Source organism: Leeuwenhoekiella sp. CH_XMU1409-2 (genome assembly GCF_037029365.1).
Lineage (GTDB): Bacteria > Bacteroidota > Bacteroidia > Flavobacteriales > Flavobacteriaceae > Leeuwenhoekiella > Leeuwenhoekiella blandensis.
Map to the genome: position 1 here is coordinate 173,014 of NZ_JAYMEI010000006.1, position 57,671 is coordinate 230,684.

A 57,671-nucleotide genomic window follows, 5' to 3' on the forward strand; every position below is an offset into this window, starting at 1 on the left:
TTACTTCCGCCTCCTTCTTATTTTCCGCTCAATGTAAAAATGAATAAAGAGGGTTACGATCATATTGACGAAGTTTTAGAGCGCGGTACACAGCAATTATCACCAGATGCTTTTGAAGCTGCTGCTAACGAAACAGGAGCAGTGATCTTAGACGTGCGTAAAGCAGCTGATTTTGCTAAAGGACATATTCCCCGATCTATATTTATTGGTATAGACGGAAGTTTTGCTCCTTGGGTAGGTGCGCTTATAGCAGATACTGAACAACCTATTCTTCTAGTCGCTGATGAAGGTCGTGAAGAAGAAACGATCACACGATTATCTCGTGTAGGTTTTGATCAAACCTTGGGTTATCTAAAAGGTGGCTTTGCTGCTTGGGAAGCTTCCGGTAAAGAGACGGATTCAGTCAAATCTGTACCCGCAAGTGAACTAGAACAAGTCGCACAAACTGACAAAAATACTGCTATTTTTGATGTGCGTAAACCCGGTGAGTTTGAGTCAGAACACCTTGAAGCAGCGCAAAGTACGCCGCTTGATTATATCAACAAACATCTTAGCGAATTTCCTTCAGATCAAGAATTTTATGTACACTGCGCAGGAGGCTATCGCAGTATGATTGCAGCGAGCATTTTAAAAAGTCGTGGTATTCATAATTTGGTTGATGTTCAGGGCGGTTATAAAGCCATCAAGGAAACAAGTTTACCTAAAACAAACTACGTTTGCCCTTCAACCTTAAAATAAGAACTATGAGAACGATCGTTTATCTATGTATGTGTTTAATGAGCTTTGGTGTATTTGCGCAAGAAAGCGAACATGTGATTCTAAGCAAAGAACTGTTTGAGGCAAGTATTCATTCGGATACCGAAAGTTTGAAAAGAAACATTCAATTGATAGACGTGCGAAGACCTGAAGAGTTTGAAGCCGGGAAGATCGAAGGTGCCACTAACATTAATGTTTTAGAAGAAGAAAGTTTTAAAGAACAGATCAAAAACCTTGACAAAGCACAGCCGGTTTATATTTATTGCCGTTCAGGAAGACGTAGCGCAAAAGCTGCACAGCTTATGCTTGATGCCGGCTTCAGCAAAATATTTGATCTGGAAGGAGGCTATTTAAACTGGACTGGAGAAAGTCAAAATATCGAAAAGAATTAACTCCGTTTAAAATGCTACGATCTAAGATAAAGGCTCAATGATATTGAGCCTTTATCTATTATAAGCCTCACGCGATTGTTCTATGGCTTCAAAATTAGTGTCTGCCCACTGCACTAAGCTTTTAATATGTGGCATCAAGCTAGCACCACGTGCACTCAGCATATACTCCACTCGAGGTGGAATTTCCTGATACTGTTTTCTGATGATTAATCCGTCTGCTTCTAACGACTTAAGGGTTACAGCCAGCATTTTTTGCGAAATGGTCTCAATCGCTTTATGCAATTCATTAAAACGCAAGACCTCTACCTCCTCAAGAAGTAATAACACTAAGGTTGACCACTTATCACCAAAACGGTCCAACACATTGCGCACAGGACAATTTTGAGCATCTGCATATTTTTTTAAAGAATTTTCCCTCATAATTAATTGATTTTCAATAAAACTAACTTCAACGTAAGTAAACTACATTTATGTAAGTTCTTTTAGCTTCCAAATATAGTGTTTACCTTTACTTACCAAAAGTAAGGTAATAACTATAATTAATAAAATCATGAGTAAATATTTAATCACAGGTGCTACCGGAGGTTTAGGAAGTAGCGCCGTCGCCCATTTATCTAAAGATGTTGATGCATCAGAAATTTCTGTACTTGTACGAGATGCAAGTAGTGATAAAGCTAAGGCTTACGAAGCTAAAGGCTATGAACTGCGTGTTGCAGATTATGACAACAGTGAAAAACTAGAAGCTGCTTTTAAAGATATCGAGGTTTTATATTTCGTTTCTGCCAGTGATATTCCTTCACGTGAGCCACAGCATAAAAATGTTGTTACTGCAGCAAAAAATGCAGGTGTAAAACACGTAGTTTACACCAGTGCAGGTCGCAAAGATGAAAGTCAGGATTCTCCTGTAGCTGCAGTTATGGATGCACATATCAAAACTGAAAAATGGCTTCAGGAATCAGGAATGGCGTACACTATTCTAAGACATAACTTGTATGCAGAAGTTGTTCCTATGTTTCTAGGCGAAAAAGAAACGCTGTTGAACAGCAAGACAGTCTTCTTACCTACCGGAGAAGGAAAAACGGCTTTTGCTTCACGCGACGAGTTGGCTGAAGCTGGAGCAACAGTATTGAAAAACCACCAAGCGCACGAGAACAAAATCTACACACTTGATGGTTTAGAAGCTGTTGCTTTTACTAAAATCGCTTCTATTTTGACCGAAGTAACCGGTGAAGAAATAAGTTATGTCTCTCCAGATGTTGATACATTTAAAACAACAATGGCTTCTTACGGGGTTCCTGAAGGTGCTATTGGGATGATGATTTCCTTTTCTCTGGGAATCGCTCAGGGCGAATTCAACTCTGAAGAAACTGATCTGGAAAAATTACTGGGTAGAAAACCTCAGGATTTAAAAAGCTTCCTTGAAAAGGTTTATGGCTAGTATTTAAACTAAGCTAACTTCCAAAGCCAGTAAAAAAAAGAGCTGCCACATACGTGACAGCTCTTTTTTACTTTATAGAACTAGCATTTATCGCTTTTTAATTTCAGGGCCGTCTTCTTTACCTACAATGATCAGACTGGTAGTATCTAAGAAAAGTCCGGTTTCTACAATTCCCGGAACTTTTAAAAGTTTAATTTCTAAAGCCTTTAAATCGTCAACCTCAAAAATATCAACATCTACAATATTGTTATTTTCGTCAGTACGATATGGGTCATTGCCTTTCATACGCTGAACAGGCTTTAAACCTTCTTCCTCTAAAAAGGTAATGATTTGCTTTGTCGCAAACGGAATCACTTCCAAAGGAAGCTTAAAAGCGCCTAGCTTTTCAACATCCTTACTGCTATCTGCAATGATGATATTGAACTTGGTATTCCAAGCTAATATCTTTTCGCGAAGCAATGCTCCTCCTCCACCCTTAATCAATTGAAAATTGGCATCGAACTCATCTGCACCGTCAATAGTAACGTCAATTTTTTCGATCTCATCAAGCGCAACAATTTTTATCCCGAGTTCTTTGGCAAGCTTTTCGGTAGCATCAGATGAGGGTACACAGGTAAGGTTCATTCCTTTGGCAACAAGTGCTCCCACTGCTTCTATCATATGTTTTGCAGTTGAGCCTGTACCCAATCCTACAACCATATTGTCTTCAATATATTTTACGGCTTCTAGCGCAGCTTGTTTTTTTTCCTGATCAGCAGTCATTGTGTTGCTTATGATTATTTGAGTCTAAAATTAAGTTTATTTTTTCAGCAAGCGCTCATAATCTTCAGGAGTATCAATATCTTGAAGAAGATCTTCGGCATTTAAAGCGATTACCGACCGATCTGAATTCAGTAAAGCCTTTGCTCCTTGATCACCGCTAAGTTTTTCTAAAGCATCAAAATAGGACTCTGGGAAAATCGCAGGAACACCCTTTTTATTTTTATAACCCGATGCGACACACGTTTCAGGTTGCTCTTTTGCTTTATCTATAAGTTTATTCAAATATGCAGCAGTTATCAAGGGTTGATCTCCCAACATTATCAAAATTTGATTGTATTTTTTTGATCGTAGCGCTTTGACTCCGGCGGCTATGCTAGCCCCTAAGCCTTCCTCCCAAGCTTCATTTATAATAAAGGAAACTTCTTGTTTAATTTCAGCCTTAATGGCCTCTTCTTGAGCTCCTAGAACACAATAAACGTGTTGCGCTTGAGTTTGTTTTGCCTGAGTAATGGCGTGTCCTAAAAGCGTGGTCTCCAGATAGGGCAGGTTTTGTTTGATCCTTCCCATACGAGATGCTTCACCTGCTGCAAGAATTAAAATCGCTGTTGTTTTCAATTTGATATTTTGTAGACGTCTAAAGTATGAAACTGTGCTATGGAGCACAAGCGTGAACTAAAGAATCTCTTTTTACGAGAAGCATTCCGGAAGAATAAATAACTTGCAGAACAAAACTAAAAACAATGACACTCGTTTTTGCGACACATAATGCAAACAAGCTCAAAGAAATCCAGGCGCTCATGCCTGAAAACATTCAGCTAAAAAGTTTAACCGATATTGGTTGCACTGAAGAAATTATAGAAGATGCGCCTACTATTGAAGGCAATGCACTTATAAAAGCCCGTTATGTCAAAACATATTATGGTTATGATTGTTTTGCAGATGACACAGGGCTTGAGGTTGAAGCTTTAGATGGTGCTCCCGGAGTGTACAGCGCGCGTTATGCGGGTCCACAAAAAAGCGCTGAAGATAATATCGATAAGCTTCTCGCTGCTTTAGAAGGCAAAAAGGATCGTAAGGCGCATTTTAAAACGGTTATCGCACTTATTCTGAATGGTGAAGAACAATGCTTTGAAGGGATTTGTAAAGGTGAAATTATACAACAACGAACCGGAACCAGTGGTTTTGGCTACGACCCTGTTTTTAAGCCCGAAGGATACCAACTTACCTTTGCTCAAATGCCACTAGCCGAAAAAAATAAGATCGGACACCGAGGAAAAGCTACCCAACTCTTACTCAATTTTTTAAAAAAATAGCTTCAGCTCGCGCTTTACTCAGAATCAAGCAGTTAAGACTTCTTAAAATCAAGCCAAAACGATATGCTATTTTTTTGATTTACAATTATTTAAATCAATTTAGTCAATCTCTGATTCTTACGTCAATTAACTGTATCTTTGCGCCCTCTTAAATCGACGATGATTTAAGATAATTTTTTTATATGAGTACATTTAAAGCGTTAGGACTTAATGATGCCATCTTGCAAGCTGTAACCGATATGGGTTTTACAGCTCCTTCAGAAGTGCAAGAAAAAGCCATCCCGGTCCTACTAAGAGAGGAGACCGATGTCGTGGCCCTCGCACAAACAGGAACGGGTAAGACGGCCGCATTTGGTTTTCCGCTTATTCAAAGAATTGATGTAAACAATCGCAATACACAAGGCTTGATCCTCTCGCCTACCCGCGAACTTTGTTTACAGATCACAAACGAACTAAAAAACTACTCAAGCCACGTAAAAGGCTTGAACACAGTTGCCGTTTACGGTGGTGCAAACATTCAAGAGCAGGCGCGCCAGATAAGTCGCGGTGCTCAGATTATTGTTGCGACTCCGGGACGTATGCAGGATATGATGCGACGCAATATGGTTGATATTACCGGTATTGACTATTGCATACTTGATGAAGCAGATGAGATGCTCAATATGGGCTTTTATGAAGACATCACCACCATACTAGCAGACACTCCAAAAGACAAAAAAACCTGGTTATTTTCTGCTACAATGCCCAAAGAGGTGGCTCGCATTGCCAAGCAGTTTATGAAGTCTCCTATCGAAATTACCGTAGGAACAAAAAATATGGGTGCTGAGAATGTTTCGCACGAGTATTATATGGTTAATGCACGTGACCGTTATCAGGCGCTTAAGCGTCTTGCTGATGCGAATCCAGAGATCTTTTCAGTGATCTTTTGCCGAACTAAGAGAGATACGCAAAAAGTAGCTGAAAACCTCATTGAAGACGGTTACAATGCTTCGGCGCTTCACGGGGATCTTAGTCAGAATCAACGGGATCTGGTAATGAAGAGTTTCCGTAATCGTCAAATTCAAATGCTGGTTGCTACAGATGTTGCCGCACGTGGAATTGACGTAGACGATGTAACTCACGTGATCAACTATCAGTTGCCAGACGAGATCGAAACCTACACCCACCGTAGTGGTCGTACAGGACGTGCGGGTAAAACCGGAATTTCGATGGTTATCGTTTCAAAAAGCGAGTTGCGTAAGATCAGAACTTTAGAAAAAATCATCAATAAAAAATTTACGCAGAAAGAAATTCCGTCAGGGATGGAGATTTGTGAAGTACAGTTGATGCACCTGGCAAATGATATTCGCAACACGAAGATCAATGAAGAGATCAATCCGTATTTATACAGCATTAATGAGGTGTTAGAAGGATTGAGCCGCGAAGAAGTAATCAAGAAAGTGTTTTCAGTAGAATTTACCCGTTTCTTTAACTACTATCAGAAAGCAAAAGATCTTAATGTGGCTGTTAAGGCAGATCTTAAAGAAGAATCTGGTGAGTCTACCAGATTCTTCATTAATGTAGGTGGCAAAGACGGTTTTGACTGGATGAGCCTGAAAGACTTTTTAAAGGAAACTACCGGTCTTGGTGATGGAATTTACAAAGTTGACTGTAAAGATTCTTTTTCGTTCTTTAATACCGATACGGAACACAAGGACACTATTCTTGCTTTATTTGAAGATTTTAAACTTCAAGGACGTCAAATTCACGTAGAAGTCACTAAAGACACCCGTGGCGGTGGCGGCGGTGGAAAACGCAAAAAAGGAGGAAAAGGCCGTGGCCGTAGAAATGATTCTGGTTTTAATGGAAACCAACGCGGAAGAAATTCTAAAGGCAGCGGGGAGCGACGCGGAAAAAGCAAACCGAACAAAAAAGAAAATAAAAGTCCGTTTTCTGGCAAACGCCGAAGAAGAGACCGATAATTTTTCAAAAAAGGAGACGGATTTGTCACGTTTGGTATGATTTTTCCGTCTCTTTTTCTAAATTGGCATCCTCTATGAAAAAGCTTGTATTTCTCCTGCTACTTATGGTAGCTCCTTTTTATCTTTCAGCTCAAGAATCAGAAACCGCTTCTGCATCTCAAGAAGATGAAAATTACATAGAAGGTACCGTTCTTAATTCGTCTACAAACGAGCCACTTGATGGTGTAAACATCATTAACCTCAACACGGTTAAAGGAACCATCTCAAAACCTGACGGAACATTTAGGTTAAGAGCTTCTTCTAACGACACGCTTTATTTTTCCTTTTTAGGATTTAAAAGTTTACAAATACGTGTGACCAATGACTGGAAACGCTTTGGAGACGTAAAAGTAAAAATGACTGAAACAGGAATTGCCCTTGAAGAAGTTGTCGTTAAGGATGTGGAGCTTACAGGATACCTTGAGATCGACGCAAAGAATGTCCCGGTTTACAAGAACGTTCGGTATAGTATTTCTGGCTTAGAAAGCGCGTATGAAGGTGGCAATTCGCAACCCGGAGCCTTCAATAAGGTCCTGAGTGCTATTTTTAATCCGGCAGATTTTCTCAACAAGGTTTTTTCTAATAAAGGTTCGCAGATGCGGAAACTGCGTCAGATGAAAGAAGATGACAATATTAGAGATCTTCTGGTTACCAAATTTGACCGTGAAACTTTATCAGCTTTACTGCAAATTCCAAGAGAAGATATCGAGACGATTTTGAGCAGATGTGATTACTCTGAAAGTTTTGTAAAAACGGCTAACGATCTACAGATTCTTGATGCGCTTAGCAGTTGTTACGAAGAATACCGCGTACTTAATCGAGATAAAGGTTAAAAAGTTTTCAGCTACTTTAAACTGTGTAATGCAATTCTATTTCTTTCAGTATCCAGAAAAACTCAGTTAAAACAATATACTATTTTTTTAGCCTGATTTTCTGAATGACCGAAATCAACGAAGTAAACGCCCAGACACCTTCTAAAATAATAAAGGGCCAATACTCCAGTAAAATACTCGCACTGCACGCCATTGAAGCACCAATTGTATTTAATAATAAAAAGAACCAATCGCTGGTCGTTACTTTTTTAGCCAGATTGAGTACATAAGCCAATAGTATTTGAAATACGCCTAGTGCTCCCAGCCAGTCTACTAAAGTCATAACGTAGTTTTAAATTGTGCTACTAAAGCGTCATAATCCTTTAAATTACGCTTGAGCCAAAGCGTTTTGATTTCTTCAATATCTTTTGGTTTTAATTTCCAGTCTAAACTGGAATTGCGCAAACGTTGGGTTAATTCCTGAAGTAAAATTGCAGCACATACCGAAATATTCAAGCTTTGTGTAAAGCCAAAGGTTGGGATGTAGATATATTCATCAGCCGCCTCGATCACCGTCTCTGTGAGACCATCTTTTTCACTTCCGAAGAAAAGTGCTGTAGGCTTATCTAGTTTGAAATCTTCGAGTTTGTGCGCCGTATGATGCGGAGTGGTTGCCACGATCTGATACCCTTCTGACTTCAGCTTTGCCAACGCATTTTTTGTAGAGTCATAGCGTTTAACTGAAGTCCATTTCTGCGCGCCCATAGCGATCTCTCGGTCGATACGTTTTCCTTTGAGCTCTTCGATCACATGAATATCCTGAACCCCAAACGCATCACAACTGCGCATTACTGCGCTCGTATTGTGCAAATGCCCCACATCTTCGATTGCGACCGTTAAAAAACGCGTTCGCTCATCAAGAACCTGCTTAAATAAGTCTTGCCTGCGTCGCGTCAAGAAAGTTTCGAGATACTCAATTAATTCTTTTTTCATAACTGCCGAAAATAAAAAAACCCGACCAATAAATGGCCGGGTTTGTATTTAAGAATTATAAATGCTTATTCAACATTTGAACCTACGTTACCTTGAGCAACAATAGTTCCCAGATCATCTGCACTTAAGTGTACATTGATGTATCCATCAATCGCGATCATTTCATCGTAAGTGATCGCATCACCACCATTTGCAGTACCGTCTTCAGCATTAAATGCAGACACGTTAGTCTGACTCATTCCTGAAGTTCCATCTACTGTGGCTAAGGTGATTAAAATAGCTCCAGGCGCATCAGCTACAGCTCCTGCGTGAATGTGTGCAGGATGCATACCACCTGCCGGAGTACCATCAATATCAAGGGTTACTAAAGTTTCACCACTTAAACGCTCTGCAAAAGTAGCTGTACCGCTAATTCCAGGCACATCTTTCGTATCAAGATCATAAGTCATACTCTCACCGGTAAGTTCGTTTTGACCTATGTCTCCTTGAGCAACTAAAGTTGCCAAATCATCTGCACTTAAATGGAAGTTGATATAACCATCAAAGTCTAATAGGCCTTCATAACCAATTTCGGTTCCGTCATTTAAAGCTTCAATATGCGTAACACTCATTCCGGTTGTCCCGTCAAGCGTTGTTAAGGTCTTAGCAATTCCTCCGGTTTCTGCAGCAGAGTTGTTATGAATATGTCCTGGGTGCATTCCGCCATCAGGAGTCCCATCTAACATTACAGTTACTAAGGCTGCACCACTTTTACGCTCTGCAAAGGTTGCAGTACCACTAATTCCAGGCACATCTTTGGTTACTAAATCATATTCTTTAGATTCTCCGGTCAATTCGTTTTCACCAATATCACCTTGAGCCACTAAAGTTGCCAGATCATCTCCACTCAAATGGAAATTGATATAACCATCAAAGTCTAATAATCCTGCATATCCTATTTCAGTCCCATCATTCAATGCTTCGATATGTGTAACACTCATTCCGGTTGTTCCGTCAAGTGTTGTTAGAGTCTTAGCAATTCCTCCGGTTTCTGCAGCAGAATTGTTATGAATATGTCCAGGGTGCATTCCACCGTCAGGAGTTCCGTCAAGCATTACAGTTACTAATGCTGCACCACTTTTACGCTCTGCAAAGGTTGCAGTACCACTAATTCCTGGTACATCTTTAGTTACTAATTCGTAGTCTTTAGTTTCACCGGTCAATTCGTTTTCACCAATATCCCCTTGAGCAACTAAGGTTGCTAAATCATCTGCACTTAAATGGAAGTTGATATAACCATCAAAGTCTAATAATCCTGCATACCCAATTTCAGTCCCATCATTTAAAGCTTCAATGTGTGTTACACTCATTCCGGTAGTTCTATCAAGTGTTGTTAAGGTCTTAGCAATACCTCCGGTTTCTGCTGCAGAATTGTTATGAATATGTCCCGGGTGCATTCCGCCGTCAGGAGTTCCGTCAAGCATTACAGTTACTAACGCTGCACCACTTTTACGCTCTGCAAAAGTTGCTGTACCGCTTATACCCTCTACGTCTTTAGTTACTAATTCGTAATCTTTAGTTTCTCCGGTTAATTCGTTTTCACCAATATCACCTTGAGCAACAAGCGTTGCCAAATCGTCTGCACTTAAATGGAAATTGATATAACCGTCGAAATCTAAAATTCCGGCATATCCTATTTGAGTACCATCATTTAATGCGCTTATGTTGGTTTTACTCATACCTGTCGTCCCATCAAGAGTCGTTAAGGTAAGTGCAATACCACCGGTTTCTGCAGCAGAATTGTTATGAATATGTCCCGGATGCATTCCGCCGTCAGGAGTTCCATCAAGCATTACTTCTAGTAAAGCTTCACCATTTACACGCTCAGAAAACGTAGCTGTACCGCTGATTCCATCAACATCTTTGGTTACCAAATCATAAGACTTAGTAGTTCCTGTAAGATCGTTTTGACCAATATCACCTTGAGCAAGCAGTGTACCTAAATCGTCAGCGCTTGCATGTACATTAATGTATCCATCAAAATTTAGAAGGTCATCGTAAGATACCGGCGTACCGTCATTAGTTTGAGTAATGTTAGTTAAGCTTCTTCTTGAAGCACCATCTACAGGTTCTAAATCGATTGCGATATCACCACCTTCTGCTGCTGTGTTTAGGTGAATATGCGCAGGATGTGAACCTTGAGTTGTTGAAGATAGAAGGATACTCACATCTGTAGAACCATCTGTTTTTTCATTAAATGTAACCGTTCCACTAACATCGGGATTAGAAACCGCACTTAAATCATAGGTCATTGTGTTCCCCGTTGATTCCCCGGGAATAACTTCTAGGCTGTCGTCGTCATTACTACAAGAAGCAGCAATAAACAGCGATAAAGCCAAAAAATAAAACTTTTTCATAAACTGATTTTTTTGAATATTTATTAATTATTTCTGTTTGGAATTTATTAAATCATAAACCCAAGCACTAATAATTACGAATAGTTTAACCTTTTGGTTTTCCCAGATGTTAATTATTTTTGACTAAAATTTTATTGTGAAGCATATTGTAGTACTTACGGGCGCCGGAATCAGCGCAGAGAGCGGACTCAAAACGTTTAGGGATGCTAATGGTTTATGGGAAGGTCACGATGTTATGGAAGTTGCCAGCCCAGAAGGTTGGAATAAAAACAGAGCTTTAGTTCTTGATTTTTATAGTCAGCGTAGAAAGCAACTCAAAGAAGTATCCCCTAACCCTGCACACGAAGCATTGGTTAAACTTGAGGAGCAATTTAAAGTAGATATTATTACGCAAAATGTTGATGACCTGCACGAGCGCGCCGGAAGTTCCTCTGTGATTCATTTACACGGTGAACTGTTAAAAGCACGTAGTACGGTTGATGAAAACCTTGTTCTCGACTGGAAAGAAGATATTAATGAAGGAGATCTTTGTGCAAAAAATAGTCAGTTGCGACCACATATTGTTTGGTTTGGGGAGATGGTTCCACTTCTGGATACCGCGGCGGCACTCACTGCTAAAGCCGATTACATCTTAATTGTAGGAACATCTATGCAAGTATATCCCGCGGCAGGATTAATTAATTATGCTAAACCGGATGCTGAAGTATTTTTTATAGATCCTAAACCCAACATTCGTTCACAAGCCAACTTAAAAGTCTATGCCGAAAAAGCTTCTACAGGCGTCCCTACTGTGGTAGCGCAGCTCCTGAATAATTGATGCGTGCAGTTTTTGCCCAATTGATCAAGGCTTCGGTTTGTGCTGCATCAAGTTTTGCTTCGGTATGAATTAACGTATAGGATTCTAACGGCATACTTTTACGCTCAATCTCTTCAATGAGTTCGTCTAACTTATGATCCTTTCGCTTTACGGAATATTGCTCCCATTCTGAAAAATTGAGATGTCTTTTTCCGTCTTTGATATGATCTTCAAGATAAAAACTCACAGGTGCCAAATTAGAATACCAAGGATAAGTCGTTTGATTACTGTGGCAATCGTAGCACGCACTTTTTAAAATTGCAGCCACCTCTTCGGTAGGTTTTGTTTCCTGTAAAAAAGGCGCTAGGGATTCATAACCTTCTTCGTTTTTATCTACAGGTATAAACTGAATTACAACAAGCGCAACTAAGGCAAGCATTAAAAAGCGTTTTATCCAAATCATATTGTTATTTTTATTCTGTTGAAATTAATCATTTAAATAATGACCAAAGCGCAATGGGCAGATAAAGTTGCTTTGATTTCCGCACGATTGGAAGAACGTAAAGCCTTAGGAAACGAAATACTCAAAAATCCTGAGTGTGTTTCCTATTCCCTAGAACTTATAAAACAACAAGATTCACTTCTCGCTACAAATGCTGCATACGGCTTAGACATCGCTTTGCGGAAGCGCATAGAACTGCTTCAACCTGATCTTAAATTATTTCTTGAAGTGCTAGAACTGAATAAAATTGAAACTGTTTCAAGAATATTGGCCAAGATTTGTGAATTGCTTACCGCAGCTTCTATAAAAAAGAAAACGATCGTATTAAACGCTAGCGAGCAACAACAAATTATAGCCCGGTGTTTTGACTGGCTTATAACCGATGAAAAGGTTGCCGTCAAAGTTTTTGCAATGCAAAGCATTTATAATTTAAAAGATACCAAGCCCTGGATACAAGACGAACTTAAGGCGCAATTAACGCTTCAATACGATTCCAGTACCGCTGCATTTAAATCCCGTGCATCAAAACTATTGGCTGACTTATAAGTGAGTCTCATTCAATTACATTCTTATACTTTCTCGTTTGTTACTAGCATTGTGCTGTGTATATTTGCGCTTTTAACCAAAAAGCAATTATGTCTTTATCTTTAGAAGCCGTATCACCTATAGACGGTAGATATGCCAGTAAAACCGAAGCGCTCTCAGCATACTTTTCTGAAAAAGCGCTTATAAAGTACCGCATAAAAGTTGAAATCGAATATTTTATCGCGCTTTGCGAAATTCCTTTACCACAATTGAGCGAATTTCCCAAAGAGACTTACCCAAACCTTCGTGCGATCTATGAAGATTTTACTACCGAAGATGCGCTCAAAGTAAAAGAAATTGAAGGCGTTACCAACCACGATGTAAAAGCGGTTGAATACTTTATAAAAGAAAAGTTTGATGCTTTAGGTCTTACCGAATCTAAAGAGTTTATCCACTTTGGTCTCACCTCACAAGATATCAATAACACAGCGATTCCTTTAAGTTTAAAAGATGCGACCAATCACGTTTATCTTCCACAACTTTTGGAGGTTGTAGATCATCTTAAACAACTGGCCGATGAATGGGAGAGCATCTCAATGCTTGCGCGTACGCACGGTCAACCCGCTTCTCCTACCCGTCTGGGAAAAGAAATCGAAGTTTTTATTGTGCGCCTTGAGGAGCAGATCAAGCTTTTAAAAGCTGTACCAAGCGCAGCAAAGTTTGGTGGCGCGACTGGTAATTACAATGCGCATCACGTGGCGTATCCTGAAATCGACTGGAAAGCCTTTGGTAATACATTTGTAAACGGGACTTTGAAATTACACCACTCCTTCCCTACCACACAGATCGAGCATTATGATCACATGGCTGCATTATTTGATAATGTGAAGCGCATCAATACCATTCTTATCGACTTGAATCGTGATTTCTGGCAATATATTTCTATGGAATATTTTAAGCAGAAGATCAAGAAAGGAGAAGTTGGTTCTTCGGCGATGCCGCATAAAGTGAATCCTATTGATTTTGAAAATAGCGAAGGAAACTTAGGAATCGCCAATGCGATCTTAGAACATCTTTCGGCAAAATTGCCTATTTCAAGATTACAACGAGATCTGACAGATAGTACGGTTTTAAGAAATATAGGCGTGCCTTACGGGCATACTTTGATAGGTTTACAAAGCACCTTAAAAGGCTTGAATAAATTATTGCTTAACGAAAGTAAGTTTGCTGAAGATCTTGAAGATAACTGGGCGGTGGTTGCTGAAGCGATTCAGACCATTTTACGTAGAGAAGGTTACGCAAATCCGTATGAGGCTCTAAAAGGACTTACACGTACCAATGAGGCGATTACCCAGAATTCTATGCACGCTTTTATAGAAACTTTAGAGGTGAGTACCGCGATTAAAGACGAATTAAAAGCGATTACTCCGGCTAATTATACCGGTATTTAATGCAGTATAAATTTTCGCTAAATCTGCTTCTGGTTGTACTGCTTTACGCAGGAATACTCATCGCAGGACTCACCAGAATACTGACAAAAACACCGGTGCTTATAGTTTTAGCGCTTATTTTTCTGATTTTGATCATCAACTTAATAAAAACGAGACGCAAATAAGCTGCGTCTCGTTTTCATTTAGATCAAATCGTATACTTGATTGGCGATCTCTAACTCTTCATTTGTGGGGATTACCAGAACTTTCACTTTAGATGCTTCAGCCTGAATTTCGCGTAAATCTTTAGAACGCTGGCCATTTAAACTTTCATCTAAAGCAATTCCTAAATAATTGATATCCTTACAGGCTTTGCTGCGTATCGTACTACTATTCTCTCCTATTCCGGCGGTGAATACTATAGCATCCAGACCATTTAAAGCAGCCGCATACGCACCGATGTATTTTTTGATTCGATACGCGTTCATATCTAAAGCAAGCGCACAAGTACGATCTCCAGAAGCTGCTGCAGCCTCAATATCACGCAAATCGCTATGGCCTGTAAGACCTAGCATTCCACTTTTTTTGTTAAGCAAATCGCTGACTTCTTTGACAGAATAGCCTAAATGCTCTTGCATAAAAAACACTACACTTTGATCAATATCTCCGGCCCGCGTACCCATTATGAGTCCGTTTGCTGGACCAAAACCTAACGAGGTATCAATCGCTTTACCGTCTTTAATCGCCGTCATACTGCAACCATTTCCTAAGTGAATGGTTATAATTTTAGCATAAGGATCATCAAGATGATTCAGCGCCTTTTTGCTTACATACTTGTGACTGGTACCGTGAAAACCATAAGCTCTAATTCTGGATTCTTCCATTAAATGCTGCGGAATCGCATATTGATACGCTTTCTGCGGAACACTCTCAAAAAATGCGGTGTCAAACACACAAACCTGTGGTGTATCTTCAAAGAGTTTTTCGGCAACTTCGATTCCCGTTAAGTTAGCAGGATTATGCAACGGAGCCAGCGAAAACAATCGTTTGATATTTGCTTTTACCTCATCATTAACTTTGATGGTTTTGGTAAATTGTTTCCCACCGTGTACCACACGATGTCCAACGGCATCCACTTCGGCAGCATTCTTAATCACACCGATCTCAGCACTCATAAGAAGGTTTGCTACTTTTTGCAAACCTTCAGCATGATCTTTAAAATCAACCTTTTCTGAAAAATCAGCCGTTTCTGTTTTATAGGAAATACTTCCGTTTTCGATCCCGATTCGTTCTACTACTCCACTGGCCAAAACGCGCGTTTCGGGCATTTGAATAAGTTGAAATTTAATCGAAGAGCTTCCGGAGTTTATTACGAGTATATTCATTTAAAATCTTCTAATTAAAACCTTGTGCTTGTATCGCCGTGATGATTACTGTGTTAAAAACATCTTCGGTAGTACAACCGCGACTCAAATCATTTACCGGCTTGTTTAAGCCTTGTAGCATAGGACCAATGGCCAGAGCGCCGGTTTCACGCTGTACCGCTTTATAGGTATTATTTCCTGTATTCAAATCTGGAAAGATCAAAACACTCGCCTGACCGGCAACTTCAGAATCGGGTAATTTGCTTTTTCCTACTGCAGCGTCTACCGCAGCATCATATTGAATAGGACCTTCAATTTTAAGGTCTGGACGTTCTTTTTTGACAATTTCGGTCGCTTCACGTACACGATCGACATCTGCACCTTTTCCTGAAGTTCCTGAGGAATAGGAAAGCATTGCGATCTTAGGCTCAATGCCAAAGGCCAAACTACTTTCTGCGGAAGAAATCGCGATTTCTGCCAGTTCTGTAGCTGAAGGATTTGGGTTGATCGCACAATCTCCAAATACTGAAACACGATCTTCAAGACACATAAAAAATACCGAAGACACCACTGAAACACCGGGCTTTGTTTTAATAAACTGAAGCGCCGGTCTAATCGTATGCTGCGTCGTATGCGCCGCACCACTTACCATGCCGTCTGCGTGGCCTTTGTAGATCATCATCGTGCCATAGTATGAAACATCGGCCATCCAATCGCGGGCAATGTCACGATTTACATTTTTATGCTTACGCAGTTCATAAAAAGTTTCTACATAATCATCAAAATGCTCAGACTGCACGGGGTTGATCACCGAGATTTTATCTAAATCTAAGGCAAGCCCCAGTTGCACAGCTTTTTCTTTCACTTTCTCCACTTCGCCCAGCAAGGTAATTTGAACAATATCTAATTCTACGAGCTGAATCGCAGCGGTCAATATGCGTTCGTCTGTCCCTTCGGGCATAACGATATGCTTTTTAGCCGTACGTGCGCGCTTCATCAAACCATACTGAAACATTCTTGGCGTAATTCCTTTAGGTTTTAAATTGATCAGGCGCTCAATAAGTTTATCAAAAGAAACCTCTTTAGAAAAAACTGTAAGTGAAGTTTCGATCTTAGGTTTGCTGCTTGCGTAAATTTGAGATTTGATGTTCCCTACTCTATTCGTCACCGAAAAAGTTCCGTCGTTTACTGAAACAATTGGCACGATTTGAGAAAGTCCCTGTATTAATTGTAAAATTGGTTCTTCAGGCTTTAACCCTCCGGTTAATATAATCCCGGAAATACGCGGGTAATTGGTTGAAATATTCGCCTGAAGCGCTCCAAGAATTATATCAGCTCGATCTCCCGGAGTAATTACCAGACTATCTTGTTTTAAATGCGTCAAATAATTACGCAGCTGCATAGCACCAACTCCAAAATTCCCGGTTTGATTGTCTAGAAATTCGGCACCAAATAAGACTTCGCCATCTAACTCTTCTACAATCTCTTTGATTGTAGGTCGCGCTAGCTTTTCGGTATAAGGAATTGCAAAAACTTCAACAGAATCAGGTAAGAAATTGCTCAGTCCGTTTTTAGCAACCATTAAATTTTCCTCTTGAACTTTATTGGCCACCACCGCCAAAACTGAAACATCTTTCTCTAAAAACGTAGTATATGCAATTTGCAAACTCCCTAGAAGTTCATCTTCGGTTTTATTTACACCACTTCCTACAAGAATTACCGGTAAGCCTAAATTTTTTGCTACCAGAACATTAGTGTCAAACTCAAAAACACTTCCTTCTCCTGTAAAATCTGATCCTTCTACCAGAACAAAGTCAAAACGGTCTTCTAGATTTTTATACTTGGTAATGATCGTATCGAGTATTTCACCAGACTTCCCTTTATTACGTTTTTTGATCAACTCGCTGCTGGTAAACGCATACGCATCTTCATAATCGAGTTTGATATCAAAAAAAGAAAGAACCGTACTTATATGATTGTCTTTACCGGTGTTTTTACTATCGTCAATAATGGGCCTGAAATACCCCACTTTGGCCGTCTTACCTAAAAGCGTGCGCATCAAACCAAGCGAAACAATAGATTTACCACTATTAGGCTCGAGCGTCGCGATATAAATTCCTTTATTCATAGCGTGTTAGATTGTTTAGGTAAAATTACAATTTAAGAACTAAAGTAATTACTGACTTATGTCATTGTTTAAACCTGTTCTAAATAAAAAAGGGAGTCTAAGAGACTCCCTTTTGTTTATATGCTAATGGAGAATGTTTTAATTGAAAACATCCATTATTCCTTCAAATTGCGCGGTGTTTAAAGCGGCACTGCTGGTATCCATAGTTTCGGCAAAACGTACCATATCTGCTACATTCATATCGTTACCCAAAACACGAGCAAGAACGAAACCTTTGCTGTTATCCTGAGCAAAAACAACAACCTCATCGATAGCGTCTTCATCACCTTTAATAAAAATGCGCATACGCTGCTCGGTGCTTCCTAACTTCATCAACTCGTCATAATTATCGCCTTTGAGAATAGCTTTTACCTTTCCGGTTTCACTGGTATAAAAAGCGGTGTCTTTTAACGAATAAGCTAACAAGTTGATTTTTTTAACCGACTCGATCACCTTTTTTTGCTCTGGAGATAAAGATTCACTTTTAGCACTGATCAAGCTGGTAGGCAAGTCAACCATAATAAAGTCTTCGTTCTCTTTACTGTCTATATAATATTCTTGCAATGACTGCTGATTGTTACAACTCATAAGAGTTGCAATCAAAAGCAGCATCAAACTGAATTTAAACGCTTTCATCTTAATTTACTTTTACATTTTTTAATTCATCGCTTCCATCAAAGTTGATGCTATTTGCGATCTTACCTATTTCTCTCAAGTCTATATTACCTGTGATCTTGATGAGTACGGTGTCGTCATCGTTATTTTCACCATCTATAAACATCAGGAACTCGCTTACAAAATCATCGCTTTTTCCCGGCTTGTAGTAAAAATTCACATTTTTACCTTCATCCTTTACACTCATAAGCTGCTCCAGTTTCTCACTAGCTTTGTAAGCGCTAAACTCACCTTTCATCGCCTTTGCTGCATTAGCACTTTTTGTTGAGAACACTTTTATATCTTCAAGGCTGTTCACCATATCGATATAATTTTTCATCTCAGGATCTTTAGAATCGAGATCCATCTTTCCTAGTAATTTGAACATCTTCTGATTAATAACCATTGCGGTTACATCTTTCATATCTTCAAATCTGTCAAAGCTCTTTTGAGCATAAGTGGTAAGGCTAAAGCCAACTAACATTAAGGTAACTACTAATTTATTCATCGTTTTTTGATTTAGATTATTTTTTAATTTGATTTGCGGTTTCTTCAAAAGTCTCTAGTTTTTCAAGTTGACCGGTACCTTTGTTTACAAAATTTCCCATCATAAACAGCGCTTGTTTTGTTTTTAAAGCAGCTACTTCTGGGTCTTTATAAGTACCAAGATCGTGTTCAGAACCTTGCTTTTGATTAAAGGTTAAAAAGAGTCCAACACATAGCAAAATGCTTGCTGCCACAGGCACCCAGCGCCAGGATCTTTTGGTTTCTGGCAATTCTATGTTTCGGTTAAAGCCTTGCTCTTTTGCCTGAGCAAATGCTCCAAACAGCGGAGCATACTCTGCGAGATGCCCGGCTACTTCATCACTAGTAAAGTAGTCTTGCAACTGTGCTTCTTGCTCTAAGGAAGTTGCTCCCTCAAAGTAAAGCTCAAGCAGCTTTTCGATTTTATTTAATTCCATAGTTGTGTTTTTTTAACAATTGTTCACGTATTGTTTTTCGAGCTCTAGACAGCGTAATACGTACCGCTGTTTCATTTAAATCTAATTCTTTTGCAATCTCACTGTTTGAATATTGCTCCACATCCCGCATATGTAAAACCAGTCGTTGTTGTTCGGGTAATTCCTTCATCAACTTAAACACCCAATTAACACTGTCATTATTCTCACTGGTCTTTACCGTATTGTAATGCTGATCTTCATAATTAGAATGTACTAATTGTAAGTTGTTGCTACTTTTTGCTTTTAACTTGTCATAACAATAATTCTTTGTCATCGTCACGGCAAAAGCTTCAATGCTGCGTAGCTTTTTAAATTTCTTACGATTAGACCACAGCTTGATCAAAATTTCCTGTGTAGCATCCTGTGCCTCATCATCAGAAACCAGCAGCCGCCTTGCCAGACGATACAGACGATCCTGAATTGGATTTACTTGAGCTAAAAATTCTTTTTGATTCATTCTTACTAGCGGTTAGTTACAAGGATGACGATTCAACATAAATTTTGTTACATTAAAAACAATAAATACAATAATACCCCTAAATTTAGAGTTGATTATTAATTTGCCACAATGAAAAGAATTACCCTTTCGCTTAGCCTTGTTATCTTAATCGTATTGAGTTCCTGCAGTAAAGACCGGGACGATGAGATACGACCGCTTTCTGAATTAGAGATCGAAAACTTCATCTACAGTGGGATGCAACTGTACTATTTGTATAAACCTGAAATTCCGGAATTGGCCAACACCTATTTTGATACCAATTCAGAATTGAATGATTTCTTGTCTGCATTTACCGGCCCTGAAGATTTATTTTACAATGGTCTGGTTGCCGATGTAGATCGTTTTAGCTTTTTAAGTACAGATTACCGCGATTTAGAAAATTCATTAGCCGGTGTGAGCAAAACTTCAGGTATCGATTATGGTCTAGCATTAGACCCTAATGATGCCAACTTTGCGTTTGCCTATGTACGTTATGTGCTCCCTAACACTTCTGCTTCAGAAAATGGTGTAGCACGCGGAATGATATTCAATACGATAAATGACGAACGTTTAACCACAACGGCCAACGGTGACGGCACGTACTCTTTAAGTACGCGTTCACGGGAATTGCTCAATCTGGACAGCTATACCATTGCTTTAGCCGAATTTGACACCAATGATGATTTGCAATTAACCGGGGATCGCATCGATCTGGTTCAAAAAGAATATACAGAGAATCCGGTTTTTATTGCTAAAACTTTAGACATCGATGGAAACAAAATAGGCTATCTCATGTATAACGCCTATCGCCGTAATTTTGATAGTGAATTGAATGCCGCATTTGCACAATTTCAAGCAGATGGAGTGACAGATCTGGTTCTTGACTTACGCTACAATGGTGGTGGTTCGGTTGAGACGGCTATCGATCTAACTTCTATGATCACCGGGCAGTTTAATGGTGAGATCATAACCAAGCAACAATGGAATCCTGAAATACAAGCCGCTTTTGAAGCCGAAGAACCAGACGCTTTAATAGACCGATTTGACAATACAATCTCAGACGGAAGCCTCATCAACAGTCTCAACCTAAGTCGCTTATTTGTAATTGGTACAGGAAGTACCGCTTCGGCAAGTGAGTTAACCATCATAGGATTACAACCCTACATCGACGTTCAAACTGTGGGAACCACTACAGTAGGTAAGTTTCAAGCTTCCATAACGCTTTATGATTCTGATAGTTTCCGAAGAAATGATGAGACCTTAAACCCAAGTCATTTTTACGCGATTCAACCTTTGGTTTATACCTATGCCAATGCAGATGACATTATTGGCCCACCAGCAGGAATCACACCAGATTTTGAGCTTAGAGAAGATATTTCAAACTTAGGTACTCTAGGAGCTCCTGACGAACCTTTATTAAGTTTGGCATTAGATCAAATCTTAGGGCGTAGCTATTCTTCTAAAAGTAAAGCTGGTACAGTATTTGAACTCTTTGGAGAGCGTGAAAACCAAAACGCAACGTATCAACGTATGTACATAAAAGACTTACCTGATAGTTTAAAATAAATCTTATATTCCGCAATTATTTAAATACCCCCTTTTAAAATGAAAAAGAATTTCCTAGTATTTCTATTAAGCGTATTGATTTTTTCTGCGTGTTCTAATGATGATGATGTAGCTGAAATTGTTGAAGAACCAACACCTGAGGAACCGGCGCCAGAAGAACCGGAAGCGCCAGAAGAAGTCACTTATAATAGAGAAGATTATCCCATTCAAGACTTTATATGGTCTGCGATGAACGTGTATTACCTCTATAAAGCAGATACTCCAGAACTTGACGAATCTTATTTTTCAGATGTTAACGAGTATGCTGAATATCTTTCAGAAAACCCGGTACCTGAGGATTTTTACTATGATGAGTTAGTTTCAGACCAGGATCGCTTCAGTTATTTGACAAACGATTATGTAGCACTTGAAAATAGCTTTTCTGGAGTAAGTAAAAGTAACGGACTCAAATACAGCTTAGTTCGTTTTTCAAATTCAGATGACATATTTGGTTATGTTCGCTATGTAGCTCCTAATTCAAATGCGTCTACTACCATCATCGAACGTGGAGATCTGTTTCTAACGGTTGATGGTACACAGATGAACATCAATAACTATCAAAGTTTATTAGCACAAGACGATTATACCCTAGGTTTAGCGACTGTTGCAAATAACACCGTAAGTAGCACAGGCGAATCTGTTGCATTAACCAAAGAGGAAGGATTCTCTGAAAACCCTATTCTAATTGCAAAGACCTTAGAGATTGATGGTCAGAAAATTGGATATTTAATGTATAATTCTTACGTAGGTGCCTATGACGATGAGCTTAATGCTGCCTTTGCAGATTTCAAAGCAGACGGTATCACAGATCTTGTATTGGACTTACGTTACAATGGCGGTGGTTCTGTAGCTAGTGCCATCGACTTAACTTCAATGATCACTGGTCAATTTGAAGGTGAAGTCATCACAAAACAACAATGGAATGCTGAAGCTCAAGCTTATTTTGAGTCTCAAAGTCCTGAGAGTTTAATCGATCGTTTTGATGGTCAAATAAGAACCGGTGAAGCAATTAACAGCTTAAATCTTACCAGACTTTATGTGATTGGTACCAGCAGCACCGCTTCTGCAAGTGAATTAACAATTATTGGATTACGCCCTTATATTGATGTAAAAACAATAGGAACTACAACGGTTGGTAAATTTCAAGCTTCTGCTACACTTTATGACGGAGACAACTTTGGTAAAGAAAATATTAATCCAGATCACAATTATGCAATTCAGCCTTTGATCTATACATATGCAAATGCCGACGGTGTAGTTGGCCCTCCTACAGGAATTGTTCCTGATTTTGAATTAGCTGAAGATCTAACCAATCTTGGTGAACTAGGTGATGAAAATGAACCTCTTCTAAGCCTTGCTCTTGACCAAATTTTAGGGAGAAGTCATAGCAGCTCTAAAAGAAATGCAGGACCTGCATATGAATTGGTAGGAGAAACCGATATGAATCAACCTACCTTCCAAAAAATGTATGTTACTGAACTTCCTCAAATTCAAAAATAGGATTCAATAGTTATCCAATAAAAAAATCCGCTGAGAAACTCAGCGGATTTTTTTATCTGGTATGTATCGAATGACTTAGTTAAAATAAAAACCGTTAGGTCCTAAACCAACACGTATATTTTTAAGTAAATTACCTTCAGTTGAATACACCTCAATAAAACTATCTGAAGAGAAATCACCTCCGTCTGCGATATAAATGCGGTCATCTTCAACTTCAAAGCCATACATTACACCATATTGAGACTCAGAATTATAATTTAATAATGCTTCACTTGGTTCTGTAGTGCTGTTTTGTTCCATCACATAAACTGATCTTCCAACAGTAAAATAAGCTTGATCATCTTCAATTCTCAAGTTCGCAGCAGCGCTTAATTCTGCAAAATCTAAAGAACTTACAGCTTCACCAGAATCTTTATTAAACGCTTGGTATGAACTACCCGACAACGCATAAACTAAGTCATCCTCTATTTCAAAAGAATTAACACCAAAGTCGGTAACCAGGGTTTGAACTACCGCATTAGAAGAAGGGTTGATCACATTAATTGTATTGCCGTAACCAAATGAAGAACCGTTTACATAGATCAATCCATCTTCTTCTTCGATCTGCTCTGTATAGCTATCAGTCTCAATGGTTGATTCTACGCGCATCGTTTCTAAATCAATTACCGCGATATAATCATCATAACTCGCAGGAGGATTGGCGTTATCATACGTGTAATCGTCAAAAGTGTTATTGTTAGTGACATAAGCTTTACCATTATAAACCACACCATACTTTGGTACAGACAAACCCTCATCAATAACCGAGATCAACTCAAAGGTGTAGCGATCAACAACAGTAATTAAATTTGATCCATTTGAAATTATATAAGCGCGGTCTGCATCGTCAAAGAATATTGATTGAGCATAACCGCCCAAATCTGCAGCATCAGGATTCACGGTTGCAAAAATATCTTGATTTACGGTATTTAGATCATTACTCACAAAAGTTACAGTCCCAATTCCTCCCTCATTCAACACAAAAAAACCATCTGTATAATCACCTTCAGGAAGTGGTTCGAGTGCATCGTCATCATTAGAACACGAGTTCAATACCAATACGCCTAAAAGCGCAAAAAGTGCTAGTTTATTAATTTTCATCATTGTTTTTATAGTTTAAGATTTAAGTACATACTAAAATTCCGCCCGGGCATCCAACGGTTTTCTACGCTTTGATATTCAGCATCAAAAACATTATTTACACGACCTCCTAACTCGAACGCTTTTTTATTTCCAAAAGAGTAACCCAAATTGAAATTGACCACAGCATAAGCATCCAAGTTATACCGGCTGTTATTATCGCTGCGTGTAAACACCTCGCCAACGTACACCGATTGTAAGCTGGCATTGAATCGCTTGAAGTCATAGTCAAGTCCGGCCGTGGCTTTATGAAAAGGCACGTAGATCAATTGGTTTCCCGTTTGTGCATTTTCAGAAATCGTGTAAGCATAGGTTCCATAAATATTCAGGGAATGCGCATTTATTTTTTGTGACCAATTCGCAATAGCTTCTACTCCAAAAATGCGTACCTCATCTTCATTACGCGGGCGCCATACGCCGTCGCTACCGGGTAGCCAGCGAATCATTTCTGTTACCGAGTTGTAATAACCGGTGAGATCTATATTGAAATTGGCTATTGTAATTTTTGCACCTAATTGACCTTGTAAGGAGTTCTCCGGAAGCAAATCTGGGTTCCCTGCGCTCGACCAATACAGGTCATTATACGTGGGAATTCTAAAGTTGCGCGAAGCACTCAGATTCAGACTGAAATATTCTGAAAATGCTTTTGTCGCTCCTAAAGAAAATAAAAACGGACTCTCATAATTTCCTGTAATTTCCTTTCTAAAGCCGAGTTCGTAATCAAAGTCATTCTTCAGCTGATGCTTCATAAGCACCGCTGCCGAAAAAATATTACGGTTGTTAATTCCTAAGCTTGAACCTTCTCCCGAAGTATACGTATTGGTTAAAACAGTGTTGAGATGAAGTCTACGAGATAAACGATAAGTAAGATCATATTTTCCGATTATGGTTTTTGCGCTTCCGAAAGAATAATTTGCTGAACTTAAATTTCCGAAGTATCTATAATGTTCATCTAAATACGCTACACGAGTAACCGAAGTAAAATCTGAAAATTCATACTCCCACTCGAGCAAATTCTTACTGTTTAGATCATCGTATTTGGTTCGCGTTTCTGAAGCTCTGATGAGTGAAAAATGCCGCTCACCGTCGTATAATTCGCTAAAAAATCGAAGGCTGTGCTTTGCGTTCAGTTTAAAACCTAAACCAACATTAAGCGCTGTATTTTCAAATTCACCATTTAAATTTTTACCATCATTAGGATACGCATAGTCATTAGCACTACTGTTATGCGCCAAGGCTAGCGACAGGCTATACGTTTCGGTTCCCATTTTAAATTGATAGCGCGCATCACGGGTATCAAAACTGCCGTACTGCAAAAACAGATGATGCGATTGCTGGTTCTTAAAATTGAGTTGTGTGTTAAGATGCACACTTCCGCCAATGGCACCGGTTCCATAGACCACGCTTCCGCCGCCGCCACGCACTGCGATCTCGTCGTAAGCAGCAGCATTTACCGTATTAAAATCAAGCTGCCCGTTAAATTGCGAATTGATATTGATCCCGTTCCAAACCACTGCAGTTTGTGAAGCTGTGGTTCCTCTAAAAGATGGTGAAGACACCATCCCCAACCCGTTTTCTTTAAAATAAATAGGGGTATTGAAGTTTAATGTATTGGTAAGAAGAGGTCTGTTTTTTTGCGTTAAAGCGTCTGAAAGTTGCAGGACTCTTCTTCCAGTAGAATAGTTCTTGAGCTTCACATCTGTAACATATACCGAATCTAAAGCGGTCAACAGACTGTCCTGCGCGTTTAGGTCTTGTAGACACGCAAACAGTGCTAAGAAAATATAGAATAGCGTTTTCTTCATAAGCCTCAGACCTTTAACCCGAAAGTCTATAGTTATTAGTTTCTTCTGGCAGGTCTCCTGGCTCGCGTATAAAGATCAAACCTTCCCATCAATATTGACAGTGGTGTAAGACGATCTTTACCGTTCATTTACGAACTAAGCTTACAGTTGCGGGAACAGCTCAGGATTTTTACAAAGAAGCACCTGATTCCCTTTTAAGGTGTTTTTAAAAACAAAAAACACCACCAAAATACGTCTGCGAAGTTAATCAAATCTGTAAGTCTGCATTCCTTTTTTTAATTAATCTTACTTTTGATGCAGCATTTTTTCAGCTTCAGAATCTCAAAAAAGCACTGTATTTTGATTAAAAAACACATTACCAAAGCCTTATGCATTTCCCTTTTGCTATTTCATTCATGTAAAAATGAAAATCAAAAAACTACGGAAGTTCAAGTCGAGCAAAATAGCCATGCTAGGCTATCGTACGCTAAAGGCTTTCAAATCGACAACTATGGTGATTTTAAAATCCTCAAAGTCTCCAGTGCATGGCCGGGCAGCACCAAAACATTTAAATACCTTCTTCAAAAAAAAGGCACGACTGCGCCTGATAGCATTCAGGCAGATGCTGCGATCACAACTCCTATTTCTTCGATTGTAGTTACTTCTACTACGCATATTCCTGCATTAGAGCTTTTAGGTGTAGAAAAATCGCTGGTCGGCTTTCCTAATCTCAACTATATCTCTTCAGAAAAAACCCGCGCTTTGATTGATGCCGGAAACATTCAAGAGCTTGGTCAGAATGAAGCGATCAATACCGAAAAAGCAATTGACTTAAATCCGGATGTCGTAGTAAGTTTTGGGGTTGAAGGAGAAAATAAAACACTAAGTTCATTACAACGCGCGCAAATTCCGGTCATTTATAACGGAGACTGGACCGAAAATTCTCCTTTAGGTCAAGCAGAATGGATCAAGTTTTTTGCCGCACTTTATGATAAAGAAGCTGTAGCAGACAGCATTTTTAATACGATCGAAACACAATACAACAACTTAAAAGAAAACGCATTAAAAGCAAAAAATCAGCCTACAGTTTTAAGCGGAGCAATGTTTAAAGATGTTTGGTATTTACCCAAAGGAGACAGTTGGGCAGCACAACTCATCGCTGATGCTAATGCAAATTATCTCTATAAAAATACTTCAGGAATCGGAAGCGCCGCCTTAAGTATCGAGTCGGTTTTAAATACCGCTCAAAAAGCTGATTTCTGGATTGCTCCCAACGCATTTGAAAGCTATGATGCACTTGCAAACACCAATGATGCTTACACCAGGTTTGATGCTTTTAAAAACAAACGAATTTACAGTTTTGCTTCGGCAAAAGGCGCTACCGGAGGAATGTTATATTACGAACTCGCACCTTCACGGCCAGATTGGGTTCTGGAGGATTTAGTTGCTATCTTTCATCCGGAACTTAGCAAAACAAACCAACCTCATTTTTTCTATCCGCTTGATTAACGAGAAGAAACATAGCATCCGCTTTATTAGTTTAGGAATTGTATTGCTCATACTCTTCCTAAGTAATATCGCTCTGGGTTCTGTAAAAATTCCTTTAACGGCAATTTTAAAAATACTCTTGGGAGACGATAGCGTTAAAGAAGCTTGGACTTATATTATTTTAGATTACCGAATCCCAAAAGCTCTGGCTGCAGTACTCACAGGAAGCGGTCTTGCAGTTGCAGGATTGATGATGCAAACGCTTTTTAAGAATCCGCTCGCAGGTCCGTTCGTTTTAGGAATAAGCAGCGGTGCGAGCCTGGGGGTCGCTTTCTTTATTTTAGGTGGAAGCGCTTTAGGACTTACCGCAGTAATCGCTCCCAACAGTTGGGGAACCATCATAGCTGCCAGTTTAGGTAGTTTTGCTGTTTTGAGTGTCGTTATTCTTGTGGCCGCACGAGTGCGAGACGCCATGGCTTTGCTCATCATAGGTCTTATGTTTGGTAGTCTTACTTCGGCTGTTGTAAGTATTCTTGCCTATTTTAGTCCGGCTGAAGAGTTGCAGCGTTATATGTTTTGGTCCTTTGGTAGTTTGGGAGACATCTCCTGGAAGGCACTCGGAATTCTGTCCGTTTGTTACTTCATAGGTCTTTTACTCGCGTTGAGTATCACAAAGAGTCTCAACAGTCTCTTACTAGGGGATCATTATGCACAAACCTTAGGCGTTTCCCTTCAAAAAAGCAGATTCATCATATTGATCGCCACAAGTATTTTAGCAGGAAGTTTAACCGCATTTGTCGGGCCCATTGCGTTTGTAGGCCTAGCGGTACCGCATTTGATCAGGCAATGGTTTACAGCTTCCAATCATTGGGTCTTGATGCCTGCTTGTATTTTAGGCGGTGCAGTTTTAATGCTGCTTTGCGATATTATAGCACAAATGCCTTGGTTTGCATTTACATTACCCATCAACGCAATTACTTCGCTAATAGGAGCGCCTATTGTGATCTGGCTATTGATCCGAAAGAAAAAACTTTTATTTTAACCTGATGGAAAAACAACCTTCAATCCTTCTCAACTGTGAGCAACTTTCGGTGGGGTATGTTTCCGCATCTGAAGAAAAACCTGTTGTAGAAAACGTAAACCTTCAATTGAAACCAGGTGTTTTCACCACAATGGTAGGTATTAACGGATCAGGAAAATCAACTTTATTACGCAGCCTTGCCGGACTGCAAAAACCCTTGGCCGGCGAAGTTTATATTGATGCTTCTCCTCTTTCCGCTTTGCGTACCGAAGAGAAATCTAAGTGGCTTAGCGTCGTGCTCACAGGACAGCAAATTTCAAAAAACCTTAGTGTTTTAGAGTTGGTGGCCTTAGGAAGACAGCCGTATACCAATTGGCTGGGTAAACTTTCTCAAGAAGACAAGAATCATATAGAACAAGCGATTGAAGCAACTGCACTTGAACAACTGAGGCACACAGCCTGCTACGCTTTAAGTGATGGACAATTTCAACGCGCGCTTATTGCCCGCGCTTTGGCTCAGGATACCCCGATCATTATGCTGGATGAACCTACAACACATCTAGATCTGCATCATAAAGCCTCTATTTTTTCTTTGTTGAAAAACATAGCACACGAGCATAACAAAACGATTTTATGTACCACGCACGATATAGAATTGGTTCTTTCGCTTTGCGATGAAATGATCGTTATTCAACAAAACAAAGCCCAACAAGACACTCCACAAAACTTAATTGAATCAGGTATTTTTGAGCAGCTATTCCCAAATAATCGCATTGGTTTTGACAAAACTTCACGCCGCTTTTTTATCAAGTAAAAGGTCAAATAGTATCTTTGAATAAACTACCTAGAGGCAAGCCTCGAAGTAGTTCACCCTTTATAGACGCTAATAAACCGAAACTTTATGAATGAAAGCCTTCTCCTTATTGCTGTTGCTGCAGCTGCTTTGCTTCTTGGTCTGGCAGTAGGTTTAATAATTGCCTCGGCAAAAGGGAAAAGCAACACCGGTATTCTTCAGGAACGTCTTAACCTGCAGCAATTACAGCTTAAAGAAGAAGAAAAAGTCAAAAATAACTTAATAAAAAAGCAAGGGCAACTTCAGGACGATAAGGAGTTTTTTCAAAATGAACTTACTGCGCGTAACGTAGCTTTTGAGAATTTACAGCATCGCTTTGAAGAGAAAAAAGGTGAACTTGAGCAATTACAAGAGAAGTTTACCAAAGATTTTGAGATCTTAGCTAACAAGATCTTAGATGAAAAATCTACCAAGTTTACACTTCAGAATAAAGAGAACTTAGATGCTTTATTAAAACCATTACAAGAAAAAATCTATCGGTTTGAAAAACGCGTTGAGGAGACTAACAAGGAGAGTCTAGGAAGACATAGCGAGCTACGCCAACAAATTAAAGGTCTTGCTGAGCTCAACCTGCAAATGAGTAAAGATGCAGATAATCTTACTAAAGCGCTTAAAGGAGATGCAAAAATGCAAGGGAATTGGGGCGAACTCATTCTCACACGCGTCCTTGAAAAATCAGGGCTTGAGAAAGACCGTGAATATACCTTACAAGACAGTCACAAAAATGAAGAAGGCAAACGTCTGCAGACCGATGTTTTGATTCATCTTCCCGATGGAAAGAAAATGATTATCGATAGCAAAGTGTCCTTGACGGCTTTTGAACGCTATGTTTCTGAAACCGATGAAACGCAAAGAGCCATGTATCTCAAACAACATATCGCTTCGATCAAAAACCATATCGCAGGATTGAGTTCTAAAAACTATCAGTTTCTGGTAGATGAAAGTCCAGATACGGTGTTTATGTTTATACCTATTGAACCGGCATTTGCGCTGGCCTCTGCCAATCAGCCACAACTGTATGAAGAAGCCTTCAATAAACACGTGATCATCGTTACACCTTCTACCCTGCTCGCTGCACTTAAACTGGTTGAAAATCTATGGCAAAACGACCGGCAGAAGAAAAATGCATTAGAAATCGCTACCCAAGCCGGAAGATTGTATGATTCCTTTACGCTGCTTACGCAAGAACTTCAGAAATTAGGAGCTCAATTAGATACTGCGCGTAATACTTATGACAGAACGATGACCAAACTTACCGGAAAAGGGAATTTGATCAGTCGAGTTGAAAAATTGCGTAAAATGGGCGCTACTAACAGTAAGGTTATTGATAAAAAATTATTGAATACTGACCTTGAAGATGAAGCCATTAAAAAAGCGAATGACTAAATTTGACTAACGAATTTAATGTATATGAAAAAAATACTCGGTTTAGTTTTAGGAGGCATTGTGCTTCTTGCCATTTTGTACTATGCGTTTATTTACTTTGTTCCGTACAGTGAGGGAACACGCGCAGGCGAACTCATAAAATTTAGTAGAAAAGGAGTTGTTTCTAAAACCTGGGAAGGCCAAATAAGTCAAGGGATAAGCGGCGCTCAAATTTTTGATTTTTCAGTCTTGGACGGCGAAGAAGAAGTGATTCAGAAACTGAAGGATTATCAAGGGAGTTACGTGAAGCTTACCTATATCGAACGCTATGCGACTTTCATATTCTGGGGTGACACCAAATATTTTGTTACCGAAGTCAGTAAAGAAAAATCCCCTCATTTTAACCGAGAATAAACTTTCAGGTTTGAGTAGAGCCGCTATATATAAAAGCATTTGGCGTCGCCAAAAAATAAAAACAAAGCATTTTGAGTCAGTTTAAAACTATTGAAGCATCACAAGTCACTATTAGTGAATTGATGCTACCCTCACATACTAATTTCAGCGGTAAAATTCACGGTGGGTATATTTTATCATTAATGGATCAAATCGCGTTTGCCTGTGCCTCCAAGCACTCTAGTAATTATTGCGTAACTGCATCGGTAGATACTGTAGATTTTCTAAGACCGATTGAAGTGGGTGAACTCGTGGTTATGAAAGCTTCGGTGAATTTTGTGGGTCGTACCTCAATGGTCGTAGGTATACGTGTAGAAGCCGAAGATATACATAGCGGCACGATCAAACATTGCAACTCCAGCTATTTTACGATGGTCGCCAAAGATGATTCCGGAAAGAGTGTTCCGGTGCCGGGCTTGATCTTGAAAACCGAAAAGCAAGTGCGACGTTTTCTAAAAAGCCTTAATCGTCAAGAAATGAAAAAGAAGCATCGCAACGAAACTTCCAAAAAGACTGAGCTTCAAATTGAAGACCTGGAGATTCTGAGAAACTCCCATAAAGTGCAATTAGAATATTAGAAATAAACTACCTTAAGGCAAGCCTTTGAGGCTTTGCTTGGAAACGAATTTTCAATTTCGAGGTAAGCCTCGGAACATTAAACCCTTTGACGGTGCCAATAAAAAAAGGAGCTCGATGGCTCCTTTTTTTATTAAAATGTATTTTAAGTTAATCTTTGATCAATTTCTGTGTAAAAGAACGCGCTCCGGTATCTATTTGAACAAGATAAACGCCCCTTTTTAATCTGCTTACATCCATCCCTCCTTGTATCACTCCGGAATCGATCGCATTTCGTTTTACCATCTTACCTAGAACATCGTAAAAAGTGATCTCAACCGAATTAGACAAATCTGGATTTTTGAAATATATACGATCCTTTACAGGATTGGGATAAATTTTAAACCCCTCTTTTGTCTGGGTCAAGACCGAAGAATTTTCAGAAACTCGAATGGAGCCTTTCAAGTTCTTATTTATTCCACTTTGGAACGTATAAAAACCTTTATCTGAAAATACATATTCATAAACAGCACCTTTAGGAAGCAATTGCTTGGTCCCAAAATCACCCGAAGCTTTAAGAGACGTATTCAAAAGATTTTGAGGAATCGACTCATCAAAAATCCATTTTACTTTATCTCCTACCTCGACCTCAAGTGTTGATTGTAAATCTTTTGCACCTGCACCCCACTTAATTATATAGGTTTCCTGAGCGCTAACGCTTGCTGCTATAATGAATATTAAAATATAAATCCAAGTAAATTTCATGCCATATCACTGTATTTGAGGTCTTTGTAGTAGTAAAAATATAACAACTAGCTTCTAAAAATGCTAAAATTTTGTGATAATTATACTATTCTTTAATTAAAGACGTTCAACGCAGCTTTATGTTGCAAAAATTATTTACTTAAATACATTTTTCTTCGTGCATACAGATCGTAAAACTCATCGTCCTTCAGGCTATCTATAAATAATATGCTCTCACCAGTACTTTTCATTTCTGGTCCTAAGGCTTTGTTTACGTTAGGAAATTTATTGAATGAGAACACCGGCTGCTTGATCGCATATCCGTCTAATTTTGGCTTAAATTCAAAATCAGTTACTTTTTTCTCACCTAACATAATTTTTGTCGCGTAATTCACATAAGGCTCTCCATACGCTTTTGCGATAAATGGCACCGTACGAGAAGCTCTTGGGTTTGCTTCAATGATATAAACTTTGTCGTCTTTGATCGCAAACTGAATATTGATCAATCCAACAGTATTAAGTGCTAATGCAATTTTATGTGTGTGATCTTTAATTTGCTGAATTACAAGATCTCCTAAGTTGAACGGAGGTAATGTTGCATTAGAATCTCCCGAGTGAATTCCACAGGGTTCAATATGCTCCATAATTCCGATGATGTAGACATTCTCGCCGTCGCAAATTGCATCGGCTTCTGCTTCGATAGCTCCATCCAGATAGTGGTCAAGAAGCAACTTGTTATTTGGAATCTTACGAAGAAGATCAACTACCGTTTCTTCTAATTCGTCTTTATTGATCACGATTTTCATTCCCTGTCCTCCCAAAACATAAGAAGGTCTTACCAAAATTGGGAAGTCTAACTTGTCTGCAACAGCAAGGGCTTCTTCAGCAGTTTCAGCAGTGTCAAACTCAGGATAAGGAATATTGTTCTCTTTCAATAATCTGGAGAAACTTCCTCGATCTTCTGCTAAGTCAAGCGCCTGATAACTCGTACCGATGATTTTAATTCCGTAGCGATCTAATTTTTCAGCAAGCTTTAACGCAGTTTGCCCTCCTAGCTGAACAATTACTCCTTCGGGCTTCTCGTGACGAATGATATCATAAATGTGCTCCCAGAAAACCGGCTCAAAATAAAGCTTATCTGCCGTATCAAAATCGGTAGAAACGGTTTCAGGGTTACAATTGATCATAATGGTCTCATAACCACATTCTGCAGCGGCTAATACACCGTGCACACAGCAGTAATCAAACTCGATTCCTTGGCCAATTCGGTTAGGCCCAGAACCTAATACTACGATCTTTTTCTTGTCGCTTACTTTACTTTCGTTTTGAGAAAAACGCTCTCCGTTTGCCAATTGCATTTCACTCTCAAAAGTCGAATAGAAATACGGTGTTTGTGCCACAAATTCTGCCGCACACGTATCAACCAATTTATAAACGCGGTTGATGTTAAGTTCATCTCTTTTGTTATACACATCGCTTTCTAAGCAATCAAGCATATGCGCGATTTGACGATCTGCAAATCCTTTTTGTTTTGCTTCAAGCAATAAATCTCTCGAAAGCGTGTCTATTTTATATTTTGAAATTTCTTTCTCTAAGGCATCTAGCTCTTCAAACTGCTTGAGGAACCACATATCAATTTTTGTGATCTCATAAATGCGGCTTAACGGGATTCCCATCTGAATCGCATCATAAATCGTGAACACACGATCCCAGCTAGGATTGGTAAGCTTTTCAATGATCTTATCATAGTTGGTATACCCTTTCCCGTCTGCTCCTAGACCATTACGTTTGATCTCAAGAGATTGGGTGGCTTTGTGCAAGGCTTCTTGAAAAGAACGACCTATTCCCATCACCTCTCCTACAGACTTCATCTGAAGACCTAAAGTACGGTCACTACCTTCAAATTTGTCAAAGTTCCAACGAGGAATTTTGACGATAACATAGTCTAAAGTAGGTTCAAATAAGGCTGAAGTTGATTTTGTAATTTGGTTATCTAACTCATCTAAAGTGTAACCAATTGCCAGTTTAGAAGCGATTTTTGCAATAGGATAACCTGTCGCCTTTGATGCCAACGCAGAAGAACGAGATACACGTGGGTTAATCTCAATAGCGATAATATCTTCTTTCTCATCTGGGCTAACCGCAAACTGCACGTTACATCCACCGGCAAAATCACCAATAGAACGCATCATATGAATTGCCATATCACGCATTCTTTGATATGTGCTATCACTTAAGGTCATTGCAGGAGCAACGGTTATAGAGTCTCCCGTGTGAATTCCCATCGGGTCCATATTTTCTATGGTACAAATAATAACTACGTTATCATTTTTATCCCTAAGAAGTTCCAGCTCATATTCTTTCCAACCCATCAAGGCTTTATCGATCATCACCTCATGAATAGGTGAAATCTCAAGACCGTGACTCAACTGTCTATCAAAATCTTCGGGTTTGTACACTATAGATGCTCCGGCACCACCCAAGGTATAAGAAGCTCTAATCACAAGAGGAAAACCAAACTCCTGTGCGATCTCTTTACCTTTTAAAAACGAAGTAGCAGTTGCTTGCGGTGCCATACCAACACCTATTTTCAGCATCAACTCGCGGAACTTCTCACGATCTTCAGTAATGTTGATCGCATCGATATCAACACCTATAATTTTTACGCCAAAATCTTCCCAAATTCCTTTTTCATCAGCTTCGATACAAAGGTTTAATGCTGTCTGTCCTCCCATTGTAGGTAAAACAGCATCAATTTGCGGATGCTCTTTTAAGATTTTTACCAGAGACTTGGTAGTAAGCGGCAATAGATAAACGTGATCTGCCATAACAGGATCAGTCATTATCGTCGCCGGGTTAGAGTTTATCAAAATAGTCTCAATCCCATCTTCACGCAGGGAGCGTAAAGCTTGAGATCCTGAGTAATCAAATTCACACGCCTGACCTATGACAATAGGACCAGAACCAATAATTAAAATAGATTTAAGGTTTTCGTTTTTTGGCATTATAGTCTCAAATTAAATGTATTAAATAAAAATACGATTGGGGTATTTATAAAAAAAGGTGTTACTTAAAAAAGTAACACCTTAATATTTTAACAATGGTAAATCACCAATTATTTTTTATGTCTTAATTCAGAAGATACAGAAATTCTCTTTCTACCCTTTGCTCTTCTTCGAGCAAGGACTTTACGACCATTTGCGCTAGCCATACGCTCGCGGAAACCGTGCTTATTTCTTCTTTTTCTTTTTGAAGGTTGAAACGTTCTTTTCATTTTATATCTTCTTTAATCTTCCTTTAACTGTTCTGAATTATTTTTTGGGATTAGCCTTCCCAAAAGCTGGGCGCAAATATACAAACACTTTCTTAATCAACAAACAGAAAGTTTAAAATATTTTCGATTGTTTTTATTACATTTGCTCGCGCAATTAAAACATCAATTTTCACCTTATTTGCAGGAGGTATTTCTCCTTTATATAACGACTACATATGTTCAACAAAAATATAAAATTAGTTCTAGCAGTTCTTGTACTTGGTCTAGCAATCTGGCAAATTATTGACAGGTCTATAGGAAACGGCATCATGCTAATTCTTCTGGCCGCAATGTTTGTATTGCTTTACTTTAAGAATGAAATTTTAATCCTTGCCTTTTTGCGCCTTAGAAAGCAAGATTTTGCAGGAGCACAAAAATGGTTGGATAAAATTAAAAATCCTGAAGCCGCTCTGGTACGCAAACAAAACGGCTACTACAATTACCTGAACGGATTGATGCTATCACAAACCAATATGATTCAGTCTGAAAAGTATTTTAAGAAAGCGATACAGTTAGGCTTAAGTATGGACGCCGATTTAGCAATGGCCAAAATCAATCTTGCCGGAATCGCAATGACCAAAAACAGAAGACGAGAAGCAGATAAACTTCTTGCCGAAGCCAAAAAACTGGATAAACACAATATGCTTGGCGAACAAATCAAAATGATGAAAAAGCAAATGAAACAAGCGGCAAATATGCCACGCCAGCAATACGGTCGAGGTGGTCGCAGATAAGGCAGATTTGTTTTAAATAGTTATAAAAGCTCCGTAATGGAGCTTTTTTTATGGCCTAAGTCAAATAGAAAAAGTTTGTCCGCCTTTTAACAAATATATATATCGTTTGAACGAGAAGTTTTTTACACGCGAGAATCAAAGATTAGCTTTGATAGTACCTGTTATTAAACTTTATGGCAAGAACACTACTTATATTTCTTTTATCGGTATTAAGCTTAGCAGCACAAGAAAATGACAAAACACTCTTTTCTGATGCGCTTAGATTAAATATTGATGCCTACAATCAGCGTGTAGATGAAGCGCTGGTGTTGGGAGATTTAGATTTTGCCAAATCCCTCTTAGATACTTTAGTAAAAACCAAATTACAAGGTTCATATATTGATCCATTACAATTTGAGCGTTTCGATAGTGGCATCGCTTCTACAGAAGAACTTGAAAAGCCCACTATTCTACTTACTTACAGTTCCTGGTGTATCCCAAGCGAGGGAGAGATTCCGGTTTTAAATAAATTATCACAGCGCTATGGCGACATGATAGACTTTATTGTGTTGTTTTGGGATTCTAAATCAACGGTACGTCAGATGGCAAAGCAGTTTGACAAAAACATACATATTGTATATGTTGATGAAACGCAAAACAAACATATGCAAACCGTTAATCTTTTAAAGCACGCGCTTGGATTATCATTAAGCTTTGTTTTAGGTGCAGACGGAGAAATCCTGGATATCAATCGTCGACCTCCTAATCAAATGAACTTAACCGAAAATCAACTTTTTAACCAAAATATAGTTTTTCTAAGTCGACAAATCGCTGCAATCAATATTGATCATAACATCAACATCAATGATCTTCCTGAGTCTATAGCCACATTTTAAGAATTACGACCTAACTCTAAAAAACAAAGAAGGCTTCACATGTGAAGCCTTCTTTGTTTTTACATAACTATAAGCCGAAACTTATTGTCCTATATTAGCATTATAATACCCCTCTTTAGGGATTTCAATTTGATACTCTTTTCGTGAAGCATTGTTCAAGTGATCTTCACGTAACCAAGGATTATGCAGCTTTAAGATCTTATAGTTAATACCAAAATGTTCAGCAAACTGAACAAAGTCTGTAACCACGGTATCTACTTTAACTTTATACGACGGTACCTTTTCATACAAGTGTTCTTCCTTAAAATTAAACCCATAACGTTCAGGATCTGCTAGAATTTGTTTTAAGGCCAAAATTCTAAATACATACCTACCGGTTTCTTCTCCTAACAACAAATCGTAATATCCGTTTACATTTTGTTGGTCTAGTCTTCTACTCATTCCGGCATTTCCGGCATTATAACCTGCAGCAGCCAACGTCCAACTCCCTAAATTCTCCTTGGATTTTTTGAGATACTTGCAAGCGGCACGCGTTGATAATTCAATATTATAGCGCTCATCTACATTATCATTGACTTCAAGTCCTAATTCCCTACCGGTGCTACGCAAAATCTGCCAGAAACCGGTCGCACGAGCAGGAGAAACCGCTTGCGTCAATCCGCTTTCTATAACAGCCAAATACTTGAAATCATCAGGCAAACCTTCTTCCTCTAAAATCGGTTCGATGATAGGAAAGTATTTTGCCGCTCTTTTGATCAGCAATAGTCCGTTAGATTGCCAATACGTATTTACCAACAACTCCCGATCCAATCGCTCTCGAATATCAGGATTATCTAAAGGCACAGGCTCTCCTGCAAAATCTAAAGTTTCTGGTAAAGGAATTGCATAAACGTTATAATCGTTTACCAGTTTATCTGTTTTCTTAATTTCAGGATCTATTCGTTGCGTGTCGTCATCTTGCTGCACCGCCTGCACGCAAACTGCAGTAGTGGCAACGAGCCCTATTCCCGCAAGGATATTTTTAAAATGTATCATAGCAAATAAAGTTTCAAGTTATTTGGTGAAATTACCAATTAATTCTCGATAATCTTAGGCAAGTTTTTGTTAAACCACTTACACTTAGTAATAATCATAGCGTGTGTTCCACCGGGAATGGGTATACAATTATCAATGTATCGATACGGAAATACAGGATCACTAGTCCCGTGTATATGAATCAAGTCTTTTTTATACTTGGTTTGCTCCCAACACAACATTTGTTCTAAAGCCCAATTCAAATAAACAGGATCTGTAATAGAAAGGTATTTTTGATACAATTCTACCTTATGTTTCAGTCGGTCTCCAACGGCATAATTTGCCAGCGTATCAATATTACGAGCCAAACTTACCGGAGCCAATCTGTAAAGACCAAGGGCTCTACAAAAACGCATACGCTTGGGCAATTCAGCCATAGACTTCACGCTGCTTACAATAATGAGTTTTTTGTACTTGATGAACTTGGCCATTTCCTGCACCAGTACCCCACCAAAGCTTACTCCAAGCAAAACTGGGTCTGGCTCTTTAATTTCTTCTAACATCCGTTGAGCATAATGCTCAAGTGTTTCGGCAGGTTCTGGTATTTTCCAAGAAAGCGCGTGGAGGGTGTACCGCTCTTTGGGTAGCTTGATGTACTCAAAAATACTGGGATTAGCTGCCATTCCCGGCATTAAATACACGTGTATCATAGTATTCAAAATTAACAGTTTAACACTATAAAGCGCCAAAAACAGCTTAATTTTTTGTATATTTACTGATATACGTTATATGACATATCTAACCATCCTACACTTTTCAAACCTTTTCGAGAACGTAAACTCTATTTTTTAAAATAATTTATATGGATGTAATGACAGCGATTGAATTAACAGATAACGAGTTCTTAAGACAATTTGAAACCACTTTTGACAACAAGCTGGCTAAGATTGAATATTCTCTTCAAGACCGAAAGATCTTTCTTACTAAAATTCATATGCCAGAAGGCGCTGAAGATCGTATGAATGACTTTATCGTTGCTGTATTCAAAGAAGTTGAAGACCGTAATATCAGACTCGTTCCTACAAGTCCGGAAATTGCGAAATTCATGAGATCTAACCGTAGAAAGTATAAGAATTTATTACCTGTAGGTATTAATATCTAAAGGCCTTTCTACATTAAAACATTGAACCTGCTTTCTGAGCAGGTTTTTTTATGCAGTAACGCTTTGCTCTTGATTCACATACTCAAAGCGCACGATACCATCTTCATCAATATCTGTAAGCTCAATCGTATGTGTCGTGTTGATCAACGAAGGGTCCCAAGGAGTCTTGACTTTGACATAATTTTCGGTAAAACCGTGTATATAGCCTTTTTTATTTTCACCTTCAAAAAGTACAGTGCGCTGAGTTCCCAGTTGAGATTCATAAAATGCACGACGTTTTTTTGCTGAAAGTCCACGTAACATTTTGCTGCGTTTTTTACGTCTTTTAAGAGGCACAGCACCATCCATTTCTGCAGCAAGCGTATTATCTCGTTCAGAATAGGTAAAAACGTGTAAATATGATATGTCAAGTTCGTTTAGAAAATTATACGTATCCAAAAAGTGTTCATCGGTTTCACCGGGGAAACCTACAATCACATCAACACCAATACACGCGTCTGGCATCAACTTTTTGATAGCCGCTACACGATCTACATAAAGTTCCCTTCGATAACGACGTCTCATCTTTCCGAGCATTTCATTATTCCCGCTTTGTAAAGGAATATGAAAATGCGGCACAAAAGCTCTGGAAGCTGCTACAACCTCTATGGTCTCATTTTTCAACAGGTTAGGTTCGATGCTCGAAATACGTAAACGCTCGATACCTTCTACCTGATCTAATGCTTTAACCAAATCTAAAAAGGTATGTTCGTGTTTTTTATTACCGAATTCTCCTTTACCGTAATCTCCAATATTTACTCCGGTAAGCACGATTTCACGAATTCCTTGTGCTGAGATCTCTTGTGCATTTTTCAATACATTTTGAAGCGTATCGCTTCGAGAAATGCCTCGCGCCAGAGGAATTGTACAGTAAGTACATTTATAATCGCAACCGTCTTGCACTTTTAAAAAAGCCCGTGTACGATCGCCCACAGAATAAGATCCTACGTAAAAATCTGCATCTTCAATCTCACAACTGTGCACCTCACCCATATCATTTTTAGAGAGATCGTTTAGATAATCGGTGATTTTGAACTTTTCTGTTGCACCTAAAACAAGGTCAACACCATCTACATCTGCAAGTTCTTCTGGTTTTAGCTGGGCGTAGCATCCTACAGCAGCTACAAAAGCATCGGGATTCACCTTCTGCGCTTGCTTTACAATGGTCTTAAAACGCTTATCTGCATTTTCGGTTACACTGCATGTGTTGATCACATAAATATCTGCAGTGTCCTTAAAATCTACACGATCAAAACCTTCGTTTTCAAAACTGCGTGAGATCGTTGCAGTTTCAGAAAAATTAAGTTTACATCCCAACGTATAAAACGCTACTTTTTTCCCTGCTTCGTTCATTAGAATCTTCTTCACAAATGGTTACTTTTGTTTTGCATCATCAAAATCTCAAATAACCAGATCAAATTAAGGGTGCAAAGTTAACTACAATTTTGCTCTTGCTCAAGTTTATAACTACCTGAAGCATAATGATCCAAAACTGTTGATGTATCAGATTGATATTTATGACCTTAAAACCTCCTTTTGACGTGCGCACAATACAGCTAAAGTGGCTTTTGTTCCCACTAATCCTTATCAGCTTATTTTCGTGTGATCCAAAAGATAATCGGCATGAAGAAGACGAAGTTTTTAGATACAATGAGCATTATAATGTAGCTACACTTGATCCTGCTTTTGCAAGAAATCCGCCTATTATCTGGCCTACGAATCAATTGTTTAATGGCTTGGTTCAACAAGATGACTCTTTAAATATCATTCCTGATGTTGCTAAACGCTGGACGGTAAGCGAAGACACCAAAACCTATACATTTACCCTTAGGGACGATGTTTATTTTCATAAACACGAGCAATTTAAAACTAAGGATAGCACGCGTAAGGTAAGTGCTAAGGATTTTGTGTATAGTTTCAATCGCCTGAAAGATCCTTCAATTGCTTCTCCCGGAAGTTGGGTGTTGAGTAATGTTGATCGCTATCAAGCTATTAATGACAGTACTTTTCAAATCACATTAAAAAAGGAGTTTCCTGCTTTTTTAGGACTGCTTACTATGCGCTATTGCTCGGTTGTTCCTGAAGAAATCGGCTCATTCTACGGAAATGAATTTCGTTCTCACCCTATTGGCACTGGTCCTTTTAAATTTAAACGTTGGGAAGAAGGCGTGAAGTTAGTTCTTCGGAAAAATAACCTGTATTTTGAAAAAGACGAAGATGGAAACCGGCTTCCTTACCTTGAAGCTGTAGCCATCACTTTTTTACCTGATAAGCAAAGTGAATTTTTACAATTTGCACAAGGCAATCTTGATATGTTGAACAGCCTTGACCCTTCCTATAAAGATGAATTGCTTACCGCAACGGGAAAGCTAAAAGAGAACTATAAAAATCGTGTTAAGACAATTACAGGCCCTTTTCTAAATACCGAATATTTGGGTTTCTATTTAGAAAGTCCGTCAAAAGAAGTACGTTCAAAACTTTTAAGACAAGCAGTTAATTACGGGTTTGATCGGGTGAAAATGATAAAATACCTGCGCAACGGAATTGGAGAACCGTCAAACTCTGGTTTTATCCCTAAAGGTTTGCCGGGTTATGGCGCTTCGGGCTTTGAGTATAATCCAGGTAAGGCGCGCGCTTTAATCGCAAAATATATTGAAGAAACCGGTAACAATACTCCTAGCATCACCATTGGTACCAACAGTCAATATCTAGACATTTGCGAATATATTCAGCGGGAATTGGGCAAACTCGGACTTGAGATCAATATCGATGTGATGCCTCCTTCTACGCTACGCCAGCTAAAATCTACAGGAAAACTCGATGCCTTTAGAGCCAGCTGGATTGCAGATTATCCCGATGCTGAGAATTATCTTTCGCTGTATTACAGCAAAAATTTTACCCCAAACGGACCCAATTATACGCATTTTAAGAATGCGACTTTTGATAGCCTCTATGAATCAAGTTTTAAGCTTACCGATATCAATAAGCGTAAACTGCTCTACAAAAAAATGGATTCTATAATCCTAGAACAAGCTCCTTTTGTAACACTGTACTATGATCAAGTCATCAAGTTTGTTCATAAAAATGTAACCGGACTTAAAGCCAATCCTCAAGATTTTCTGGTTCTTAAACGTGTTAAAAAAACGTCAAAAGAGCGCTAGTAGCGTAACATTATCGTTATAAAACCTACCTATAATTAAACTATAAATTATGGGGTTTGGTGGTTCGGTATCTGCAATGTTGGCTTCGCTTAGACAAAATAAGTGCGAGCGTGTTTCTCGTTTTGAAAAGCCGAATACTCACAAAAGCAAAACCGACATCTCGCTAAAATTTAAAAAATTAAGCGAAAAAGAATTGGTTAAAGCTAAGGCTGAAATCAAACGAAAAAGCGAACTCCATAAAAGAAAAACGATGCTGTATACCTTAATTGCATTGATCATTTTAGCTGTTATAGTCTACTGGCTTTTTCTAGATTCAGGCAGACCACTAGTCTAAATTGCACAGCATAAACAAACTCCAATAAATGAGCTTTAAAATTAAACGATTGTTTAATTTTACGAACTCAAATTTGACTAATGGAATTGAATGAGAAACAGCTGCAAATCGTTCAGGTTGCAGAAAAGCTTTTTGCCGAGCATGGTTTTGCCGGAACTTCAGTACGGCAGATCGCTAAAGAAGCGAATATCAATATCGCGATGATCTCCTATTATTTTGGCTCCAAAGAAAAATTGCTAGAGCATATGGTAGTGTATCGTATGTCTGACTTTAAAGGAGCGCTTGACAGCATTATCAATCAGGATAATTCTTTTAAGTCACGTTTCAATCAAATTATCGAACTCTTCGTACAGCGTATACATAAAAACAATCGTATCTATAAAATTGTACATACCGAGCTTTCCAACAGCACCCGCTGCTTAACCTTTGAGCATTATTTAGTTCAAAAGAAGAATAATTATGATGCCCTAACCGAATTTATCAGTAAGGGACAAGAACAGCACGAATTCAAAAAGAATATAGAAATCCCGTTGATCATTCCGACCATTTTAGGCACCTATTTTGATTTTCATCACAACCAAGTCTTTTTTAAATCAACCTATAATCTGGACACTCCTGAAGCTATTGAGCACTATATAAACCACTCCATCGTCAAACATTTGCAAACCATGCTTTGTGCATTAGTGTGTCTAGAAGCTTAACAAACTGGTTTTAAAGCTCCACGTTACTTGATGAGCTGGCCTAATACCTTCTGTATTTGGCAGAATCCTCAAAAATATGTTCTAAGATCGCTGCCTCCTGCTCATCAAAAGGAATGTTGCGACGCTCCATCACCAGTTTAGCGGTTTGAAAAGCTTTATTGGTTTTATAAGTAGTAAAACCACTGGCTCCTCCCCAACTGAATGACGGAACAAAATTACGTGGAAAGCCGGTTCCGAAAATATTTACACTTACACCAATCACTGTTCCTGTATTAAACATGGTATTGATACCGCATTTGCTATGATCTCCCATCATTAAACCGCAAAATTGCAATCCGGTTTTTGCAAAACCCTCGGTCTCGTAATCCCAAAGACGCACTTCTTCGTAGTTATTTTTAAGATTACTGTTGTTAGAATCTGCACCAATATTGCACCATTCACCTAACACAGAATTTCCAAGATAACCATCGTGACCTTTATTTGAATACGCCATCAATACCGAATTGGTGACTTCTCCTCCAACTTTACAATACGGACCAATCGTCGTTCCCGTATAGATCTTTGCACCCATTTTTACAGTTGCATGCTCGCAAAGTGCAAACGGTCCACGTATGAGTGCTCCTTCCATAATTTCGGCATCTTTACCAATGTAAATAGGACCATCTGAAGCATTAAGCGAACAAAAATTTATTTTGGCACCTTCTTCTATAAAGATGTTTTCTGAATGCATGGTTTGAACCCCTTTTGGAATTTCAGCAGAAGTTCTTCCTTGGGTGATTAAATCATAATCCAACTGAATGGCTTCGTGGTTCTTACTGAAAATATCCCAGTTATTTTCAATCTTAAAAACACCTTCAGCGGTTACTTCTAATTGCTCGTAGGTATCAAAATCAATTTCTTCCTGAGTATCTCTAGTATAAAAAGCTACGATGTCATCCCCATCAAAAAGCGCCTGATTCATCTGTAAATCCAGCACTTGCTCGACTAAAATTTCTGTAGGAATATACGATGCGTTGATCATTACATTCTCTTCAAACTCAACCATCGGGAATTTATCAGACAAATACTCTTCAGTAATTGTTGACGTTGTGCTTCCTAAATGCTTTTCCCACTTTTCCCGAATGGTTAAAATACCGATTCTAAGATCTGCCACAGGTCTGGTATAGGTAAAGGGTAAAAGTTTTTTACGTGCAGGACCGTCAAAAAGAATATAGTTCATAAGTTTAGTGTTTCTGGGTAAGCGAAAATAAACATTTATCCTTAGAGAATGGCCATTGCGACTTTTAATAGGGAAGCGTCGAATTAAAAAAATACGAGTGTTCTGCCCTTTTATGGCACTAATAAAAAAAGCCCTTTAGCGAATGCTAAAGGGCTTTCATATATTAGAAAATGTTAGGGCTTAGTTACCGCCTTTTTCCATTTGCTTTTTCAATGCTGCAAGAGCATCATTTGCATCTCCTAAAGTAGGTGCGCTAGCTGCTGCAGAATCAGCCGCTTTCTTAGCTGCCTGCTTAACGATCTTAGCTTCCTCTTCTTTAAACAATGCAGTGTGTGATGCAACTACACGTTTAAAGTCTTTATTAAACTCAATGATTTGGAAATCTGCCTCATCACCTTTACCAAGTTTGCTTCCGTCTTCTTTCTCTAAGTGACGTCCTGGAATAAATGCCACGATGTCCTCGTTGAATTCTACAGTTGCTCCTTTGTCTACAATTTCTCCAATTGTACCGGTGTGCTTAGTTCCTACTGCAAATTCAGCTTCATATTTGTCCCAAGGATTGTCTTCAATCTGCTTGTGACCTAAGCTTAATTTACGTCCTTCTACGTCAAGCTCAAGAACTACAACCTCTAGTTTATCACCGATGTTTGTAAATTCTGATGGGTGCTTGATTTTCTTAGTCCAAGATAGGTCTGAGATGTAGATAAGACCGTCGATACCTTCTTCTAATTCTACGAATACACCAAAGTTAGTGAAGTTACGTACAATTCCGGTGTGACGAGAACCTACAGGATATTTAGAAGTGATATCTGTCCAAGGATCTTGCGTCAACTGCTTGATACCAAGAGACATCTTACGATCTTCACGATCCATAGTAAGAATCTGAGCTTCTACTTCGTCACCAACGTTTACGAAATCCTGAGCGCTACGTAAGTGCGTAGACCAAGACATTTCACTAACGTGGATAAGACCTTCTACTCCTTCTTCTACTTCAACAAAAGCACCGTAATCTGCGATTACAACAACTTTACCTTTTACTTTATCACCTACACTTAAAGTCTCGCTAAGAGCATCCCATGGGTGCTTCTTAAGCTGCTTAAGACCAAGTTGGATACGTGTTTTATCCTCATCAAAGTCAAGGATAACCACGTTAAGTTTCTGATCAAGATCAACGATCTCATTCGGGTGGTTGATACGAGACCAAGAAAGATCTGTAATGTGTACCAATCCATCTACGCCACCAAGGTCAACGAATACTCCGTAAGAAGTAATGTTTTTAACGGTACCTTCAAGAACCTGACCTTTTTCAAGCTGCCCGATGATTTCTTTTTTCTGCTCTTCGATATCTGCTTCGATAAGCGCTTTGTGAGAAACAACAACGTTTTTGAATTCTTGGTTAATTTTAACCACTTTGAATTCCATTGTTTTGTTTACATACGCATCGTAATCACGAATAGGCTTCACATCGATCTGAGAACCTGGCAAGAATGCTTCAATACCAAATACATCTACGATCATACCACCTTTAGTACGTGCTTTTACAAAACCGGTAACAATTGTACCATCTTCGTGAGCTTTATTTACACGCTCCCAAGCTTTGATCACACGCGCTTTACGGTGAGATAATACTAATTGACCGGTAGCGTCTTCACGCACATCAATCAATACCTCAACAGTATCACCAACTTTAAGATCTGGGTTGTAACGGAACTCGTTAAGAGAGATTACACCTTCAGACTTTGCGTTGATGTCTATAATAGCATCACGATCTGTGATGTTGATTACTTTACCTTCAACAACTTCGTCATCAAGAGTGTCAACAAAGTTTTCTGCAACCAGCTTTTCAAACTCATCTAGCTTGTCATCATCGATAGGATCAATTCCTTCTTCGTAATTGTGCCAGTTGAATTCTTCAAGAAATTTCTCAGGATTAGCTTGAGCAGCGCTTTCGTAACCTTTTGGTTCTTTAATTGCATCAGGAGTAGCAAGTTCTTCTGCTGCTGCAACATTTGTCTTAAGCTCAACTTCTTCCTGAGCTTCTGGTTTTTTATTTTCTTCAGCCATTGCTGATTAATAGTTTGTATTTTACGCTTTTGTGGAAACTAAACAACTCAAAATCGTAAAAGAGGTTTAAAATACATGTTTGGTTTCAAGAGATTCATTTTAAATCCCTCATCCTTTTGGGTTTCCAACCGTTGTCAAAAGGAGTGCAAAATTACATAAACTTTTCTAATTTTCTATTCTGAAATAAAAAATATGTTAGCAGAAAAATCCAGCACTACATTTACAGGGCAAACCGCTAGACATGAACTCTTTGGAAAGGTCTGGAAAGCTCCTGATCAAAAAGCCGTGGTTTGCATCATTCACGGTTTTGGAGAGCATTTAGGAAGGTATACACACGTCGCCGAATATTTTAATGCAAAAAATATCACCTGTTATGCAATAGATTTACCCGGTCACGGAAAATCTAACGGTAAACGTGGTGTGGTACGCTCCCTACAGGATTTTATTCTTGCAGTGGACTTTATTTATGAAAAAGCGTTTGAAGAAAACCCGGGAACACCGGTGTTTTTATACGGTCACAGTATGGGCGGCGGTATCGTATTACGCTACTTATTGATGACCGCGGTACCACCCGCAGGAGCTCTCGTCACTTCGCCCTGGTTAAAGCTGGTTAAGAATCCCGGAGCATTGCAAATAATTCTAGGAAGAATGGCTTTGACCTTTGCTTTAAACCCTGTGCAAGAAACGAAACTCGACCCTGCAGATCTTTCTAGGGATACCGAAGTTGGAAAAGCCTATAAAGAAGACCAACTCGTGCACGGCAAAGCTTCTTTAAAACTATTTTTTGGGCTAAATGACAACGGTGTTTATCTTATGGATAGAACTTTTGATTTTAGAACCAAAGTACTTTTAGCTCACGGTACCGAAGACAATATCACAAAATTTAAAGCTTCAAAAACTTTGGCTTTACGTCATCCCGATCAAATCGATTTCAAACCCTGGGAAGGTTTACGACACGAAACGCACAACGAACTCAACAAAGAAGAAATTCTTGAGTTTTATAGCAATTGGATTCTAGATCGCGCGAATTCTTAATAGCGTAAATTGCGGTTATTCAATTTGAGCAGTTGCATTTTTATATTTTGTCGGGTTAATTTAAATAGCTCAACCTTTTGTTTTTGATTGGGCTGTTGCCAATTGTAATAGGTTGTCACTTTCAAAAACGTAGGTTGAAACTGCTTATTCCCAAAATATTTGAGATTCACCAGCCAATCACCAGAACCTAGATCATCGATCAAAAATTCTTCTGAAGTATAGCCTTTGAGCTTTTCGTCTCTTATGCGTTCAGGGTTTTGCTCTAAGGTGTGATTCACCACATAAGGCTGATTTTGTGGATTTACAAATTCAAGTTCAAATTCGGCTTCAGAAGTGTTCCATTCAAACACTAATCGAACGTCGTATGCGAGTTCGCTTTTATTTTCAGGGAGGGAGAACTTAGCATCTGCATCGATCTTGTCTTTATGCTGAAAGTACAAAGCTTCCATCTCCCGATAAACAATCGCATCTATTCCTGTGCCGCTTAAACTGTCTGTGGTATTCATATAGCCCATATACATCAACCAGGCTTTTTGATAATTTTCAGCAGCGGCAAACGAATTGCCTAAATCCCGATACGATTGCGCATATTGTGGTCGCAGTCTGAATATCTTCTTATAAACCGAAAGTGCTTTTTCACGATCAGCGTTTGCTTCATAGGTATATGCGAGTACCTTCAGTGCTTCGGCATTGGTTTCAAAAGCGGTTTCCATTTCGCTTAAAACCGAATGTGCTTTATCGGTAGCTTTTTTATCATAAAAGTACTGAGCAACATCTGCATAAAATGCTACGTCTCGTGCATTAGTGACCAACGCTTCTTTATAAATAGTAAAAGCTTCCTCCAGCGTATTTGAATTTTCTAATTCTTTTAGATAATCAGGAGTTACTGTGATTAGACTTTCCATTGCAATAGCGTCATCTGAATAAACCTGTTGATTTCCGTAGGTCTTGTTGACTTTTTCCTTACGCTGTGCAAAATAAGCTCCTTTAGTACGCACCACGACAACTCCGTTTCTCGCTCTTGAGCCATAACGATTGGTCAATGACAAAGACCGAAGCACCATAACATCATAGACTTCAGAAACCTGAGGTAAAACATCACGAATATCATAATTTGTAGGATAAAATTGATTTCCATCAACATCCCATAACATTACTTCAGGAAGCGAAATTGTAGCACTCTTTCTTAGCATGACTCTACCACCAAGTGCAATAGTCAAGTCACGGGCAGCAAGATTTAAATCTTTCCCTTTAACATAGCTCGTTGAACCATTTTGAGTAAAAATTGGTCCCATTGAAGTGGGCATCCAAATAGGTTTGCCGTCTTCTCCTAACTCATCTGAAAAAGCCTCTATTTTTTTGACCTTTTCTTTAACCGTCACCTCATCAAGATCATTAACCTCGGGCAGCATTTTTACATTGAGCGTTTTTGTCACATCTTCTATTATGATCGTTACAGTTTGAAGCCCAACATAAGAAAATTGCAATTCTTGTCTTGGTGTGACCTCAATAGTATAATAACCCTTACTATCTGTTGCGGTCATTAAATCGGTACCCACGACAGCCACTTTTGCATGGACCACCGGCGTACCAAAACTGGTAACATAACCACTAACCTCTTGTTTGGTTTGTGCAAACAAACCATATGAAATTCCTAAAAACATCAAGAAGTAAACAATAAAAGCTCTCATAGCAAACTCAATTTTCACAATTACAGTAAGTTATATAAAAATATCAGTTAAAATATAATGTTGCTGCAAGAAATTGAACTTCAACAAGAAATTTAGAACATTGTCAAAATCAAATCTCAATTTTAGAGATTCTCCCATTTATAGATCGATATTTTAGAATTCAGCATAAATTCTTGTGTTGCCACAGACTAGGTCTGATTTTACTAACTTTAAAAGCACTAACTAAAATGTTTTATGTATGAATACAAAAATTACATTGCTATTCCTTTTGGCAGGAATAGTTGCCTTCGGGCAAAAAATCCCCAAAGACAAAAAGCAGCTTATTGCTTCTGTTGAAAATCACAAAGAGGACCTGATTTCAATTAGCGACAAAATCTGGGCAAATGCCGAAATCGCTTTTCAGGAAACCGAATCTTCAAAACTACTTGCCGATTATGCCGAGGCAAACGGTTTTACCGTAGAACGTGGCGTTGCTAATATTCCTACCGCATTTATTGCGACCTATGGAGAAGGAAAACCCGTAATAAGTGTTCTGGGTGAGTTTGATGCCCTCCCGGGAATTTCTCAAAAGGCTCAACCTACAAAAGAACCTCTTGAAGCAGGTGCTGCAGGTCACGGTTGCGGTCATAATCTCTTTGGGACCGCAAGTCTGGGCGCAGCCATTGCTGTTAAAGAAATGATCGAAGCAGGTGAAATTAAAGGTACTGTAAAATTCATAGGTACTCCTGCTGAAGAAAAGTTCTTTGGAAAACTATGGATGCTCGAAGCAGGGGTTTGGGATGATGTAGATGTTAATGTAAGCTGGCACCCTTCTGCAGATACCAAAGCAGATGTGCAAAGTTCGCTGGCTATGGTTGACTTTATTGTAGAATTTAACGGTCAAGCGGCACACGCTGCGGCAGATCCGTGGAATGGACGCAGTGCTTCTGATGCATTAGAGTTGTATACCACCGGAATCAATTATTACCGTGAACATATAAAACCTACCGTACGCATTCATTATCATATTCAAGACGGTGGTCAAGTGGTTAACGTGGTACCTGATTACAGTAAATTGTGGGTACGCGTGCGCAATACCGATACTAAAGGAATGCTTCCGGTTTTTGAACAGGTAAAGAAAATGGCAGAAGGTGCTGCGATTATGGCAAATGTAGATTACAAATATTCGCTTGTTTCCGGTATACGTGAAACATTAGTCAACAGAACCGGCGGAGCTGTAATGCAAGAGAATCTAGAACTTTTAGGCCCATTAGAATATACAGAAGAAGAAATCGCTTTTGGTAAGAAGATTCAAGAAATGACCGATAAACCTCAAGTAGGAATGGACAGCAAGATCTACCCTTTTGAGGAAACCAGAGAAAATCCCGGTGGCGGCTCTACTGATGTTGGAGATGTGAGCTGGAATGTACCTAATATTAATCTTGGAGTAACCGTAGCTCCTAAAGATACACCTTGGCACTCCTGGGCGGTTGTCGCCTGCGGCGGAATGTCTATAGGCCATAAAGGAATGGTAATGGCTTCAAAAGCCATGTCGATGACGATGTTTGACCTTTTTGACGATGCAAAACTAGTTGAAGAAGTAAAAATTGAATTTAAAAAACGAAAAGGTGACGACGTTTACAAAGCAATGATCCCTGACGGACCACCACCAATTGGCAACTAAAAAGAAATCCCCGTTCATCACTGAACGGGGATTTCTTTTTATAGTAACCTCTTCTACTAGCTGTTGAGCCTCATAATTGCTTTTTCATTAACAAATTCTTTGACTCCAAAGCCTCCGTGCTCTCTACCATATCCTGAAGCTTTTACACCACCAAAAGGCATATTTGGCTGAGCAACACCAAAACTGTTGATAAATACCATACCGGTATCAAAATGATTTTTAGCCAATTCAAATGCTGCTTCTTCATCTTTAGAGAAGATACCGCCACCTAATCCAAAACGGCTATCGTTTGCGATACGCATAGCATCTTCATTATCTTTTGCTTTGATTAAAGATGCAACAGGACCGAACAGCTCATCATCATACGCAGGTTGACCGGGTTTCACATTTCCTAACACCGTTGCAGGATAAAAGTAACCGTCACCCTCTGGTAACTCACCTCCACATAAAATTTCAGCGCCATTGGCGACACTTTCTTTTAATTGATCGTGCAACTTCTCACGTAAGTCTTTACGTGCCATCGGTCCTATGTCTACAGTATCATCCGCAGGATCACCGAATTTAATTTCTTTCATTCCGGCAACGAACTTTTCTTTGAATTCGTCGTAGACTTTTTCAGTTACCACAAAACGTTTAGCAGCAACACAAGTCTCCCCGTTGTTATAAATTCGTCCTTTAATACTCCATTCTACCGCAGTATCTACATCAGCGTCGTCTAGAACTAAATACGCATCGTTAGATCCAAGTTCTAAAACTGTTTTCTTTAAAGCTTTTCCGGCTTTTTCGCCAACAACTTTACCCGCTGCTCCGCTACCCGTCAAGGTAACTCCGCGCACTAAATCATTTTCAATGATCGCATCAGATTGTTCGTGCGAAATTCTTAGCACAGTAAAAATGTTTTCAGGTAGGCCGGCCTCCCGTATGATCTTATCAATTAATAACGCTGAACCGGTTACGTTTTCAGCGTGCTTTAATAACACGCCGTTTCCTGCCATCAAGTTGGCAATCGCATAACGAATTACCTGATAGGTTGGAAAATTCCAAGGTTGAATTCCGTAGATGACTCCAATAGGCGCATTTGTAATAAGTCCTTTACCGCCATCGGGCAAGGTGCGTTCTTCATCCTTCAATACTTCGGGTCCATTTTTCGCAGTGTATTCACAAATTCCTACACATAAATCGACCTCTTGTTCTCCCTGACTGGTAAGTTTCCCCATTTCCTGGGTCATCAATTTTACCAGTTGGTCTTTGTGCTTGCTTAAGCTTTCACCTATTTTATTAATAAATTCTGCACGCTTTTCTAATGAAAAAGTCTTCCACGTCAAAAAAGCTTGATGTGTTGCTTTAACAGCTTCACTGGCTTCTTGATCAGTCATCATTTTGTAACTGTTGAGCGGCTGTCCTGTTGACGGATTTATAGTTTGAATCGTATCACTACTTGAAGCTTGCTCTGTCGCAGTGAGCTTCTCTAAAACATCTGTACTCATAATTCTTCTTTTAAATAGTTTTCGGCATTGCTTACTATCAAGCAGCCGAGCAATTTTTATTTTAAAGTTAATGAGTAGCCTTGGTCAACCAAGTGGTTTTAGTAAAGCCTTAAGCACATCTTATGGGGAATTTAGCATATGAATCTTCAAATAAAGTCAAAAGGCAGGATTTAGCGTTTATGCTTCCACTGAAATAATAACTGAAGTATGATGATCAAGATGGAATAACCCAATCCCAAAGTCGCAACACCCGCCCATTGATAATGCTGCCAGGCATAAGCTCCAGAAACAGTACCAAGTGCTCCACCTATAAAATAAATGACCATATAAATGGTATTTACGCGATTGCGCGCTTCAGGATTCTGTTTAAAAATAATGTTCTGATTGGTCACGTGCAGGCATTGCAGTCCAAAATCAACAGCCAAAACGCCAATGACTAAACCGAGTATAGAAGTTCCGCTAAACTGAAAAACAATCCACGAGAGCACTAAGATGCCTGTAAAGAGGTAGATGAGTTTTTTAGAATTGTATTTATCATTCAGTTTCCCTGATAGTGTTGCGCCTAGAGCACCGATCATCCCTAAAACACCAAAAAGTCCCGCAGCACCACTTCCGTAGCCAAAATTGGTTTCCATAAGAAACACCAGCGTAGTCCAGAATGCGCTAAATCCTGCAAACCCCAAAGCTCCTCGTAACGCAGCAATTCGTACTTCGGGCTTTGTTTTTACGAGTTGTAGAAGCGACCGCATCAACTGCGCGTAGGTTCCTTTAAAATTGGTAGCCACGTCAGGCAACTTGAAATAAAGTAAAGCCGCATAAACAAGCATTATCACAGCGGCTACATAATACATAAAACGCCAGCCAAAATATTCTCCAACCATTCCGCTAAGAAAACGGCTTCCTAAAATCCCGATAAGCAAACCGCTCATCACGATCCCTATGGCTTTACCTCGGTTTTCTTCGGTAGCGAGTTGGGCAGCCATCGGCACAAACAATTGCGGCACTACAGATGAAAAGCCTACGCAAAAGCTAGAAACGGTTAATATAAACAGTGAAGGCGCTATAGCGGTTACCAATAACGAACTAATTATCGCCACAAAGTCTATTAAAATGATGTTCCTTCTTGAAAACTTATCCCCTAACGGAATGATAAAAAGCAATCCAAAAGCATAACCCAATTGTGTCGCCAACGGAATATTACTCACTTGCGCTTCGGTGACCGAAAAAGTTTTGGCCATTAAATTAAGAAGCGGCTGATTGTAGTAATTATTGGCTACAACAAGACCTGCTCCTGCAGCCATCAAGTAGAGTAGCCCACGATCGAGTTGGGTAGCTTTCATTAAAAATTGAGGGGTTTCAAAAGATTAGCATCTACCGTAGATACGGTCTTTTGCAAGTTGTAAAAGAATATGAAACTGATCTTCAATATTGGTATGCGTGTTATCTAGCAGAATGGCATCTTCTGCCTGCACAAGTGGAGAATCTTCACGAGAAGTATCTAATTCATCACGCTTCTGAACATTCTCTAAAACCGCCTCATAGCTTACCTCATCGCCCTTGGCTTTGAGCTCTTCATAACGACGGCGGGCACGCTCATCTGCAGATGCAGTCATAAACACTTTCAATTCTGCATCGGGAAATACCACAGTCCCAATGTCGCGACCATCCATCACAATACCTTTTTCTTTGCCCATCTCGTGTTGCTTCTGCACCATGAGTTTGCGCACTTCAGGAATCGCAGCGATCTGACTCACAAAGTTGGAAACTTCTAAGGTTCTGATCTCTCGCTCTACATTTTCACCATTTAAATATACATCTGCGATCCCGGTTTCTGCATTCATCTGAAACTTCACCGAAACCATAAACAAATGTCTAATCAATCCTTCTTTATCAAAATGCCCATCTTTTATAAAAAGCTTCCGCATTGCATAAAGCGTTACGGCACGATACATTGCTCCGGTATCTACATAAACATACTCGAGTTCTTTGGCCAGCATTTTTGCAACGGTACTTTTTCCTGTAGAAGAAAAGCCGTCTATGGCGATGGTAATTTTTTTCAAATGATTCAAGTTGAAGGTTAATGGTTTTGGAACCATCAGTTTAAATCTACATTTAAACCAAAAAATCCCGAGCTTGCAGCACTGTTATAACGCGCGTAACTGTAACTCAAGCGCAATTTATTAAACTTCACAGAGAAACCGGCACTTAGACCTGCAAAACTACGCTGGTCTACAATGCGTAATTCTTCCGCTCTGCGCACACTATATCCCAAACGAATATTGAAACCTTTATCGGGAAATAATTCTGCTGCAAAAATCATATGGCGGAGCGCTTCATCAAAGAAATTGACATTTTCTGGTGTAGTAGTTCCATTTAAATCTGAAGTTGCCCGCGCCGGATTAGCAAATGCTAAATTCCAATTCTGCAGATTTTCTAAGGTAAAATGCCACCGTAGCGGAACATGTTTTAACTTTTGAGAAATGCCCAGATCAACTTCAAGCGGTAATCGCTCATACGTCACATCATACGCCGTAAACTGCATCCCGATATTACGCACCACTCCGGCGATATTCAGCTCCAGTTCGTCATTCACATAGATAAATCCCAGATCTAATGCGCCACCCAACGAAGTGTACTGCTCCAATTTTGAAGAAATCAATTTAACATTGGCTCCGACAAAAAAATCTGTTCGCGGAATATTAAAAGCATAACCTGCAGAAAACGCCACTTCTCCCCCACTAAAGTCTGCTGTTGCATTACCGCGCTCATCATAGCCTTCAAAAGTTCCATAATTTACATAGGTTACTCCCGCGTGAAAAACACCACTGTGGCGATCGTATTCATAAGCATAACCTACGTTCCCATAATTTACATCAGCCAGATAATTGACATAATTCAGCGAAAGTTGATTATGCATCTCTGGGTTGATTGTCGCCGGATTGAACAATCCACTCGTGGGGTCGTAACTATAATCGGTGAGTAATTTACCGCCTAAAGCGGCTTGTTTTGGTGAAGAAACTAAATTTAAAAACTGATAGGTAGCGCGACCGCCCAACTGTGCCCAAAAATTGAAGCTTGTAAACAAGGCTAAAATTAAAAGTAGCTTTTTTACCATATCAAATCACCAAAAACCCTAAACGCAAAACGCTTACAAGTATACTTTATTTCTTACCCATTAAAAAACCCACTCCGTTTTTGAAGTGGGTTTCAATTTATAGTTTAAAATCTATTAAAGTGCTTTTGCGTGCTTTACCTTTTGATTAGTAAGTGCAATATCAAGCACTTCGCTCATATCATTTACATAATGAAATGTAAGACCCTTCAAGTAATCTTCATTGATCTCTTTAATATCACGCTCATTTTCTGCACACATAATGATTTCTTTGATGTGAGCGCGTTTGGCTGCAAGAATCTTTTCTTTAATTCCGCCTACCGGAAGCACTTTACCTCGCAATGTGATCTCACCGGTCATCGCAATACTTTTCTTCACCTTACGCTGGGTAAACAAAGAAACCAATGAAGTCAACATCGTGATCCCGGCACTTGGCCCATCTTTTGGCGTTGCCCCTTCAGGTACGTGAATATGCACATTGTACTTTTCGAATACTGTAGGATCAAGCTCAAGACGTTCGGCATTAGATTTAATATATTCCATTGCCAAAGTCGCACTCTCCTTCATCACTTTACCAAGGTTACCGGTAACGCTAAGGTTTCCTTTTCCTTTAGAAAGTATAGATTCTATAAAGAGGATATCACCGCCTACTTGCGTCCAGGCCAATCCGGTTACAACACCGGCAACATCATTATTTTCATATTTGTTGCGTTCTAATTTCGGTGATCCTAGCACTTCAACTACGGTCTCGTTATCAACTTTCACCTTGTACTCCTCTTCCATCGCAATATTTTTGGCTGCATAACGCACCATTTTTGCGATCTGTTTTTCTAAACCACGCACACCAGATTCACGCGTGTAGCCTTCCACAATTTTTTCTAACTGAGGCTTTGCGATCTTCAATTGATCTGTAGTAACGCCGTGTTCTTTCAATTGCTTCGGAAGTAAGTGACGCTTACCAATTTCTACTTTCTCTTCGATCGTATAACCGGTAACGTTGATAATCTCCATACGATCACGCAACGCCGGTTGGATGCTTCCTAGATTGTTTGCCGTAGCGATAAACATCACTTTTGAAAGATCAAACCCGAGTTCTAAGAAATTATCGTGAAACTCTGCATTTTGCTCAGGATCTAAAACTTCAAGCAAAGCCGAAGAAGGATCTTCCTGATTGCTGTTGCTCAACTTATCGATCTCATCTAAAACAAATACCGGATTGCTGGTTCCTGCCTTTTTCAAATTCTGAAGAATTCTACCCGGCATCGCTCCGATGTAGGTTTTACGGTGTCCACGGATTTCTGCTTCGTCACGCAGACCGCCCAAACTCATACGTACATATTCGCGTCCTAGTGCTTCGGCAACCGATTTTCCTAAAGAAGTTTTACCAACTCCCGGAGGTCCGTAAAGACATAAAATAGGAGACTTCATATCGTTACGCAGTTTTAATACTGCGAGATATTCAATAATTCGCTTCTTAACATCGTCTAATCCGTAATGATCGCGGTCAAGAATTTTCTTAGCGCGCTTTAAATCGAATTTATCTTTACTGAATTTATTCCAAGGAAGGTCAAGAAACAGATCCAGGTAATTACGTTGAATGCTGTACTCTGCAACCTGCGGATTCATACGTTGCATCTTAGCCAATTCCTTTTTGAATTGCTTGCCAACCTTCTCATCCCACTTCTTCTTTTTGGCACGCTCACGCATTTCTTCGATCTCATCTTCTTGAGAAACACCACCC

The 57,671-nt window shown here is 39.2% G+C and carries 54 protein-coding genes and 1 riboswitch (2 of these 55 only partly in view); of the genes, 25 read left to right on the forward strand and 29 right to left on the reverse strand.

Going from position 1 to position 57,671, the window contains the following annotated elements:
- A protein-coding gene (locus WA338_RS08575; RefSeq protein ID WP_273016191.1) for an MBL fold metallo-hydrolase crosses the window boundary here: on the forward strand, positions 1-738 show its 3' portion. 678 nt of this gene lie to the left of the window's left edge; 738 of the gene's 1,416 nt are visible here — the last part of the coding sequence; the start codon falls outside the window, past its left edge; its stop codon occupies positions 736-738.
- A gap of 5 nt (positions 739-743) precedes the next feature.
- Positions 744-1,148 (forward strand): rhodanese-like domain-containing protein, encoded by a 405-nt coding sequence (locus WA338_RS08580; protein ID WP_273016190.1) that lies wholly within the window; start codon positions 744-746, stop codon positions 1,146-1,148.
- A gap of 51 nt (positions 1,149-1,199) precedes the next feature.
- Here the strand turns inward: WA338_RS08580 and WA338_RS08585 are convergent, their stop codons facing one another.
- Positions 1,200-1,568 carry a winged helix-turn-helix transcriptional regulator gene (locus tag WA338_RS08585; protein WP_273016188.1) on the reverse strand — a complete coding sequence of 123 codons (369 nt, stop codon included), beginning with the start codon at positions 1,566-1,568 and terminating at the stop codon, positions 1,200-1,202.
- 130 nt (positions 1,569-1,698) lie between these two features.
- Between WA338_RS08585 and WA338_RS08590 the strand changes: the two genes are divergently transcribed.
- Complete coding sequence (locus WA338_RS08590) at positions 1,699-2,586, forward strand: SDR family oxidoreductase (protein WP_009779886.1); 888 nt, start codon at positions 1,699-1,701, stop codon at positions 2,584-2,586.
- A gap of 87 nt (positions 2,587-2,673) precedes the next feature.
- On the opposite strand, the gene rpiA is transcribed toward WA338_RS08590, so the two are convergent.
- Together rpiA and WA338_RS08600 are read right to left on the reverse strand one after the other, a co-directional pair.
- Positions 2,674-3,348 carry a ribose-5-phosphate isomerase RpiA gene (rpiA, locus tag WA338_RS08595; protein ID WP_009779885.1) on the reverse strand — a complete coding sequence of 225 codons (675 nt, stop codon included), beginning with the start codon at positions 3,346-3,348 and terminating at the stop codon, positions 2,674-2,676.
- A 36-nt stretch (positions 3,349-3,384) separates the two neighbouring features.
- Entirely contained in the window at positions 3,385-3,963 is a 579-nt protein-coding gene (locus WA338_RS08600) for a nucleotidyltransferase family protein (protein ID WP_273016185.1), read from the reverse strand.
- A 125-nt stretch (positions 3,964-4,088) separates the two neighbouring features.
- Here WA338_RS08600 and WA338_RS08605 point away from each other — a divergent pair, with 125 nt between their 5' ends.
- The 3 genes from WA338_RS08605 to WA338_RS08615 all read left to right on the forward strand — a co-directional run bounded on the left by WA338_RS08605 (position 4,089) and on the right by WA338_RS08615 (position 7,494).
- On the forward strand, positions 4,089-4,661 hold the full coding sequence (locus WA338_RS08605; RefSeq protein WP_273016183.1) for a non-canonical purine NTP diphosphatase: 573 nt from the start codon (positions 4,089-4,091) through the stop codon (positions 4,659-4,661).
- A gap of 182 nt (positions 4,662-4,843) precedes the next feature.
- Positions 4,844-6,622 carry a DEAD/DEAH box helicase gene (locus tag WA338_RS08610; protein WP_273016181.1) on the forward strand — a complete coding sequence of 593 codons (1,779 nt, stop codon included), beginning with the start codon at positions 4,844-4,846 and terminating at the stop codon, positions 6,620-6,622.
- A 74-nt stretch (positions 6,623-6,696) separates the two neighbouring features.
- A complete protein-coding gene (locus tag WA338_RS08615) occupies positions 6,697-7,494 on the forward strand; it encodes a carboxypeptidase-like regulatory domain-containing protein (protein WP_336093027.1) in 798 nt (265 codons plus the stop codon).
- A 79-nt stretch (positions 7,495-7,573) separates the two neighbouring features.
- Here WA338_RS08615 and WA338_RS08620 read toward each other — a convergent pair whose 3' ends face one another.
- The 3 genes from WA338_RS08620 to WA338_RS08630 form a co-directional block, all read right to left on the reverse strand.
- On the reverse strand, positions 7,574-7,816 hold the full coding sequence (locus WA338_RS08620) for a CBU_0592 family membrane protein (protein ID WP_009779880.1): 243 nt from the start codon (positions 7,814-7,816) through the stop codon (positions 7,574-7,576).
- Positions 7,813-8,466: a TrmH family RNA methyltransferase gene (locus WA338_RS08625; RefSeq protein WP_009779879.1), complete on the reverse strand. Its 654-nt coding sequence runs from the start codon at positions 8,464-8,466 to the stop codon at positions 7,813-7,815. Before WA338_RS08625 ends, WA338_RS08620 begins: the two co-directional genes overlap by 4 nt.
- 65 nt (positions 8,467-8,531) lie before the next feature.
- The gene (locus WA338_RS08630) at positions 8,532-10,862 is read right to left on the reverse strand and encodes a CHRD domain-containing protein (RefSeq protein WP_336093028.1); all 2,331 of its coding nucleotides are present in this window, start codon (positions 10,860-10,862) and stop codon (positions 8,532-8,534) included.
- Positions 10,863-10,998: 136 nt separating this feature from the next.
- On the opposite strand from WA338_RS08630, the gene WA338_RS08635 reads away from it, so the two are divergent.
- Entirely contained in the window at positions 10,999-11,679 is a 681-nt protein-coding gene (locus WA338_RS08635; protein ID WP_009779877.1) for an SIR2 family NAD-dependent protein deacylase, read from the forward strand.
- Here WA338_RS08635 and WA338_RS08640 read toward each other — a convergent pair.
- Complete coding sequence (locus WA338_RS08640; RefSeq protein WP_009779876.1) at positions 11,648-12,121, reverse strand: heme-binding domain-containing protein; 474 nt, start codon at positions 12,119-12,121, stop codon at positions 11,648-11,650. The genes WA338_RS08635 and WA338_RS08640 overlap by 32 nt on opposite strands.
- A gap of 39 nt (positions 12,122-12,160) precedes the next feature.
- Here WA338_RS08640 and WA338_RS08645 point away from each other — a divergent pair, with 39 nt between their 5' ends.
- Both WA338_RS08645 and purB read left to right on the forward strand, forming a co-directional pair.
- Entirely contained in the window at positions 12,161-12,706 is a 546-nt protein-coding gene (locus tag WA338_RS08645) for a hypothetical protein (RefSeq protein WP_009779875.1), read from the forward strand.
- 89 nt (positions 12,707-12,795) lie between these two features.
- Positions 12,796-14,136: an adenylosuccinate lyase gene (gene purB, locus WA338_RS08650; RefSeq protein ID WP_336093031.1), complete on the forward strand. Its 1,341-nt coding sequence runs from the start codon at positions 12,796-12,798 to the stop codon at positions 14,134-14,136.
- A gap of 182 nt (positions 14,137-14,318) precedes the next feature.
- Here the strand turns inward: purB and WA338_RS08655 are convergent, their stop codons facing one another.
- The 6 genes from WA338_RS08655 to WA338_RS08680 form a co-directional block, all read right to left on the reverse strand.
- Complete coding sequence (locus WA338_RS08655; RefSeq protein ID WP_336093033.1) at positions 14,319-15,500, reverse strand: acetate/propionate family kinase; 1,182 nt, start codon at positions 15,498-15,500, stop codon at positions 14,319-14,321.
- Between the two features lie 10 nt (positions 15,501-15,510).
- Complete coding sequence (gene pta, locus WA338_RS08660) at positions 15,511-17,607, reverse strand: phosphate acetyltransferase (RefSeq protein WP_009779871.1); 2,097 nt, start codon at positions 17,605-17,607, stop codon at positions 15,511-15,513.
- A gap of 138 nt (positions 17,608-17,745) precedes the next feature.
- Positions 17,746-18,282, reverse strand: a complete 537-nt coding sequence (locus tag WA338_RS08665; RefSeq protein ID WP_009779870.1) for a DUF4252 domain-containing protein — start codon at positions 18,280-18,282, stop codon at positions 17,746-17,748.
- Between the two features lies 1 nt (position 18,283).
- Positions 18,284-18,808, reverse strand: coding sequence for a DUF4252 domain-containing protein (locus tag WA338_RS08670; protein ID WP_040533341.1), 525 nt, complete (start codon positions 18,806-18,808; stop codon positions 18,284-18,286).
- A 16-nt stretch (positions 18,809-18,824) separates the two neighbouring features.
- Positions 18,825-19,262 carry a hypothetical protein gene (locus WA338_RS08675; protein WP_009779868.1) on the reverse strand — a complete coding sequence of 146 codons (438 nt, stop codon included), beginning with the start codon at positions 19,260-19,262 and terminating at the stop codon, positions 18,825-18,827.
- Positions 19,249-19,758 carry an RNA polymerase sigma factor gene (locus WA338_RS08680; RefSeq protein ID WP_336093038.1) on the reverse strand — a complete coding sequence of 170 codons (510 nt, stop codon included), beginning with the start codon at positions 19,756-19,758 and terminating at the stop codon, positions 19,249-19,251. Before WA338_RS08680 ends, WA338_RS08675 begins: the two co-directional genes overlap by 14 nt.
- A 111-nt stretch (positions 19,759-19,869) precedes the next feature.
- Between WA338_RS08680 and WA338_RS08685 the strand changes: the two genes are divergently transcribed.
- Both WA338_RS08685 and WA338_RS08690 read left to right on the forward strand, forming a co-directional pair.
- A complete protein-coding gene (locus tag WA338_RS08685; RefSeq protein ID WP_273016170.1) occupies positions 19,870-21,345 on the forward strand; it encodes a S41 family peptidase in 1,476 nt (491 codons plus the stop codon).
- A gap of 39 nt (positions 21,346-21,384) precedes the next feature.
- Entirely contained in the window at positions 21,385-22,884 is a 1,500-nt protein-coding gene (locus WA338_RS08690; protein WP_336093040.1) for a S41 family peptidase, read from the forward strand.
- Positions 22,885-22,959: 75 nt separating this feature from the next.
- On the opposite strand, the gene WA338_RS08695 is transcribed toward WA338_RS08690, so the two are convergent.
- A complete protein-coding gene (locus tag WA338_RS08695) occupies positions 22,960-24,027 on the reverse strand; it encodes a YncE family protein (protein WP_336093042.1) in 1,068 nt (355 codons plus the stop codon).
- Between the two features lie 5 nt (positions 24,028-24,032).
- Positions 24,033-25,868 (reverse strand): TonB-dependent receptor plug domain-containing protein, encoded by a 1,836-nt coding sequence (locus WA338_RS08700; protein ID WP_336093043.1) that lies wholly within the window; start codon positions 25,866-25,868, stop codon positions 24,033-24,035.
- A 30-nt stretch (positions 25,869-25,898) separates the two neighbouring features.
- Positions 25,899-26,112: riboswitch (cobalamin riboswitch) on the reverse strand.
- A 95-nt stretch (positions 26,113-26,207) separates the two neighbouring features.
- On the opposite strand from WA338_RS08700, the gene WA338_RS08705 reads away from it, so the two are divergent.
- From WA338_RS08705 to WA338_RS08730, 6 genes are all read left to right on the forward strand, one after another.
- On the forward strand, positions 26,208-27,356 hold the full coding sequence (locus tag WA338_RS08705; protein ID WP_336093045.1) for an ABC transporter substrate-binding protein: 1,149 nt from the start codon (positions 26,208-26,210) through the stop codon (positions 27,354-27,356).
- Positions 27,349-28,377, forward strand: coding sequence for an iron ABC transporter permease (locus WA338_RS08710; protein WP_009779861.1), 1,029 nt, complete (start codon positions 27,349-27,351; stop codon positions 28,375-28,377). The genes WA338_RS08705 and WA338_RS08710 overlap by 8 nt, the downstream gene beginning before the upstream one ends.
- A gap of 4 nt (positions 28,378-28,381) precedes the next feature.
- Entirely contained in the window at positions 28,382-29,170 is a 789-nt protein-coding gene (locus WA338_RS08715) for an ABC transporter ATP-binding protein (protein ID WP_336093047.1), read from the forward strand.
- A gap of 87 nt (positions 29,171-29,257) precedes the next feature.
- Complete coding sequence (locus tag WA338_RS08720; protein ID WP_336093049.1) at positions 29,258-30,595, forward strand: DNA recombination protein RmuC; 1,338 nt, start codon at positions 29,258-29,260, stop codon at positions 30,593-30,595.
- A 24-nt stretch (positions 30,596-30,619) separates the two neighbouring features.
- Positions 30,620-30,988 carry a hypothetical protein gene (locus WA338_RS08725; protein ID WP_009779858.1) on the forward strand — a complete coding sequence of 123 codons (369 nt, stop codon included), beginning with the start codon at positions 30,620-30,622 and terminating at the stop codon, positions 30,986-30,988.
- 122 nt (positions 30,989-31,110) lie between these two features.
- Positions 31,111-31,605, forward strand: coding sequence for an acyl-CoA thioesterase (locus WA338_RS08730; protein WP_050759349.1), 495 nt, complete (start codon positions 31,111-31,113; stop codon positions 31,603-31,605).
- A 148-nt stretch (positions 31,606-31,753) separates the two neighbouring features.
- Here WA338_RS08730 and WA338_RS08735 read toward each other — a convergent pair whose 3' ends face one another.
- The 3 genes from WA338_RS08735 to rpmH form a co-directional block, all read right to left on the reverse strand.
- Positions 31,754-32,347: a T9SS type A sorting domain-containing protein gene (locus WA338_RS08735; protein WP_336093051.1), complete on the reverse strand. Its 594-nt coding sequence runs from the start codon at positions 32,345-32,347 to the stop codon at positions 31,754-31,756.
- Positions 32,348-32,478: 131 nt separating this feature from the next.
- On the reverse strand, positions 32,479-35,331 hold the full coding sequence (gene carB, locus WA338_RS08740; RefSeq protein ID WP_009779855.1) for a carbamoyl-phosphate synthase large subunit: 2,853 nt from the start codon (positions 35,329-35,331) through the stop codon (positions 32,479-32,481).
- A 110-nt stretch (positions 35,332-35,441) separates the two neighbouring features.
- Positions 35,442-35,600, reverse strand: a complete 159-nt coding sequence (gene rpmH / locus WA338_RS08745) for a 50S ribosomal protein L34 (RefSeq protein ID WP_009779854.1) — start codon at positions 35,598-35,600, stop codon at positions 35,442-35,444.
- 215 nt (positions 35,601-35,815) lie between these two features.
- Here rpmH and WA338_RS08750 point away from each other — a divergent pair, with 215 nt between their 5' ends.
- Both WA338_RS08750 and WA338_RS08755 read left to right on the forward strand, forming a co-directional pair.
- Positions 35,816-36,373, forward strand: a complete 558-nt coding sequence (locus tag WA338_RS08750; protein ID WP_336093054.1) for a DUF2892 domain-containing protein — start codon at positions 35,816-35,818, stop codon at positions 36,371-36,373.
- Positions 36,374-36,546: 173 nt separating this feature from the next.
- Positions 36,547-37,248: a TlpA family protein disulfide reductase gene (locus WA338_RS08755; protein ID WP_336093056.1), complete on the forward strand. Its 702-nt coding sequence runs from the start codon at positions 36,547-36,549 to the stop codon at positions 37,246-37,248.
- 81 nt (positions 37,249-37,329) lie between these two features.
- Here the strand turns inward: WA338_RS08755 and WA338_RS08760 are convergent, their stop codons facing one another.
- Complete coding sequence (locus tag WA338_RS08760; RefSeq protein ID WP_273016166.1) at positions 37,330-38,283, reverse strand: lytic transglycosylase domain-containing protein; 954 nt, start codon at positions 38,281-38,283, stop codon at positions 37,330-37,332.
- A 38-nt stretch (positions 38,284-38,321) separates the two neighbouring features.
- A complete protein-coding gene (locus WA338_RS08765; RefSeq protein ID WP_273016247.1) occupies positions 38,322-38,972 on the reverse strand; it encodes an alpha/beta fold hydrolase in 651 nt (216 codons plus the stop codon).
- A 152-nt stretch (positions 38,973-39,124) separates the two neighbouring features.
- Here WA338_RS08765 and WA338_RS08770 point away from each other — a divergent pair, with 152 nt between their 5' ends.
- Entirely contained in the window at positions 39,125-39,424 is a 300-nt protein-coding gene (locus WA338_RS08770; protein WP_009779849.1) for a hypothetical protein, read from the forward strand.
- A gap of 48 nt (positions 39,425-39,472) precedes the next feature.
- Here WA338_RS08770 and mtaB read toward each other — a convergent pair whose 3' ends face one another.
- Complete coding sequence (gene mtaB, locus WA338_RS08775) at positions 39,473-40,816, reverse strand: tRNA (N(6)-L-threonylcarbamoyladenosine(37)-C(2))-methylthiotransferase MtaB (protein ID WP_273016245.1); 1,344 nt, start codon at positions 40,814-40,816, stop codon at positions 39,473-39,475.
- 164 nt (positions 40,817-40,980) lie between these two features.
- Here mtaB and WA338_RS08780 point away from each other — a divergent pair, with 164 nt between their 5' ends.
- The 3 genes from WA338_RS08780 (at position 40,981) to WA338_RS08790 (ending at position 43,659) form a co-directional block, all read left to right on the forward strand.
- Complete coding sequence (locus WA338_RS08780) at positions 40,981-42,624, forward strand: ABC transporter substrate-binding protein (RefSeq protein WP_336093060.1); 1,644 nt, start codon at positions 40,981-40,983, stop codon at positions 42,622-42,624.
- 49 nt (positions 42,625-42,673) lie between these two features.
- Positions 42,674-42,958, forward strand: coding sequence for a hypothetical protein (locus tag WA338_RS08785; protein ID WP_336093062.1), 285 nt, complete (start codon positions 42,674-42,676; stop codon positions 42,956-42,958).
- A gap of 80 nt (positions 42,959-43,038) precedes the next feature.
- Positions 43,039-43,659 carry a TetR/AcrR family transcriptional regulator gene (locus WA338_RS08790; RefSeq protein WP_336093063.1) on the forward strand — a complete coding sequence of 207 codons (621 nt, stop codon included), beginning with the start codon at positions 43,039-43,041 and terminating at the stop codon, positions 43,657-43,659.
- A 40-nt stretch (positions 43,660-43,699) separates the two neighbouring features.
- Here the strand turns inward: WA338_RS08790 and WA338_RS08795 are convergent, their stop codons facing one another.
- Both WA338_RS08795 and rpsA read right to left on the reverse strand, forming a co-directional pair.
- Positions 43,700-44,878 carry a GlmU family protein gene (locus WA338_RS08795; protein WP_336093065.1) on the reverse strand — a complete coding sequence of 393 codons (1,179 nt, stop codon included), beginning with the start codon at positions 44,876-44,878 and terminating at the stop codon, positions 43,700-43,702.
- A gap of 180 nt (positions 44,879-45,058) precedes the next feature.
- Positions 45,059-46,942, reverse strand: coding sequence for a 30S ribosomal protein S1 (rpsA, locus tag WA338_RS08800; protein ID WP_009779843.1), 1,884 nt, complete (start codon positions 46,940-46,942; stop codon positions 45,059-45,061).
- 192 nt (positions 46,943-47,134) lie between these two features.
- Between rpsA and WA338_RS08805 the strand changes: the two genes are divergently transcribed.
- Positions 47,135-47,977: an alpha/beta hydrolase gene (locus WA338_RS08805; protein WP_009779842.1), complete on the forward strand. Its 843-nt coding sequence runs from the start codon at positions 47,135-47,137 to the stop codon at positions 47,975-47,977.
- Here WA338_RS08805 and WA338_RS08810 read toward each other — a convergent pair.
- Positions 47,974-49,668 (reverse strand): carboxypeptidase-like regulatory domain-containing protein, encoded by a 1,695-nt coding sequence (locus WA338_RS08810; protein ID WP_336093068.1) that lies wholly within the window; start codon positions 49,666-49,668, stop codon positions 47,974-47,976. The two genes, WA338_RS08805 and WA338_RS08810, sit on opposite strands and share 4 nt — an antisense overlap.
- 238 nt (positions 49,669-49,906) lie before the next feature.
- Here WA338_RS08810 and WA338_RS08815 point away from each other — a divergent pair, with 238 nt between their 5' ends.
- Positions 49,907-51,331: an amidohydrolase gene (locus tag WA338_RS08815; RefSeq protein ID WP_272984999.1), complete on the forward strand. Its 1,425-nt coding sequence runs from the start codon at positions 49,907-49,909 to the stop codon at positions 51,329-51,331.
- Positions 51,332-51,387: 56 nt separating this feature from the next.
- Here WA338_RS08815 and WA338_RS08820 read toward each other — a convergent pair whose 3' ends face one another.
- The 5 genes from WA338_RS08820 to lon all read right to left on the reverse strand — a co-directional run.
- The gene (locus WA338_RS08820) at positions 51,388-52,818 is read right to left on the reverse strand and encodes an NAD-dependent succinate-semialdehyde dehydrogenase (RefSeq protein WP_272985001.1); all 1,431 of its coding nucleotides are present in this window, start codon (positions 52,816-52,818) and stop codon (positions 51,388-51,390) included.
- A gap of 170 nt (positions 52,819-52,988) precedes the next feature.
- Entirely contained in the window at positions 52,989-54,158 is a 1,170-nt protein-coding gene (locus WA338_RS08825) for an MFS transporter (RefSeq protein WP_336093072.1), read from the reverse strand.
- 24 nt (positions 54,159-54,182) lie between these two features.
- The gene (gene cmk, locus WA338_RS08830; RefSeq protein ID WP_040533331.1) at positions 54,183-54,878 is read right to left on the reverse strand and encodes a (d)CMP kinase; all 696 of its coding nucleotides are present in this window, start codon (positions 54,876-54,878) and stop codon (positions 54,183-54,185) included.
- 35 nt (positions 54,879-54,913) lie between these two features.
- On the reverse strand, positions 54,914-55,933 hold the full coding sequence (gene porQ, locus WA338_RS08835; protein WP_336093075.1) for a type IX secretion system protein PorQ: 1,020 nt from the start codon (positions 55,931-55,933) through the stop codon (positions 54,914-54,916).
- 114 nt (positions 55,934-56,047) lie between these two features.
- Positions 56,048-57,671, reverse strand: partial view of an endopeptidase La gene (gene lon / locus WA338_RS08840; protein WP_336093077.1) — the 3' portion only. Its footprint extends 827 nt past the window's final position; the window shows 1,624 of its 2,451 coding nt (coding positions 828-2,451); its start codon lies beyond the right edge, outside the window; its stop codon occupies positions 56,048-56,050.

Coding starts and splice junctions, on each gene's coding strand:
- WA338_RS08580 (WP_273016190.1), top strand. CDS start 744: ATGAGAACGATCGTTTATCTATGTATGTGTTTAATGAGCTTTGGTGTA.
- WA338_RS08585 (WP_273016188.1), bottom strand. CDS start 1,568: ATGAGGGAAAATTCTTTAAAAAAATATGCAGATGCTCAAAATTGTCCT.
- WA338_RS08590 (WP_009779886.1), top strand. CDS start 1,699: ATGAGTAAATATTTAATCACAGGTGCTACCGGAGGTTTAGGAAGTAGC.
- rpiA (WP_009779885.1), bottom strand. CDS start 3,348: ATGACTGCTGATCAGGAAAAAAAACAAGCTGCGCTAGAAGCCGTAAAA.
- WA338_RS08605 (WP_273016183.1), top strand. CDS start 4,089: ATGACACTCGTTTTTGCGACACATAATGCAAACAAGCTCAAAGAAATC.
- WA338_RS08610 (WP_273016181.1), top strand. CDS start 4,844: ATGAGTACATTTAAAGCGTTAGGACTTAATGATGCCATCTTGCAAGCT.
- WA338_RS08615 (WP_336093027.1), top strand. CDS start 6,697: ATGAAAAAGCTTGTATTTCTCCTGCTACTTATGGTAGCTCCTTTTTAT.
- WA338_RS08620 (WP_009779880.1), bottom strand. CDS start 7,816: ATGACTTTAGTAGACTGGCTGGGAGCACTAGGCGTATTTCAAATACTA.
- WA338_RS08625 (WP_009779879.1), bottom strand. CDS start 8,466: ATGAAAAAAGAATTAATTGAGTATCTCGAAACTTTCTTGACGCGACGC.
- WA338_RS08630 (WP_336093028.1), bottom strand. CDS start 10,862: ATGAAAAAGTTTTATTTTTTGGCTTTATCGCTGTTTATTGCTGCTTCT.
- WA338_RS08640 (WP_009779876.1), bottom strand. CDS start 12,121: ATGATTTGGATAAAACGCTTTTTAATGCTTGCCTTAGTTGCGCTTGTT.
- WA338_RS08645 (WP_009779875.1), top strand. CDS start 12,161: ATGACCAAAGCGCAATGGGCAGATAAAGTTGCTTTGATTTCCGCACGA.
- purB (WP_336093031.1), top strand. CDS start 12,796: ATGTCTTTATCTTTAGAAGCCGTATCACCTATAGACGGTAGATATGCC.
- WA338_RS08655 (WP_336093033.1), bottom strand. CDS start 15,500: ATGAATATACTCGTAATAAACTCCGGAAGCTCTTCGATTAAATTTCAA.
- pta (WP_009779871.1), bottom strand. CDS start 17,607: ATGAATAAAGGAATTTATATCGCGACGCTCGAGCCTAATAGTGGTAAA.
- WA338_RS08665 (WP_009779870.1), bottom strand. CDS start 18,282: ATGAAAGCGTTTAAATTCAGTTTGATGCTGCTTTTGATTGCAACTCTT.
- WA338_RS08670 (WP_040533341.1), bottom strand. CDS start 18,808: ATGAATAAATTAGTAGTTACCTTAATGTTAGTTGGCTTTAGCCTTACC.
- WA338_RS08675 (WP_009779868.1), bottom strand. CDS start 19,262: ATGGAATTAAATAAAATCGAAAAGCTGCTTGAGCTTTACTTTGAGGGA.
- WA338_RS08680 (WP_336093038.1), bottom strand. CDS start 19,758: ATGAATCAAAAAGAATTTTTAGCTCAAGTAAATCCAATTCAGGATCGT.
- WA338_RS08685 (WP_273016170.1), top strand. CDS start 19,870: ATGAAAAGAATTACCCTTTCGCTTAGCCTTGTTATCTTAATCGTATTG.
- WA338_RS08690 (WP_336093040.1), top strand. CDS start 21,385: ATGAAAAAGAATTTCCTAGTATTTCTATTAAGCGTATTGATTTTTTCT.
- WA338_RS08695 (WP_336093042.1), bottom strand. CDS start 24,027: ATGATGAAAATTAATAAACTAGCACTTTTTGCGCTTTTAGGCGTATTG.
- WA338_RS08700 (WP_336093043.1), bottom strand. CDS start 25,868: ATGAAGAAAACGCTATTCTATATTTTCTTAGCACTGTTTGCGTGTCTA.
- WA338_RS08715 (WP_336093047.1), top strand. CDS start 28,382: ATGGAAAAACAACCTTCAATCCTTCTCAACTGTGAGCAACTTTCGGTG.
- WA338_RS08720 (WP_336093049.1), top strand. CDS start 29,258: ATGAATGAAAGCCTTCTCCTTATTGCTGTTGCTGCAGCTGCTTTGCTT.
- WA338_RS08725 (WP_009779858.1), top strand. CDS start 30,620: ATGAAAAAAATACTCGGTTTAGTTTTAGGAGGCATTGTGCTTCTTGCC.
- WA338_RS08730 (WP_050759349.1), top strand. CDS start 31,111: ATGCTACCCTCACATACTAATTTCAGCGGTAAAATTCACGGTGGGTAT.
- WA338_RS08735 (WP_336093051.1), bottom strand. CDS start 32,347: ATGAAATTTACTTGGATTTATATTTTAATATTCATTATAGCAGCAAGC.
- carB (WP_009779855.1), bottom strand. CDS start 35,331: ATGCCAAAAAACGAAAACCTTAAATCTATTTTAATTATTGGTTCTGGT.
- rpmH (WP_009779854.1), bottom strand. CDS start 35,600: ATGAAAAGAACGTTTCAACCTTCAAAAAGAAAAAGAAGAAATAAGCAC.
- WA338_RS08750 (WP_336093054.1), top strand. CDS start 35,816: ATGTTCAACAAAAATATAAAATTAGTTCTAGCAGTTCTTGTACTTGGT.
- WA338_RS08755 (WP_336093056.1), top strand. CDS start 36,547: ATGGCAAGAACACTACTTATATTTCTTTTATCGGTATTAAGCTTAGCA.
- WA338_RS08760 (WP_273016166.1), bottom strand. CDS start 38,283: ATGATACATTTTAAAAATATCCTTGCGGGAATAGGGCTCGTTGCCACT.
- WA338_RS08765 (WP_273016247.1), bottom strand. CDS start 38,972: ATGATACACGTGTATTTAATGCCGGGAATGGCAGCTAATCCCAGTATT.
- WA338_RS08770 (WP_009779849.1), top strand. CDS start 39,125: ATGGATGTAATGACAGCGATTGAATTAACAGATAACGAGTTCTTAAGA.
- mtaB (WP_273016245.1), bottom strand. CDS start 40,816: ATGAACGAAGCAGGGAAAAAAGTAGCGTTTTATACGTTGGGATGTAAA.
- WA338_RS08780 (WP_336093060.1), top strand. CDS start 40,981: ATGACCTTAAAACCTCCTTTTGACGTGCGCACAATACAGCTAAAGTGG.
- WA338_RS08785 (WP_336093062.1), top strand. CDS start 42,674: ATGGGGTTTGGTGGTTCGGTATCTGCAATGTTGGCTTCGCTTAGACAA.
- WA338_RS08790 (WP_336093063.1), top strand. CDS start 43,039: ATGGAATTGAATGAGAAACAGCTGCAAATCGTTCAGGTTGCAGAAAAG.
- WA338_RS08795 (WP_336093065.1), bottom strand. CDS start 44,878: ATGAACTATATTCTTTTTGACGGTCCTGCACGTAAAAAACTTTTACCC.
- rpsA (WP_009779843.1), bottom strand. CDS start 46,942: ATGGCTGAAGAAAATAAAAAACCAGAAGCTCAGGAAGAAGTTGAGCTT.
- WA338_RS08805 (WP_009779842.1), top strand. CDS start 47,135: ATGTTAGCAGAAAAATCCAGCACTACATTTACAGGGCAAACCGCTAGA.
- WA338_RS08810 (WP_336093068.1), bottom strand. CDS start 49,668: ATGAGAGCTTTTATTGTTTACTTCTTGATGTTTTTAGGAATTTCATAT.
- WA338_RS08815 (WP_272984999.1), top strand. CDS start 49,907: ATGAATACAAAAATTACATTGCTATTCCTTTTGGCAGGAATAGTTGCC.
- WA338_RS08820 (WP_272985001.1), bottom strand. CDS start 52,818: ATGAGTACAGATGTTTTAGAGAAGCTCACTGCGACAGAGCAAGCTTCA.
- WA338_RS08825 (WP_336093072.1), bottom strand. CDS start 54,158: ATGAAAGCTACCCAACTCGATCGTGGGCTACTCTACTTGATGGCTGCA.
- porQ (WP_336093075.1), bottom strand. CDS start 55,933: ATGGTAAAAAAGCTACTTTTAATTTTAGCCTTGTTTACAAGCTTCAAT.